The following is a 57,671-nucleotide window of genomic DNA, read 5'->3' on the forward strand; positions in this document are numbered from 1 at the left end:
AAATATACCCGTTGTCGGAACTGATATTATCCGTTACGGTAATCGTCCAGCTTCCGTTTAGCGGGCAACCGATCAGCGATGAGAAACTCTGCATCGGGATGTAGGTTCCAGCCGGAATATATTGATCAGTGTAAGTACCCGGGCCATTTCCGTTCGGGAAAGTACCTCCGGATGCCACTGCACTTGCCCAGCCCGTACTCGCTGACATGGAGAAACAGTAATTGGCCCCCGTTCCCGGCGTGGTCGTGGACGAACTTCCGTCAACAATACCCGTAGCCCACGGAATTCCCAGGTTTGCAGACCCCGTTCCCGAAGGATACGTGATCAAACTGGTCGACTGTCCGTTCGGACACTGAATCACCATCGATAAATCTCCCGAATAGGAATGCTCCATATTCAGACAGATGCTCGTGATGTCGCTCACCGATGTAACCGTTGCTGACGGACTGTAACAGTTCGTTGTAATGGAAGTCGAATAGGAAACCCCCGAACCATCCGGAAGGAAGGTTGTTCCTGAAACCGGAGGCGTACAGTTCACGGTATAAGGGTTCATCGTAACGGTGGCTGCTAGTGCGGAAGTTTGATTTGTACACAAGGTAGACGGCGTTGCCGAGGTTGTAATGGTCGGTGTGGTAGAAACCTGCACGTTCCGGTTAAACGAGTTTGTACTGGTACACCCGGTTGCGTCGGTTACGATAAGGTTTACCAGGTAACTTCCTATTGCGGGATAAGTATAATTGACATTGGTTCCGCTTACAGTAGCTCCGTTCCCCATCGACCAGGTATAGGTAGCACCGGTTCCCGAACTACTGAATGTACCGCTTCCTACAAAGTTGATGCTTTGTCCCTGGCAGACACGGATAATTCCGTCAGCATCCGGAGCTTTGTTCGAACTCACCCAGTTGGCCGTAATCGTCTGACAAGGAGTCACACATGAAATGGCTGCTACCCACCCCGGATATGTCACCGAACCATCAGACGTAAAACGGAAGGTCAAACACCCCGAAGCATTGCTTGCACTTGCCTGAACAGTTCCCGGGCTGGTTGTTCCGGAATAAGTTCCCAAAGAAGGTGCTCCCACGGAATTTCCATCAAAAATTTCCAGGTAATCCAATGAACTTTCTGTTTGGAAAGCACTGAACACCGCTTTTAGCTTGGCTCCTGCAGTTCCCGGACAAATCGTAAAGACCTGTGATAAACTATTGCTGTAATCATTGGTTCCTCCATTATCATAAAACGTACCGCTGCAGGAGGTTGTGGAACCGTTTGCCATAATGATCGATCCAGCCGGCGGAGAAGTCACACAAAAGGTAAACGTTGCCGGAGACGGTGTGTAACCCGATGCCCAGGAATACACGCGTACATAATAGTTCATACCGACTGTCAATCCTGAAACCGTAAACGCGGATTCCGCATCCTGGCACCCCAAAGATGCACCGATACATGATCCGGGAGCCGCTCCGGTACTTGCAAAGACTTCAATCCCGGAATCCCAGGAACCGGTAGTGGTGCGATTGATAATAGCCGTCGAATTGGTTGCCGTAAATTGAAACCATACGTCATCATCCGCTGTACCTGTACAATTCGCAATCCCGGAATTAGTTGCTCCTGCAACTGTAGACGTGATCGTCGTACAAGAACCATTTGCTTCCTGAGTAACCGTTGTGGCAGTAGCACAATTGTCATTGGCAGGCGCAGGAGGAGGTGTTGTGATACAAATTCCGAAAGTTCCCGTACCGGAACTATATTTCCATACCCGAACATAATAGGTCGTTGAGGCTGCCAAACTTGCAGTGATCATTGACATAGCGCCATTGGGAGAGCTATCATCATCACAACTGATTTGAGTCAAAGAGCCACAGGTACCGGAATACAATGACATTCCGGAATCCGTAATTGTTCCTGTTTGTGTATCAATCGTATAATTACCGGCTACTGTTGTGGTAAATACATACCAGACATCCGGAGCTCCGGGACTTGCACAAGTCGGAGTACCTCCGTTTGCAGCATTATTCTGGTATGTTGCTCCTACGGTTGTACCGCTGGTATATGAACAGCTTGCCGCCGGGGTAATGGTGGTAGCGGTAGCACAGGTATTTCCCTGCGCCCACAAAGAATTTGTTTGTAATCCGATAATGATTCCGGCAAACGAAATCTTCAATAATAGGGAGTAGCACTTTCTCATGATTAGTATCGTTGAATCGGTTTAACAATCATGATGTAGTTGGTATTGTCTATCCGGAATACCTGTGTTTTATCTGAAAAGAATTCCAGGTTATACACCAGTGGATTAAATGTATTCAGGTCAAAATTCTGGAAATCTGCTCCATGAACACCGGGATTCATCTTAGTCAATAACGGCATGGAAGACAACAACGGATATTTTTCGTTTTCATCGGGTGGTGCGAGCTGGTACTCGATCCGGTCTGTCATGACCTTTCCAAGCGCAGTAACCAATGTCGGATTATTCGTCACGAAATCACTTCCGTGCACATAAGCAATTCTATTTGCGATTTCTTCCGGGTTTAATTGTTGTGAGACGGTTTGTCCAAAGGACCAAAAACTCATCTGCACAGCAAACAGGGCGAGAGATCCCTTACGCAGTAGTAAATTCATAAGTTAATAGTTCTGTAATAGTTTATTAGTTATCTAACGTGTCTCAAATGTATACTTAACACTTTGGTAATCAAAATCGATTTTGTTAAATTCTCGATTAACAAACAAAAACTATTAAATTAGTTTTCACACCCCTTGGGGATGCTGGGCTTCAGGTTTCAAAAAATAAATAACTAAAAATTGAAATTTTAGTTAACTCTTGATTTTTGATGGTGATCTGTTTGAAAACAAACGTTACAACTTGTATTAAATGAAATTTACAACGGTTATTACACGAAAAAAGGCATCCGCAGTGAACGAATGCCTTTTTGGGAATGTATTTTAATTTGGAATTACATATTTCTTCGGTACTGTCCTCCTACTTCAAACAATGCCTTCGTTATCTGACCCAGGGAAGCGTATTTACATACTTCCATCAGTTGCTCGAAGATGTTCTTATTCTGAATCGCAGTTCGTTGCAGGTTGCCCAACAGTTCATCCAGTTTATCCTTATGATTTTCGTGCAGTGCATCCAGCATTCGGATTTGGTATTGTTTTTCTTCTTCGGAAGCACGGATCACTTCTTTCGGCTCAACCGTCGGTGATCCTTTGGAACTCAGGAAGGTATTCACACCGATAATCGGGAAGTCTCCGTTGTGCTTCAACGTTTCATAATACAAGGATTCTTCCTGGATTTTGGAGCGCTGGTACATCGTTTCCATTGCCCCCAAAACTCCTCCGCGTTCCGTAATGCGGTCGAATTCGGTCAATACCGCTTCTTCCACCAAATCAGTCAGTTCTTCAATAATAAATGATCCCTGGAGCGGGTTTTCATTTTTTGCCAATCCCAGCTCGCGGTTGATGATCAACTGAATGGCCATTGCACGGCGTACAGATTCTTCGGTTGGTGTGGTAATCGCTTCATCGTATGCGTTTGTATGCAGGGAATTACAGTTATCGTAGATGGCATACAAAGCTTGTAAGGTCGTACGGATATCGTTGAAATCGATTTCCTGTGCGTGCAGTGAACGCCCGGAAGTCTGGATGTGGTATTTCAACATCTGCGCACGTGGATTTGCTCCGTATTTCTTCGCCAGTGCTTTTGCCCAGATTCTTCTTGCCACGCGTCCGATCACCGCATATTCCGGGTCAATTCCGTTAGAGAAGAAGAACGACAAGTTCGGTCCGAATGCGTTGATATCCATTCCTCGGCTCAGGTAGTATTCCACATACGTGAATCCGTTTGCCAGTGTAAATGCCAGCTGCGTAATCGGGTTTGCCCCTGCTTCCGCGATGTGATATCCGGAAATGGAAACCGAGTAGAAGTTTCGTACCTGCTTCTCAATAAAGTATTGCTGTACGTCTCCCATTAAGCGGAGTGCAAATTCCGTGGAGAAAATACAGGTGTTCTGTGCCTGGTCTTCTTTCAGGATATCTGCCTGAACGGTTCCGCGAACCTGCTTCAGCGTTTCTGTTTTGATTTCATTGTATACATCGGCAGGAAGTACCTGGTCTCCGGTTACTCCAAGCAGGAATAATCCGAGCCCATCGTTTCCTTCCGGAAGATCGCCCTGGTATTTCGGTCTTTCAACGCCTTTTTTCGCATAGATCGCTTTGATTTTTGCTTCGACTTCTTTTTCGAGTCCGTTTGCTTTGATGTATTTTTCACAGTTCTGGTCGATTGCCGCATTCATGAAGAAACCAAGTAACATTGGTGCAGGACCGTTAATGGTCATCGAAACCGAAGTCGCCGGATGTGACAGGTCGAACCCGGAGTATAGTTTCTTCGCGTCGTCCAGACAGCAGATAGAAACTCCGGAGTTTCCTACTTTTCCGTAGATATCGGGTCTTACATCCGGATCATTTCCGTATAATGTTACCGAGTCAAACGCCGTGGACAAGCGTTTTGCCGGCATTCCCAAACTTACGTAGTGGAAACGACGGTTGGTTCTTTCCGGGCCTCCTTCTCCGGCAAACATCCGCGTAGGGTCTTCTCCTTCGCGCTTGAACGGGAACAAACCAGATGTGTAAGGGAATTCTCCCGGAACGTTTTCCTGTAAAGACCAGCGTAAAATATCTCCCCAGGAACTGAATTTCGGAAGGGCCACTTTCGGAACCTGTGTATGAGACAGAGATTCCGTGTGCGTTTTCATTCGCAATTCCTTGTCGCGCACTTTGAAGATAAATTCCGGTGCTGCGTAGGATTCTTTTTTCGCTTTCCACGATTCCAAAATCTGCCAGTTGTGCGGATCCAAATCGCGTTTCACGTTTTCAAATGCTTCCTGGACTCCTTTTACCAGGCGGTCTTTGTCCTCCATCGAGCTTGCCTGAAGCGTTTCGATGGATTTATGCAGACCGTATAATTTATCGGCAACTTCTACCTGTTTGTTTACCCACTTGTCGTATCCGCGGTTGTTTTCCGAAATTTCGGACAGGTAGCGCGTTCTGTCCGGAGGAATCACAAAAATCTTTTCAGACATTTCTTTCGTGATTTCAAACTTGGATTCCAGCGGGGCATCAGTTTTTTCTTTCACCTTGTCCATGATCACCTTATACAAAGTGTTCATTCCCGGATCGTTAAACTGGGATGCAATCGTACCGAAAACCGGCATTTCATCCACATTTTTATCCCACAGGTTGTGGTTTCTCTGGAATTGCTTGCGCACATCCCGCAATGCATCCAAAGCACCGCGTTTATCGAATTTATTCAGTGCAATCACGTCCGCGAAGTCGAGCATGTCGATTTTTTCCAGCTGTGTTGCAGCTCCGTATTCAGGAGTCATCACGTACAATGACACATCGGAGTGATCCAAAATCTCCGTATCTGACTGACCGATTCCGGATGTTTCCAGGATAATCAGGTCGTAATTCGCTGCTTTCAGGATCTGGATTGCTTCAGACACGTGTTTTGACAAGGCCAGGTTTGACTGACGGGTTGCCAGTGAGCGCATGTAAACACGTGAATTCTTGATCGCATTCATGCGGATCCGGTCACCCAGCAATGCTCCACCGGTTTTACGCTTAGAAGGATCGACAGATACCACTGCAATTTGCTTGTCGGTAAAATCCATCAGGAAACGGCGTACCAATTCATCTACCAAAGACGATTTCCCTGCTCCACCTGTACCGGTAATTCCCAACACAGGAACGTGGTTTTTCGCAGCCATTTGGTGCACCTGATCCATTACCGGCGCTGCCATTTCAGGATAATTCTCCGCTGCAGAGATCAAACGTGCAATCGAAGGCACGTGTTTTTCTCCTAAATGAGTAATCTCTCCGTTCAGGACATTCCCCACCGGGTAATCCGAACGTTCAACCAAATCGTTGATCATTCCCTGCAATCCGAGTGCTCTTCCGTCATCCGGGTGATACAAACGTGTGATTCCGTAATTCTGTAATTCTTCGATTTCAGAAAGCAGGATGGTTCCTCCTCCTCCACCGAAGATCTTAATATGTGGCGCACCTTTTTCTTTCAGCAAATCATACATGTACTTGAAGTACTCCGTGTGTCCTCCCTGATAAGAAGTCATCGCAATGGCCTGTGCATCTTCCTGGATTGCCGTGTCGACCACTTCTTCTACCGAACGGTCGTGTCCGAGGTGGATGACCTCACATCCGGTTGCCTGAATGATCCGGCGCATAATATTGATTGCCGCATCGTGGCCGTCGAATAATGACGCCGCTGTTACGATCCGGATGTTATTCTTTGACTTATAGGGTGCCTGTTGCTCCATAATAAGAGTTGTTTTCTTTGATTTTAAGGTCTCAAAGATAACTCAATTTGGAGACACTTTTTCGTTCTCCTGGATGAAATTCGTCGACATTTAACGAATCATGGTCAAAATCTCCATCCACTGGTCATTAAAAAAATGAAAAACGGTTTCTCTTTGTTTCAATCAATTGAAGCGGAAGCCGAAAAGCTTATGAGTAGGCACCATTAATCTAATTACGATCATGAAGAAAAAATTAATGACCATTGTGTCGTGTTTATTCCTCAGCTGGAGTTCAAACGCACAATTCTACGAGAACTTCTCTCCCCTTTACACCTGGACACAAGTCGGAAGCGACATCACTGTTTCCGGAACGCAAGCCAAATACACCAATTGCGCCGACGGAATCTCGAACCGAATTTATACCAATCACGGTGTGACCCTGACAGATAACTGGGTACTGGATATTGATTTCCAGTTTACAGCGGTAGGTACAGGCGGACCGGGGCACCACATTGCATCGGTTACAGCCGGAACCCTGGATCCCGTTTCCGATAATTCATACGTGGCAACGAATCAAAGTGCTATTGCGATGATGTTCTACTCCACCAACCACACCAATACACCAAGTACGTTTGAATTGATCGGAACCAGCAAAAACGGAAGCAGTTCCTGGACAAATTCTGCCGGAATTGTACTTGCCAGTTCGAAAACATACTATTTGCGTTTGGAACGGCTGGATGCAACCCATGCCCGGATTTCGGCTTTTTCCGATGCGGCAAGAACCGTCCACGTAGCCAATTCGCCGCAGTGTTTTAATCTGGGAAGTCATTTTACCAACAACCTGCCTGTCATTCAACACGGGAACACATGCTGGGGATGGGTGGATCGCAGTTTGACCGGGTGGATCGACAATACCCGCCTCACAGCTTACACAACCAGTGAAATCATTGCCGGAAATCAGCAAGTTTGCTCCGGTACCGGAAACCCGGTTGCATTTACTTCCACAGCAACTTCCAACAATCCGAACACCAGCTACCAGTGGCAATCTTCTACTGACGGAGGAGCAACCTGGACTGATATCGTCAGTGCAACTTCTCTTACATATGATCCACCAGCAGGGCCTACACAAACAACCTTGTACAGACGCATCACGAAACATTCAACCTGTCTGGATCAGCATATTTCAAACACCCTTACCGTCAGCATAGTGGAATGCAATAGCCTGACCTGTGATTATTCCAATGATTTCTCGAGCAGCGCTAACTGGACAACGGTTGGTACGGGAGTAACTATTTCAGGCGGAACTTTTAATTACAATACTTGTCCGGATGCGGCTTCTATCCGCATGCACACCAACCACGGAGTGAGTTTATCCAATAGCTGGAGACTCGACTTTGACTTCCGTTATACAGCTGTCGGAACGGGAGGCCCGGGACATCACCTCGCATCTTTAACAGCTGGAACCTTAGATCCTACTTCGACTGCGAGTCCGTGGGCAGCAACGAATCAGGATGCCGTTTTTGCCATGTTCGGATCAACGAACCATACGAACAACCCGGCGACATTTATGCTCATGGGAGGCTCAAAAAATAATGCCGATCCGTGGATCACTTCTCTCGGAATTTTGCTAACACAAAACACGCAGTATTACATTACGCTGGAGCGACTGGATCAAACTCACGGCCGTATTTCTGCGTATTCTGATGCTGCGCGACTGAATCACATTGCCAATTCGCCACAGTGTTTTGACATTGATCAGAATGTGACTTCCAACCTGAGTGTCCTCCAACACGGAAACACTTCATGGGGTGGTTCGGACAGAAACCTGACAGGAACTATTGACAACGACTGCTTGTCTCTTTTAGACTTCACAGGCGGAAAAATCGGGAAAGACCAGAAAGTGCCATGCGGTACGGCTCCGGGCTCCATCTTATCGACTGCTCCGGCAAGCGGCCCGAACAGTTCCTACACGTTTACTTACCAGTGGCAGTCTTCTACGGATAATATCAACTGGACCAACATCAGCGCTGCGAATAGTTTAAATTATTCTCCGCCGTTATTGTATGTAACCACTTATTACCGTCGTGTTGCCATCGGACCTTGCGGCATGTTATTGTTCAGCAATACGGTTGTTAAATCGATGAGCTTAAACGCAGCCCTGGATTCAGAATTCTCGGTAAGTGTCAACTGCCAGACCGGTCAATCGAATTTCTCCGCAACCGCAACTCCGAATGTGAACTCCGGTACTAATTTCCATGGAAACTGGACCATTACCGATTTGACTGCGGGAACTCCTCCTACAACGAATCCGGCATGGGAAAACTGCGGTCCGTGTACATTCAGCGGTTATTCATTTGTTCAGGGACATACGTATCAAATTACCTATACGGTACAAGATACGTGTACAGTTCAGGGATCTTCTTCACACACCGTAACCTGCTACGCCGGATTGGTGACGCAAGACGGAAAAGAGGTGAATTCCCGTCCATCCAACAGTGTGGTTTACCCGAATCCGACCAGTGGTGTGTTTACGATTGATCTGACAGATCTGACTGCTGACCAGATCCTCATTTACAATGCACAGGGAAGAGTTGTTCAATCAATCGCTGTTTCCGAAGGAAAAATCAGACACCACTTCGATCTGAGCAATCAGCCAAACGGTATGTACCTGGTCACTATTCGAACACAAGACGGATTCATTACGCATAAACTGATCAAAGAATAATATTCTATTCCGAATGATTCCGGAACCGCCTCAAAAACAACTTTGAGGCGGTTTTTTTATTGAGAGGAAGTTTCCTCAAAAAAATCAAATCCGGTCAATTATTCCATTGTTTGGTCGGATTGTTTCTTTCATTTGAACTCTCTTTGTAGAGTCAATAAATGATGTAAAATACAACTACCAATAACAACTCCATACCTTCATTCACATTCAACCAGTATTGACTAAATCATGGAGAGACGATAGCAAAAGATCGTCTCTTTTTTAGTTATCCTTGTATCGTGAAAATTATCGGAATCCTCATAGTGTTTTTTTGTACTTCCCAACTGGTTACCGGTCAGGAATTGTATGGCAGATTCCTGGATCACGAACAAGGACTGCTTTCCAGTGAATGCTACGATATCCATATCAGTGAGAAAGGATACCTGCTGGTCAGCACCCAATACGGCCCGATGAAATTTGACGGGGAACAGTTTATCCCGATCTGCCTGAATCTACCGGTTGAAAGACGCATTATCTACGATTTCGAAAGAGACTCCAAAGGAAAAGTTTACCTGCTGAATTCAAAGAACGAAATTTTCACCCTGGTCGGAGACAAAGCCATTTTCCTGTGTTCCCGGAAACAAGAAGTAAATGAAGGCGTACACTGGAAAAAGTTGCATTGGTATCCCAAGGGGCTCGTAATCTTTTCCAATACCACCTACCGCCATTATTCATTCAAAACAAAGAAAGTCTCGTTTGACCCCAAATACGAAACCATGGGATTCCACAAGTTTGTGTACGACCCGGAAAAAGAATTTCCTTTCGAACGTTACAAGATGATCAAAAAACGCGTGTGTCATTACTCCATAGATTTCAAATCACATCAAAAGACCATCGCTGTAGATCATTTTTCGAGTTCGGAAGCCCGCGAAGATATCATCCGCTTCGGCAAGCAGGTTTATTTGCTAATCAATCATGAGCTATTTGAGGCTGGCTCTGAAACCCTGCGTACTTTTCCCCACAAGAATATCCTGTTCATAGAAGCTTTCCATAACCGGATCTGGCTTTGTACTACAAGCGGCCTGATCGAACTGGATCAACAAGGAAATTTCATACAGTGTCATTTCCCGGGGCAGGTGATTGGTGGAGTTGCTCCTTTAAAAAATGGAGGAATAGCTGTTTCGCTGAATCAGAACGGGATCTTCATTGCTTCAAACATTCATGAAAGGCAATATAAAAACCTCAAACCTACCGAGGTTGCAGGCAATGGCAATCAGGTACTGATCGGGAATAAATCCGGGGAGCTTTTCCAGATCAGGAACTCCCTGATAACACCGGCAGTAAAAGCTCCAAACTGGAATCCTGTTGCACAACTGGTAGGATGGAGTGATGTACGCAGCATTGAGTTTATCGACAACCAATGGCATATCTGCACGATGACTAGTTTTTATACGTTGAGTAAAGATCTGAAGTCGCAGAAGATTATCAACTCGAATCCCAACAACAGCTTTAATAACTTCTTTTACCTTAAAAAAATAGCGTATGGTTTTAGCTGGAGTGATCTTTTTCTAATGGATTCCCCGATTTCACATGCAGTCACCCAGGTTCCCTTCATCCGCTGCAAACATACTCTCAACGATTCGGTGGTACTTCTGGGAAGCGAAAACGGCTTGTATGAATACCACTACGGGGCAAAGCACTTAATCCGCAGTAAACTGATTTCCAAACCTTACTACATCAGTAACATTCAGCAATTGAGACCGGAAGAATTACTCATCACGACCCGTTACAAGGGGATTTTCCATTTCAAAAACGGGAAATTGCTAAAGAAATATGCTCCTCCCTGTATCTCTGTCAAAAAGTCTTTCATTTCCGACGGACAAATCTTTTCAGCAGGAAATGAAGGTGTCTTTACCAAACCACTCTCCGGTTCCGGCAAAATTCCGTGGACTAAAATTTTTGACGGGGAAATCCAGAATATGTTCCTGTCGCATAAAACACTCTTTATCTGCATCAAGAACGATCTGATCACCCGGGAAATCAACTCCCTGTACCAAAGCAGAAAAACGGTTGTTCTTCCCAATGAGCTACTGATAGGAAATCAGAAAGTGGCCAGGCTCCCGGTTCGAATTGGTTACAACGTTCCGATCTCCTTTGATTTCGACATCCTCCGTTTCGATGCGCACAAACTCGGATTGTATTACAAACTGAAAGGCGAATCGCAGGTAGCTCAATATACCGAAGGCACTAAAATCAGTTTTGAAGCACTCCAGAGCGGCAGTTATGAACTGGAAATTTTCCCGGTTGTTGACGGAGATGTGCAATTTTCGACTTCGAAAAAGTATCGTTTTATCGTGGAAGAACCTTTCTGGCGCAGCACGCTATTCTACCTGCTCATCTCCATTGTGGTACTTTTAATCCTCTTGTCCGTGAGACTGGTTCGAAAGCTACAGCGCAAGAAAAGAAGTGCAGAACGGGCCAAACTGGAAAGCAAACTCAACGAATACAAACTGCTCGCTGTAAAAGCACAGGTAAACCCGCATTTCCTGAGCAACGGACTGGCGGCCATCCAAGCCTTGATCCTACGGGAAGACAACGACCTTGCTGCACAATACCTGGCAAAATTCAGCTACCTGATGCGGAAAATTCTCAATTACAGTGAACAGCAGTTTATCTCAATCGGGGATGAATTACAACTGGTTGATGCCTACCTGGAACTGGAATTGCTCCGTTTCCAAAACAAGTTCGAAATCCGAAAATCGATTCAACTCAACGAGGAACAACTCAAAAACTACAGCATTCCTTCACTCCTGCTCCAGCCCATCCTGGAAAATGCTATTTGGCACGGACTCAAATTCCAGGAAAACAACCCCGTTCTTTACATTTCATTTGAGATTGACGCACACCAGGAACTGGTGATTCAAATCCGGGATAACGGCCATGGTTTCCAGAAACACAATACGAGTGAAAAACATCTCTCGAAAGGAAACCAGCTGATCAGCGAGCGGATCGATACGCTGAACAAACAGTTCGAAACTCCGGTGGCTTCCCTCGACATTCAAAGTTCTCCGAACGGAACCATGGTACAATTTACTTTCAACCCTAAACTTTATAACACCCCATCATGAAAGCATTTATTATTGATGACGAACATGCGAACCGGGAAGTAATCCAGATTATGCTCAGGAAATATTTTCCGGGGATTGAGATCATCGGCGAGGCAGACAACCCGAAAACGTTCTTAAACTCTCCCTCCCTGCAACAAAGTACGGATTTGTTGTTCCTGGATATCCTGATGCCGGAAAAAACAGGTTTTGACCTGCTGAACCAGTTGAGCAGCCGGAGTTTTGAAGTAATCCTGGTTACCGGGTTTGAAGAGTTTGCTTTACAAGCCTTCGAACATTCCGTTATCGATTATGTGCTCAAACCGATTGATAAGGATCGTTTCTGTTCTGCAGTGGAAAAAGCAGAAAAGCGCATCAGCGAAAGAAAGTTAGTGCAATCGGTCAAAACTCAACTGGATCAGGCCAAAATTGCAGTCATTAAAAACAACAAAACCATCTATATCGAGGCATCCGGCATTGCATACATGGTCGGAGAATCCGGTGGATATACTACTATTTTCTGTAAAAACGGGGAATCATACCTGCTCTCGAAATCATTGAGTGCCATGGAAAATGAATCTTCCGAGATTCCGTTTCTGATCCGCGTCAATCAGTCGGTGATCATCAATATGGAAGACATTGTAAGCGCCGATAAAGGAGGTTCGGGGTATGTGGGACTGAGAACAAACCAGTTTGAGGTATTTCTGCCGAGAAGAAAAAAGCGGGAAGTATTGCAGCAGATTGAAGCTTATTGGAAGTTCCGGTAAAACGAAAAAAGATTCCAATTCATTCTAAAAACCTTTATCCGCTGCGGATTTCGGAAATCAGTGGATAAGTGTACACTTATGCACCGTCTACCCGGGTAAGCAATTACCAGGCGAGCTATCAGCTACTAAAAAACGTATTTTTATTCCTGGGAGAATCCTTCTTCCGTCGGCAGCAACAATGCTTTTCCGTACTTCTCCATCCGGCGTGCATGTCTCTTCTTGATGTACTCGGCGATCGGAAGCGATTTCCCCTCCTCATCGATCCGGACAAACGTCATGTTGGTATGCGTCACCAATTCCTGGATTCCCGTATACACGTTGTGCTTGCGGATTTCCATATACAATTCAATGGAAGAATTCCCAAAGCGAACCACTTTTCCGTAAACCTTCAGGATCGCACCCGACTTCACTGCTTTTTTGAAAACCAGCTCGTCTACTTTGATCGTCACCATGTTCGGTGAATCACATACCTGGGAAGCAAAAGACCCCGCCGCATCATCGATCAGGGACATCAGTTTTCCACCAAACATGTTGTTATGAATGCCGATGTCGAAATCCTTACAGATATATGTGGTGATCAATTCCATTTCCATTGTACTCAAAAGTGCTGCAAAAGTAAGAAGACTTCCGTTATTCCTATTCAAAAGCAGCGAAATGTTTTCCCTCCTTTAACAAAGCTTATCAGTTTAATCCGTATCATTGTGTTGTGAGAAAATACCTGCTGACTATTACTTTACTGTTGCTTTTTGCGCCAATCCAGGCACAGAATTCCGGTATTGACTCAATTTACAGGCTTGCACAATCCGAAAAGAACTTCAAAAAAAGGCTTTGCCTACTCAACGAATCCATTGCCTATGGCTGGTATTACGGCGATTACGACAAGGCGATCCGATACGGGAAAGAATCCGTGAAACTGGCTGATAAGTATCACTTTGATTCCATCGCCAGCCTGATGCATAACAACATCGGGATTGCATACGACTACAAGGGGGATTATCCACAGGCACTGGATCATTTTTTCCGGGCACTCCGGGTGGCCGAACGCATCAAAGATCCAAACACTGAAGCCGATGTACTGAGCAACATCGGGTTAATCTACGGAAACCAGGGATTGGATCAGAAAGCCCTTCAATACCATGAACGATCGCTCCGGATCAGAAGAAAGATCAATTATCCCAAAGGAATTGCTGTTTCATTAAATAACATGGCGATTGTTTTTCTCAATCAGAAAAAATACCAAAAGGCCATCGGCTATTACAACGAATCACTTGCCATTGATCTGAAACTGAACGACAGCATCGGACTTGCCGATGATTACAACAACCTGGGAGTTTGCTACCAGGAAAGTAAAAACTTCCGGAAATCCGAGTTTTACCAGCTGAAATCACTCGAATTGCGTCAGAAACTGCATCAAACACTCGGAATTGCCATTTCCAATCTCAATCTCGGAGTAATTGCTTTAAAAACCGGGCGATTCGACAAAGCTGCCGAACACCTTGCGGAAGCAGAAACAATTGCAAGCAAACTGGGATCCAAAGAAACCTTGAAATCCGTTTACCAATCCCAATCGGAACTGGGTGAAAAGACGGGAGATTTTAAAATGGCTTACGACCGGCTGCACCTTTTCAATGATGTGAAAGCTCAGATTGCCAACGAAGAAAATATCCGGAAGCAGACGCAGGAAGAAATGAATTACCAGTTTGACAAAGAGCGGGAAAACGAGCGTTTGAGCAGGATGAGAGAAAAACTGGAAGACAAAAAGAAAGCAGAACAAACACTCATCATCACCTGTGCACTGGCACTGGTCGGGATCGTAATCCTGGTATTTTCCATCATTCTTTACCGCAGATGGAAAGAAGTAAAAAAGCAAAAGATTATTATTGAACAGAAAAACCGGCAGGTCGAAGAGAAAAATCATGAAATCCTGGACTCTATCAATTACGCCAAGCGTATTCAAACAGCGATACTCCCGTCTCTACAACTGAGGGAAAGAGTGCTTCCGGCTCACTTCGTACTTTACGAACCGAAGGACATCGTGGCAGGAGATTTTTACTGGCTGGAAGAAACCAGGGACTTCATCATTTTTGCCGTTGCGGACTGCACCGGGCACGGTGTTCCGGGAGCCATGATGAGTGTGGTGTGCCACAATGCACTGAACCGTTCGGTGAAAGAATTCGGATTGAGAAAACCGGGAGAAATTCTCGATAAAACCCGCGAAATCATTGTCGATGAACTCTCCAAAAACCAGCAGGATGTTTCAGACGGAATGGACATTTCATTGTGTAGCTGGGATAAAAACACCAATAAAATCAGCTGGTCAGGAGCCAATAACCCACTGTGGATCTGGAAAAAAGCAAGCGGGGAAATGATTGAGATCAAACCGAACAAACAGCCGATCGGGAAGCATTTCGACATGCAGCCATTCACCAGCCACACGCTGGAAGTGGAAAAAGGCGACCGCATGTACCTGATCACAGACGGTTTTGCAGATCAATTCGGTGGGCCGGAGTCCAAGAAATTCAAGACCAAAACCCTGAAAAACCTCTTGATTCAACTATCCAACGAAAAAATCCATCATCAGATCGACACCCTGAAAAGCACCTTCGTTAAATGGAAAGGTGATTTGGAGCAAATCGACGATGTCTGCATCATGGGAATTGAGCTGGATTAATCGCTCATCCGCTTCAAGTGGTCGTTTCCACACATCCATCAATAGCCTCACATCCGAAAAAATGATTTCCTATTTTTATAGCATGATTGATCTGCATCAATCTTTCCAACTGCCCAAACGGAGGACAGATTTTAGATAAAAAACGATACGAACTTATTCTGAAAGAGATTTCGGAGGAAGCGGAGATTTACGACTAGTCCACAACTGTTTTTCTTCCTTTCAGAAACTTCCTTAAGATAAATTTTGGAACGAGCGGAACCACTAATTGTCCAAGGTAATTCTGCGGGAACTCCTCTTTGATTCCGAATTTTTCCGGTTCCTGATCCGGACAAACATAGGTTCCAAACAACAAATCCATCAATGGAGATACATTGGAATAATTTCCCCGATCTCTTTCCAGGTCGTGATGCCAATGGTGCAGTGCCGGCGAACCGATGATTTTTTGAACGAATCCGATATTCAATCTCACGTTACTATGAATGTAAATGGCCCAGATTCCCCGGAAAACGACAATGATCATGACCGCATCCAGGTTAAAACCCAATAGAAAAACCGGAAGATTAATCAATCCTACCGTGTAAATCGTGTCCAACGGATGTTCTCTGTGTGCAGCCAGCCAGTCCATTGTTTCGGCCGTGTGGTGAACTTTATGAAACCGCCACAAAAAATCTACTTTATGCTGTAGGCGGTGTCCCCAGTAAATCAAAAAATCACTTAAAAACAGTACTTCAACAGCCTGAATCCAAACCGGCTGGGTATGAACCGCATAGATTACCTTCCCCGGAATCAGGGTATCTACAACTGTGTGCAGATCATACAAGAACCAAATCAGCAAGCTATTCCAGAATAAATACTGCCCCAGAAAAAAACTCAGATCCAGGAACCACTTTTTTCGAAAAAAAGGCTGGTTCTTTTTTGCCGGAAAAACACGCTCCATAGGCACAAACAACAGTACCAGGAAAAGCAGGCTGATTCCTGCACCAATCGCCAATTTTAAAACATACATATTACTTAGCGGCTTTCTTCTTTCTTTCAAATTGTGTTTCCAATACTGACTCCAGGTAAGTGTCGTGTTCACGCAACTGATCCCAATCAATAATCATGGATTTAGAACTACTCAAATGCGCTTCTTTCGGCACAGAGTAAGGAATAATCATCGCATCAAAATTTTCAGGATCAAACGCACCCCAAAGTTTTAACTTCTGAAACGTACTTAACCCCAATTGTTTTTGCTTCGTCGAATCTCCTGAAACAGATTTGTTCCCGGCAATGAGTTCTCTTTTCGATTTTCCGGTAATAAAACCACTTTGAAAAAGAACGAAAAACGTTAGTAAACTAACGAAAAAAAGTAACGTAAAAACTTTAAGCAGTGATTTAGACCTCATATTCGTTGAACGTATTTTCATGCAATTTATTACTATTTTTAAAATGAAGTCACCGCTTCGCTGAAAACAGAAACAACCGTAAATTCCCCTGTATGACAAAAAAGCTGCTCGAAACCGAACGACTTTATCTCCGTGAGATGACTCCGGAAGACGCAGAATCGGCCTATTTGCTAAACCTAGACCCGGAAGTAATCCGCTACACCGGCGACGATCCCTTTGAAAGTATCGAAGAGGCCAGAGCATTCCTGGAGAAATACGATCATTACCGGAAATACGGATTCGGGCGCTGGGGCGTAATCGCCAAAGAAACCGATGAATACCTGGGCTGGTGCGGACTCAAATACACCCCCGAACTGGATGAGTTCGATATCGGGTATCGCTTCATGAAAAAATTCTGGGGTTCCGGCTATGCAACGGAAGCGGCTCAGGCTTGTCTTGCCTACGGATTTGAACAACTCCAAATCCCAACGATTGTAGGAAGAGCCATGCCTGAAAACGGAGCTTCGGTGCGGGTTTTGGAAAAAATCGGGCTGAGTTACCTGGAAAACCGCTTCACAGACGGAACGGAAGAAGTCGTTTACGTGAAACATAAACCGTAAGATATGACAGATCCGAATGTAGATGAACTCATTGCCGGTTTACCCCCGGAAGAACAGAAAATCGTCAATGCCTTACGCAACCTGTTACCGGCCATTGATCCGGAAATCCGTGAGCACATCAAATGGAATTCTCCCGCCTTTTACTACAGCGGAGAAATGAAAGCTTTTGATGCGAAGGAATACAAACGTGATCTGCTGGTGGTGAACCTGCACCGGGGAAAAATACTCCTGGTCTTCCCCACCGGCGCGAAAATCCATGCATCGACCGGGCTGAAAGGGAAAAACTATCCCGATGGACGGAAAATCATCACACTGGAAACTTACTCCGATCTGGAAAAAATGGAACAGGAGTTGTTGGCAGGAATTACTGACTGGTTACATCAAATTGAAAAATAGAACTTCATGAAAAACAGACAAATTGCAGGCGTCATCTTACTCACCATCACCGTGAGTGCATGCCAAAACAATCAAACGCCAAAAGATCCCAAACCGGAAGCAGCATACCTTGAAAAAACACCGGAAACGGAACAAATCACTGCCGGGAGCGATTACCTCATCGAAAACAAAACCAGCCATTCGTTCTCCGATCCGGCAAAGAAAGATGCATTTTTCATCGGGATCAAAGGAAAAAATCTACTTGACGGAAAAGTGGTATTTACCATTACTTCTGCGGAAGGGAAACAACTGCTGAAGGAAGAATTCGATGCTGATTACCTGCTCGGATATGATTTCACGGGGGATATCAAATCGCAAAAAGACACCGATGCATTTATCAAAAAACGCATGCAATCGTTTTTCTCAGAAGACAAATTCAGTACTCCGGCCATTGAAAACGATGTGGTTTTCGAAGACCAGAGCTATTACATCGATAAGGAAACCTGGGAAGGAATCAAATCCGATAAGCAGGCAATCGGATTCTACTATCTGCTCGGTTCCGAAGACGGACGGCACATTGCTTTTTCGAAGAAAAAAGGAAAAGTCGTGATGTACTACAATTGCTGTTAGTCCCTGAGAAACAAGAAAACACGTTCAAAAGGAAAAGCATCAAAACCAAGGTTTTGATGCTTTCGTACCACCTAACATTACGACTGCACCCTCCCCGGTTAAAGCATCACTGATTTGCACTTTAGCCAGAGTAGCCTCTTTATCCGGAAATGCTCAGGAGAACAGATTCAGACCTGTGTTTTTGGTGTTATCTATTATTTACTGATGATGATGAAATCCGAACGTCTGTTTACCGCGTAATCTTCATCCGAGCAACGGGATCCGTTTACGCATTGGTTCTTCGGACGGGTTTCCCCGTATCCGGTAGCACTTTCAATCCGCTCCGGGCTGATTCCTTTCGAAATCAGGTAGTCCCGCGTAGCTTTCGCCCGGTGATCCGACAACATTAAATTGTACTTATCGGAACCACGGGAATCCGTATGCGATTCGATTTTAATTTTCAAATCCGGGAATTTCTGCATCGCAAGCAGTACTTTATCCAATTCCGGAACTGCTTTCTCCGTGATGTCCCATTTTCCGTAATCGAAATAAATCGGGTTCACCCGGATTTTCTCCTTGTCTCCCTCTTTCTCGATCATGTTATTGAAACTGGTCAGGCGCACATCGTTTCCATCTTTTGCACCGGCATCAGTCGGAGTCGTGATATTCACCGATTCCGTGCTGTACTCCGGCTTACTGAACACCGCTTTGAATTGTGCATTGCACGGCAGGTTTAAATTGTATTTTCCTTTATCATCACTGGTCGTTTCAAGGATCAGGTCATTGAACAAATCATATACCTGGATCTTGGCTCCGGGAACGAGATTCTTTCCGGTTTCATCCAAAACCGCCCCTGAATAATCCACCACTTTGGGCAGTTCATTCAGGTTAAACCAGTAAATGTCATCGTCTCCTTTTCCACCGTCGCGGTTCGAAGAAAAATACCCGGAACGCGTTTCACCGTCGAAAATAAAACTGAAGTCATCTTTGTTGCTGTTGATCGGTGCTCCCAGGTTTTCAGGAATCGAGAAATTGGTCTCACCTTTCATTTGAGTAGAGAAAACATCCAACCCTCCCAATCCGTAATGTCCGTCCGAAGCAAAATAAAGTGTATCTCCGGTCATATACGGAAACATTTCCCGTCCTGCCGTGTTCACTTTATCACCGAGATTAACCGGAACTCCCGTTGAGCCGTCCGCATACAAACGCGCGACGTACAAATCCGTTTCTCCGAATCCGCCGGGCATATTTGACACAAAGAAGAGGTACTTTCCGTCTGCACTGATCGCCGGATGACCGCATGAGTACTCCGGATCATTGAAATCCAGTGCCACAATGTCCGAGATCTGGTTTCCATCAATCGTTCCTTTCACGATTTCAATATTGGAAGTCCCCTCTTTATTCGTTTGAATGCCGTTTTTCTTCGTTAGTTTATTCCGCGTAAAGAAAATCGTTTTCAAATCCTTCGAAAATGCCACCGAAGCATCGTGATACTGTGAATTCAGGTTATTCGTAAAATCTTTCACGTTACTGAGATAACCGGAATTTTTATTGCGTGTGGCGATAAACAGATTCAGATAAGGCTGGTTGTTCCAGCTGTACAACTCTTCACTGGTTTCTGCAGAACGCTGCGACGAAGAAAACACCACATTGTTTCCGTAAAACATCGGCCCAAAATCGGCCTTGTCCGTATTGATTTTCAGATTCTGAACCGCATTCACATTCGATTTCACGCTATCCAGCAAATTTTTCTGATAAGCAAGCATTTTCAAACGCAGCTTGTTCTTTTTATAGTACGATTTCAGCAATTCATCGGCACGTTCGTAGTTTCTATTCACGCGATAGCACGTAATCATGCGCGTAAACAATGTCTCATCCATACCGTCTCCCTGCACCGTGTAGAGTTTTTCATACCACTTACACGCTTTGGAGTAATCCACGGTAAAGAAATAGCTGTTTGCCAGATTCCCGACGATCTCCGCGTCCGGGTCATTCTTGGTTTTCAGCTTCGAAACATACTTTTCGTAGTTTTCAATAGCCATCGGATAGTTCAGGCTGGCATAATAGTCATTTGCCTGCTGAGATTGAGCTTGTACTGAAACCTGTTGTACAAAACAGAGTAAAAACAGAATTTTTTTCATAGCAAATGGATTTAAAAGAAACGTGGTGAGCGGATATTCGCAACTTTGTCAAACAAGGTATACCGGAAGATAATATCGTGGGAACCATTGTTGAACTTCTGCAGCCTGGAAACTGAGAAATCATAGGAATATCCGAGGAAAAATGACTTCTTAAACGTGATTCCCGCCAGGATACTAAAGGCATCGTTAAAGCGGTAAGCAAGCCCCATTGTGAAACGATCCTGCAACAGGAAGTTGGCGGAAACATCCACTGATAACGGAGCTCCCTGTACCATTTTCCCCAAAATCGCCGGTTTAAACTTCAACTGATCCGACAAGGTGAAAACATATCCCCCGATAAAATACCAGTGAACAACCGAGTTGATTGGAACAGTGGTCGCAGAAGTATAGCGATCCGTTTTGATGAAACTAGGCGAAGAAACACCAGCATACCAATTACTGCCGTAGAAGTAAAGTCCTGCGCCAACCAGTGGACGCACCCGGTTTTGAATGTTGTTCATCAGGCTCTGATCGTTTTCATGCATCACCTGCCCCGATGACCAATCCACCGACAGCACGTCAATTCCACCGCTAATCCCGATTGATAGCTTGACTTTCTGTGACAAGTTCAAACGCACCGCTGCGGATGCATTCAAATACACTTCATTGGAAGGCCCCAAACGATCTTTGATGGCATTGAGTCCTAATCCGATCCGTTTTGAAACCGCTCCCTGAACTCCTACGTTTTGAGAATTCGGAGCTCCCGACATTCCGACCCACTGCGAGCGGTGAATCAGGTAAGCTTCCAGGCGGTTACTGGTTCCGGTATAGCCCGGGTTTACCGACATGGTGTTGTACATGTACTGAGTATATTGAACTTGTTGTTGCGCATAGATTGTGGAAACAAGGATCACAGCAAGACCAATAAGGAATATCTGAGTATACTTATTTGCTTTCATAAGATGTGATTTTGTATGATTAATTAACGTTGTACATAAACCCATCCGGCACTTTCGAATTCAGGGTTATTGATCTTCAAAACATAGTAGTATGTTCCGGAAGGAATTGCGTCGCCAGAACCAACTACGCCCGGCACATTCGCCATTCCGCTCCAGTCATTTTTATAGCCTGCCGCCTGGTAGATTTTGTTTCCGTAGCGATTGAAAATAGTCATGGTGTTATCCGGATAATTTTCAATACACTCCACCCACAGGTAATCATTCAGACCATCTCCGTTCGGGGTGATTTCGTTGTAAATCGTCAAACAGCCCGGACTCGCTTCCACCGAAGAAGAGTTGTTGTTCGGATCAATATCATTCGGGTTACCGGAAATAATCGTCGCTACGTTCACGTAGTTTCCTGTCGGATTCACCGTTACCTGAATGGTCAATACCGCCGTAGCACCTCCATTCAATGTAGGAATGGTCCACAATCCACTTGTCGGGTTGTAAGAGCCCGAAGTTTGCGAATGGCTGTTATAGGTAAATCCGCTCGGCATCACTTCGCTGACCTCCACGTTTGTACTCGCCAGCGTTCCGTGATTCATCACCGTAATCGTAAATGTGATTTGCTCACCCACAAACGGAGCCGTATTGCTAACCGTCTTCGTGATTTCAAGATCTTCTCCGCCGCTGCAAGGAGATGTGTTATCGATTGCAACGGTAACCGCCAGTTGTTGGGAACTTTCACAATTCGCACCGACCTGTGCCGCATAGTAAGTCGCTCCGTTCACCAAAGCTGTCGTACTGCTCACCGGGTTTCCAGCTGCATCGTACCAGGTAACATTCGGTTCGTTGACATTCAAATCAGCCACCGTTGGGTTATCGGCTGAACAGAAACTTTGATTCGCATTGTTAGTTGTCGGAGCCGGAACGTCCTGAACAAGCGCATAAATCATCAGGCGGACAGTACTTTCACAATACGTTCCCTGCTGTGCGGCGTAATAGGATGTTTCATTCGTCAAAGGCGTTCCGGATGGAATAACCGTTCCGTTTGTTGCCTGGTCATACCATACCACATTCGGGTTATTCACAAGCAAGTCGGCTACCGTCGGGTTATCAGCCACGCAGAATGTTTGAACAGTGTTTGATGTAGTCGGAGCCGGAACATTTTCGAACGTTACTGCAATCGCCAGTCGGGAAGAACTTTCACAGTTCATTCCTGCCAAAGCCGAGTAATAGGTCATTCCGTCAACCAAAGGTGTTCCCGGCGGAATCATGGTTCCTCCTGTGATCACGGTATACCAGTTCACATTAGACTCATTGGTCTGAATATCTTCGATTGTCGGGCTGTTTGCACTACAGAATACCTGTGCACTGTTGAGCGTTGTCGGTGCAGGAAGCACACTGACTGAAACCGTGATAGCCAGCAGTGCGGAACTTTCACAGATTGCTCCTACATTCGCCGCATAGTATACCGATCCGTCCGTCAGTAAAGTCGATGCAGGAAGTAAGTTTCCGTTGTAGGGAGCATCATACCAGTTCACCACCGGCTGATTTACCTGGAGATCACCTACGGTAGAAGAATCTCCGCTACAGAAGATTTGCTGCAGGCTGGAACTCGTCGGGGCCGGAACATCATTCAATGTGACGCTGACCATCAAACTATCATAGCTCTCGCACAGCGCACCTACACTGGTCGCATAATAGGTCCCGGAAGTCAACAGGGCGGTTGAAGGTAACAGTGTTCCTCCACCCGGAGCATCATACCAGTTAATAGAAGTACCACTGGCCTGTAAATCTGCTACTGTTGCCGAATCAGCTACACAAAATGCCTGCATCGGGTTGGAAGTCGTCGGAGCCGGTTCGGAATTAACCGCGATCGCTGCTTCTGCCAGATTTCCGGCATAATTGGAACACTGGGTCGTGGAATCACTTACCGCAATGTACACATGCACAGGTGAAGACGTGGGAGCAAGCCCGGTGATGGTTAATGCTCCGTTTGCACCAATCGAATAAACCGCTCCGTTTGCCGTCATTCCGTTGGAAATGGGCTGCGTCATCGAATTATCCAGGTACCAGGAGAATTGATTTCCCAGCGGACTGCCTGGCGAGATGACCACCGGCTGTCCTTCACAATATCCATTCGCATTCAGATTCGGATCTACATCGGATGGCTGCGGTGATGGCAGCATGGTGATGGACACCGGAGTATGCAACGATTCGTTCGTACATCCCGGACGCGCAGCAGCGCAGTACAAAACCGTATCTGTGAAGAAAGCAGGTGTTGTAAACACTGCTCCCGAAGCCGAAACACCCAGCATTGGGCCAGTAGTATCTGCATACCAGCGGATTTCCATGGTCGGATCCACTGCATTCGCAACCAATTGTGCCGAAGTTCCCGGACAAATCGTATCGTCGGAAGCCGCTACCTGGAATGTAGGGGCAGCACTGAGTTTAAATACTTCCTGGAAGTTGATAAACTGACTCAGGTTGAGCCCGATAATCGAGTTGTAATTCAACACAATCCGGTCTACCGGCACTCCTGGCTGCAAATAAACAGTCACAATGTTTCCACTAGTCAGGGAATCAGTCATTGCGCTGTTCAATAAATTTCCGAGAGTCTCTGAGTATTGTGTAATAGCACCGTTCTGGGCGCGAAACGTAATATTTCCACCTAGGTTTACTAATGCAAGTTGCGGATTAACCTGGAACCGGACACCAAAAACGTCGGATGGCTGAGACAAACCTTCAAAATACACTTTCTGTTCGATGGAAGCCGGAAGGGATAAAACCCCTAAGCTTAGCTGGGAAGCCGAATTCATATTCTGATCCACCGTCAGGTGAATGTTGCTTGCTCCTGCTCCTGCCAGCTGGATCAGATCCAGCGTTAAACCGTAAGCATCGTAAGACGTGTAACTGGGAACACCGCAATCGACGTTTCCGTTGATGTAGTATGCTCCGTAAACGCGCATTTTCTTGATCGTTGACAAACCGATCAGGGATCCCAGCTGATTGGTAATCCGGATCGAATTGTAGGGCTGATCGGGAGTAATGGCAATAAAGGTTTCCGAATACTTATTGACCACCACTTTCAGGCGCTCGCCGGAAAACTGGGAAGGAATCCAGGAACTACCGGAAAGTACCGTCGTTCCGTTATTTTTCACATCGATCACAAATTCCTGGTTGCCCGTTAAAGCAACCCCAACGGTTGTAGCCAGCAAATTCCCGATCGATCCCCCCAGGAGCGAATTCAGGATATTGTCGTCCATTTCCACTTTAATGAACGCAGTTTTGTTAGCCGGAACGGTTGCCGGAAAGCGCAGTTCGATGTAGCCGGAGTAAGCCCCAATTCCGAGGAGCAATCCGGAATTTGCCCGGATTTCAGCAAACGAGTTCAGATTCTGGTCAGCAGCCAGCGCAGGATTATCTACTTCGGAAGTAAATAATACACTGTCAGCAAAAATGGGGGTTTGAGCATGCGTACTTACAGGTTGCAACCATGTAAGTATCACTCCTGAGTAAAATATCCATTTTGCCCAAGAGCGTTTCAGTGATAGTGTTTTTGCCTTCATAATGAATAGTATAGTTATACGAAGTCATTATCCGAAGAAGGTTTTTCGGCTTCATCAGTAATACAACGGTATTTCAAATGTAAAAGACCCCGGACAAGCAACCGGAGTTCAAAATGTTCAAGTTGTTCAAAATTTCTACCAATTGTTAGCAATCCTGTCAACAAATACGTATTTTTAGACTACTTAATACCACTATTTATGCATGCGCTCAAAACCGACATGGACTCTCTGAGAAGGGACATTATATCCCTTTTCGGTAAAGAGATCCGTTACACTTCTGATACCGAGGAGTTGTCAGAAGCGATCTATAAAGTGACCTCCAGGAAAATTTCTCCGACAACCATTAAACGATTTTGGGGATTGGCAAATTACACAGGGTCCTTTGGCACATACACCCTTGATACATTCAAACTGTACATCGAAAACGAAAAGGACAATCACAAAAAAAATGACCTGATCAGCATTTTGTCCTATGTCAGTGATTCGTGTATTTCTGCAACGATCTCCGGTTTTCAGAAACCCAACATTTTGTTGAAAAGAGCCTTTTTCGAAACCTACATGGAAGACTTTTTTCAAAGTGAACGACCGCTTACCGGACTGATTGCTCCGGGAGGCTATGGAAAATCCTGTGTTTTCATTGACTTCATCACCTCATCTGCCCACACCGAATGGGAAAGCTATTACGTAACGGCCCTGATGACCAAAGAATTTGAACTGCTCTCCGAAATCCACAACGCACTGGCCAGAGGCGAGCTTCAGAAAAAGAAAATCCTCTTGTTTATCGATGATTTGACTGCCGCTACCCTATCCATTGAAGACGTTAACCGGATGATTCACCTCTTGACTTCTCCGGTAATTCTGAATCCGAACCAGCACAATCTCCGCATTGTATTCAGTACCCGGTCCGCGAGCTGGCAATTCCTGCTGGCATCGATGTTCACTCCCGAGGTGATTGCTCATTCCATCTTTGGACTCAGTGACAGTACCTGTGTAGACAATTTTTCCAATGTACCGTCTTTAAGTCCTTCGGAAATCAACGAATTCGCCGGACTCTTCTTCGAATCGCAGCCTACCGACCCTGAAATAAAAACAGAAATTCTGAACCAGATCGAGCTTGCTGAAAACGGGCTGACCGATGTACTTTCAATCCCATTGTACCTCAAATTGTTTTTAGCTCAGTCTTTAAACGGCCAGGTTCACGATGAATTCTCGCTGATTGTCGAATTTTTCAAACTGAATATTTTTGATCTCCCCCAGGCGCAATGGTATCAGCACATCCTGGATACTTTTTTGCAGCATTGTGATTTCGGAAAAAACGGAAGACGGATCAACAAGAATGTCATGATGCCCCTGCTCAATCAAAACAAGGAGGCATACCTGCATTTGCTGCGAAGCGGTGTTCTGATCGAATCGACCGGAAGAACCAAATATTCGTTCAACCAGGTATTCATCCAGTTTGCCCACGGCAATTACCTGGAAGTTTATGTCCTGCTGCATTATTTGTCGAGGCATGCTGATCCCGGCAAAGAATTGCTGGAAGAAATCATGCGGGATTTCAGTGATTCGGCCATGAAATTATACCTGACCAAATGGCTGCTTTACGTGCTGTTCGATTTGAAAAAGGAAAAAATCATTACCGAAATCTTTAACTACAAATTGAACAGCGAAACAACTGATGTGCTGGAGCAGGGGCTGATGGTATTTAACCATGTAATGAGCATGCAGATGCGGAAAAATCCCGAGTTTTCGGATACATTACTGCAGGAAATGTCAAAGAATCCAAACTGTCGTACCAACTATTTTGAAAAATGCGTCGACCTGGACTACCTGACAAAATACTACAAAAACGGGCTCATTTATTACCTTCGGGAAGCCCCCGGGCTCAAATCCCGGATTCTCGGAAATCACTTTTTGTTCCTGGAAGGATTTCTGACTAATAACCGTGCGCAATGCCAGGAAACGGTTTCCTATATCCGAAGCCAGAAGACACACTGGAAGGAACTTGCCAGCATTCCATATGCCTGGGCAATCAAAAGTGATTTGCTGTATTCCACCTGTTTCGAAAAGAAGGAAAACTACCCGATTGAAGAACTGATCGCTATTTCAACCGAAATCATCCGATCCGACAAGCCCATTATGAGCGACTTTCTTACCTTTCACTGGATGATCATGGAAGCGCTCGTATGGACAGACCGGAACCGGGATGTTTTGACACTTTCCGAATACGTGGAGAAACATTACCGGGCACTCCACAATTACAAAAACACGGATCCTTATTTCAATTTTATGCTGTACAAGGCATTTGCTTTACTTCGAACGGGGAAACTCCACGAAGCAGCACTGATTGTCCAAAACCTGGATCCTTCGATGATGTACATTGTTTATACCAACAAGAAACTTTACTCATCGCTTCAATATCAGTTGCTGAAACTGGAAATGATTGTTTCGGGCGCTTCCGGTGATTTTGAAGAGCAAGAAGCAACATGCCTTAAAATTGCAGAAAATCTGGGCTTCACCTTATTTGTTGATCGGATAAAAAACATGAAAAACAAGGTTTTATCATAACAGGAACGATTACGGGTGATGAGAACGGTTCACTTTCGTTAAGATTTCTTAAACCCTGTACTGAAAAAAAATTAGTGGTATATTCGCTTAACAATTTAAATTTAAAAAACATGATCCCTGGACTTATTATCGGAGGTGTTGTATTGATTTTGATCCTTTGGTTGGTTTCTATCAACAACCGACTCGTTTCACTGAAAAACAACCGCGAAAGCGCATTTGCAGATATCGATGTGCAATTGAAGCAACGTTATGACCTGATTCCGCAATTGATCGGAGCAGTAAAAGGATATATGAATCACGAAAGTGAAGTATTGACCCGCGTAACGGAAGCACGTTCCCGATGCCTGCAGGCAGGAACGATTTCCGACAAAATTGCCGCAGACAACAACCTGGGAGCAGCTTTGAACGGATTGAATATCCAGATTGAAGCTTACCCGGACTTGAAAGCAAATGCAAATTTCATGAACCTGCAGAACGAAATCAGTGATCTGGAGAACAAACTGGCTGCAGTGCGCCGTTACTTCAATTCTTCTACCAAAGAGTACAACAACGGAATCGAACAATTCCCAAGTAACCTGATCGCAAAAAGAAAAGGGTACAAAACAGAACCGATGTTTGATCTGGGGATTGAACAGCGTCAGACACTTGACAAAGCACCGGAAGTTAAATTCTAATTGATTTTAATGGCAGCTTATATTGGTCTTCACCAGCAAATCCGCAGCAACAATTTAAAATCATCTTTGATATTGGCAGGATTCCCGTTTTTAATTTTGGCGGGAGTCTATGCCTTTTTCTTTTTCGTCATGGGCGGACAAGAGCACATCCACCAGGTGAACCAGCGGTTTATCACCACGATTCCTTTTGTGATCGGAGGTGTTTTGATCTGGTTCCTGATCGCTTATTTTGCCAATGCTTCCCTGGTGCAGCTGGCATCCGGTTCCCGTTCGCTGGAACGCAAAGAAAACATGCGTGTTTACAACCTCACGGAAAACCTTTGTATGTCCGTAGGAATGAAAATGCCGCAACTATTCGTCATTGATTCTCCCGCACTGAATGCCTTCGCAAGCGGGATCAACGAGAAATCTTACGCCGTAACACTCACTACCGGAATCATCGAAGCATTGAACGACGAAGAGCTGGAAGGCGTGATTGCACATGAGCTCACACACATTCGCAACAAAGACGTCCGCCTGCTCATTATCTCGATTATTTTCGTCGGGATTATCTCGTTCGTGGTTGAAATCCTGTTTCGCAACCTCCTTTGGGGCGGAAGCAGACGAGACGATAAAGACGACAACAAACTGATGATTGTAGCTCTCCTGATTTCACTGGTTGCCTACTTTCTATCCGTTGTATTTAAGTTCGCTTTGTCGCGTAAAAGAGAATACCTCGCCGATGCCGGAGCCGTTCAGCTCACCCGGAATTCCAGGGCACTGGCTTCTGCCCTGCGCAAAATTTCAGGACATTCGGAAGTGAGTTCCGTGAAAAGCGAAGACATGAAACAGATGTTTATCGAACACAAAGCGCTGGACGGAGCAGGATTTGCAGGATTATTTGCAACCCACCCTCCGATCGAAAAACGCATTGCCATTTTGGAGCAGATGTGATGAGGTCAAAAAACAAAACACTTGAACATACCCTTGCAATACTCGGCGGATTACTCTTAAGTATTTCCGCCTTTTTGCATTTCGAATCTTCCACGGATTTTGCAAATGATTCCCAGGATAAATTCATTGAAACCTACACGATCGGACTCTCTGAACCTTTGTGGTATCTCATTGTGGTTTCTGCTGCCGTGATATTCTCGATCGGTTATTTCACCCGGGGAATTGTTTTCCGGATTCTCGTGTACAAATTCACCGTACTACTCAGCATTTTTATCTTTTTCATTACGCTGCTGACAGGAGTAACCTGGGGTGCTACTCCGTTTATTCCACAAAAAGAAATCGGTTTCGAGATCGCTATCGCCGGTTACATTGTCATCATAACCGCTACGATTATTTCCATGCACAAGAATCAAAAAATGGCCCCGGAAGCTCCTTCGGATTTGTTGGATCAGCACGAAGACTGAGGGGAAGTTTAATTATGCGGAAACGCTGATCCCTACTGACCAAATAGACACATGTCTATCCGTATTTTTTTAGTGATTTTTCTTGTTTAGAATGATCTTTTATCCTAACTTAAATAGAGAACCTAAAAAAAACAGTCAAATGGGAGCAATTAAATTAACAGGATATCCCCGCACGCAAATCAGAAAGTCAGACCTTGCAAGAGCATTATCTGTACCTGCACGTATTTCTATTTTAAAGACCATTATCGCCGAGGGTAAAACCGATGGTTTGTATCTCTTGGAAATACTACAGCTGAGTCAACCGACCATCCATCACCATTTAATTGTACTCAAATCAAGCGGGTTGATCAGAGGAGATTTTTTCGGAGAAGATTATTTTTGGTTCCTGAACCGCGATTGCATTGATGAAATTGATGCTCTAAAATGGTTTTTGGAAGACTGATTGAAACGGTCGGAATGCCTGATACCACTGGGTAAATAGATGCATGTCTATCCGTCTTTTGAAGGATCGGATCGAAGCATCAAAACCGGACGATCAGCTTCAAATTAAACCTTCGCTGTGTCAAGTAATTCGGAATCGAATAATACTTCCCGGAAACATCCTGGATCCACTGCTTCGACAACACATTGTTTACTCCCAACAGGTTAAACACTTCGAACGAAATAATCGCGCTCTCCATCTTCTTCAGGAAATTACGGGTCTTGCCCGGTTTGCGGTACAAAATATCATACGACATCCCCATATCCACACGGAAATAAGATTTCATTGTCAGCGTATCTTTGTAGCGCGAATGATCCGGCGGACCGTAAGGCAGTCGGGAACCATACGTAATTCCGACCTGGCAAGTCAGCTGCTCCACTCCCGGCATGTGATCCTGGAACAACACACCAACCGTTACGTGCTGGTCTGTAGGACGCCGGATGTAGCCCGGATTTACGCGCACCGAATCGACCACTTTCTGATCCTCGCTGTAACCGAAAATGATTTTCTCACCCGCTGCATTGTAATAATTGTAATAGTAATCATCCTTGATATCTTCTTTCGTAGAAAGCAATCCCAACTTGAAGAACGACATCAATCCCGGAACAAATTCCCCGTTCAGGTTCAAGTCCAGACCGGTTGCGTAACCAACTGCATTGTTGTTTGCAAAATAGCGTGTACGCACATTATCAACTTCGTAAGGGTTTACGTCCCATAAATATTTGTAGTAAGCCTCAGCAGAAAACTTGAACGGAGACTCGCGCTTCCACATAAAGAAACTGTAGTCCATTCCCAATACAAAATGAGCTGATTTCTGCGATTTCACCCCCGGGTTGATCTGTCCGTCAAACGTACGGAACTCGCGGTAAAACGGAGGTTGGTAATACAACCCCGAAGAAACGCGGTAACGAATTCCCCGACGCACAAAACGTCCGTTTTGATAGACATATTTCACCGGAAAATAAGACAAGGTCATTCGCGGGGTCACAAAACCATCCGAATTAAAAGTGGTGTACGTTCCGCGCAAACCGTAATCCAGTGTGAGCGAAGAACGCCCCAGTTCAATCGTATCCCGGACTACGTGCTCATGGATTTTTCCAAGGGAATCGGTCACTTCAAACGTTTTCGAAACCGGGATATTGCGGCGTTCCTTCTTCCATTCCCAATGATCCTGGACATAAGCGCTGTAACGCTGGTTATCCAGCTGTAGGTTGCTTTTGATCGTTTCGTACAAATCCACTTCGGCCGTCTGGTTGTCAACCTGTGAATATCCGGCTGAATCGATCAGTTTCCACTCACTCAACTGATCCACAAAGTGATCAATCTGGATTCCCGCTCCGACTTTCAGCTCATGCTGCGCGTTTTTATTTTTCGGGGTGAAATGTACGATTCCGTCGTGGTAAATACTGATGATATCCGCATTCAGTTTGTTTCGGGCATGGTTCAAGAATCCGCCGACCCCCAAAACAGCGATCGAATCTCCGAAAGATTCCTTCGAAGGATCGGTTTCCAGCTCGTTGATGTAATATTCTCCCAGGATATCAAACGTTTCCCGCTCATCACTTCTGAAATACGTAAAGAAGGTTCTTCCCTCGTATTTTTTCGAAGAATAATTCAGGGAAGTTCCCACCGTTGAAGTCAAAAATTGTGTTACCTCCTGTCCTTCGAAATAAATATTGAACGCATAAGCCTGGTTCGCAGTTCCAAAATCCGTTTTACTGGTTTGAGGTGCAAACTGGTATTTATTGGAAGAAACATGTCCAAGCATCGTCCACGACCAGTGTTCGTTGATCGTGTAATTCGTCACGGCCTGGGCATCCCAGAAAATCGGGTTGTAATTTCCTTTGGTCGGAAGTGAGTTCAGAAGATACCCGTTTGCCCGGTAGCGTGCACCGAACAAATACTGAAAACGGTCGTGTTTCCCCACTTTATCTTCAATATGCGCTTCCACACCCAAAAGCGAAGCCATCGCAGAAACGCGCAGTGAATCCGGTTTCCGGTAGCGGATATCGAGCACAGAGCTCAATTTGTCGCCATACATGGACTGAAAACCTCCGGAAGAAAAGTAAATATCCTGCACCAACGCCGAGTTGATGAAACTCATCCCTTCCTGCTGTCCGGAACGCGTTAAAAACGGTCGATTAATCAGGAATCCGTCCACATAAACCAGATTTTCGTCGTAGTTACCTCCGCGTACGTTGTAATTCGAAGTCAATTCGTTATTGGAATTCACCCCCGCCTGCGTCAGTACCAAAATTCCTTCAACACCTCTGGTAGAAGGCAATTTTTGTAAATCAATCGGAGGAATGCGATCCAGGCCATTCAGGTTTTCCTTCGTTGTTTTAATGACAACTCCATCAATGATTTCGAGATCAAACACAATCGGTTCGAGCGTATGGGAAAGAGCATCCGGAATTTGCACATTCTTGCGAAACTCATTGTCCGCATCAAACTGGGCAATCATCCCGTATTTTGCGGGAGCCAGTTCAATGGTAAACTGTCCTTTTTTATCCGTTTCAACTACCAGTGTATCTTTTTCAAGTAAGAAAAATACCCTGATATGTTCTAATCCGGCCTTTCGTTTATCGACCACACTTCCTTTTACCTGAACTTGCGACCAAATGGTGGTCAACGGCACAAAAACAAGGAAAAGACATACAAGAATTCGGTTTCGCATCTTCGCTTAAACGTTGAAGTCCCGAAATTAGTGTAAACTTTTTTATTTCATTTGTGAATACGGAGAAAAATCAAATCACTCTGCTTCCCGGTAAACAGCAATGAATGTACCGAGAATCACAAAGCACGACCCAAGACGAGAAAGATTCCCTCCTATTTCCACAGCCTTTGCACATGAAGCCCAGTTTGGAGCCAACCAGAAAAAAGCGAGAAACACCAGCAATATCGCTGAGAAAGTATACAACAATGCTTTATTGACGATATCGGAATAGAAATAGCCAGAAACGAAGGCAGCAACAGTCAATAACAATTGAATCCAGTAGACTTTCAACTGGTACCCCAAAAAGACTTCACAAACACTATAATAAGGAAGAAAAACAGATCCGATAAGCAGGAGAAATCCCACTATTACGAAACCAATTCGGAGATATCTGATTGAAGTATGGATCATAGATTGACACACTAGTTTAAGAGCTAAAATAACAAAAAACCAGCTGTATTCCCTTTCAGAACCAATCTATTTCGTCAGATCAATCACCACCAACTCCGTTTCAAACGGATCGGTATGCTGATAAATCGTTTGAAGCAAGTGTTTGTATTCTCCGCTCGGTGCAAACTGCAGCCAGTGGAAGTGACGCTCCTGCAATGAATTCTCAGGAATCACGCGTTCCGAAATAAAATCAATGGATTGGAGTGTTTGCTCGTGGCGTTGTTTCAACTGTTTCACCAAACGCTGTTCGAAAGACTCCAGCTGTTTTTTCATCCGCACCGCTTCTGCTTCTGCAAATGATTCCAGCGTCGCTTCAATCGATTTTGCTTTGTCGATCATCTCCGCACGCAATGTGTTGAAGGATTTAAACAATGTAGACAAATTCAGGTCATCACCTTCATTCTCTGCCAAAAACAACTTCTTCAGCGCGTCTTTCGGCTGGAAAAAACGTTCAACCGGCCAATTCAGTTTATCCAGGCGTTTTTTCATCGTTCCATCCTGAAGCTGGATCGAAATACGCTGCTGAATGAGCGGAAACAAGGTTTGATGGACTTCAAAAACACCTTTCAGCTGAATCCAGTAGGCCATTTCACCTCCCCCACCGACATATACCAAATTCGGCAGGATTGTTTCCTGGTAAACCGGGCGCAGAATCACATTCGGAGAGAAATTTTCCGGTTCCTCCTGAACGCGTTTTGCCAGTTCTGCTTCGCTGAAGACTTTCCCGTCGATCGCCAAACCATTTGCCACCGGCTCAATGCGCAAACGTTCTCCCGCCTTCAGGTAAAACAAGTTGCAGTCACGTGCTTGTGCCTGGGGTTTGTAACCCGCTGCTTCAATGGCTTTATTGGTCTTTAGAACCGCCTGATGAGCCGACGGTGCTGCAATTTCACGTAAGATCACCGGAACAAACTCGCGTTTCAGATCGCGGGAATCCGGCTGCAATACCAATACTCCGAAATCAGCAAACAATTTGCTCAGGAATTCCTGCAGGTAAGATGCATAATCTGCTTTTCCAGAAACAGCAATCAGGTCTGAAATTTCGTTTTCCTTTCCATCAAAAAACGCTTTGAAAGTTTCATGCACTTCCTGGAAATCATCCATCCCGAAACGTCCAACCGGACCGGTTTGTGCAGATTCCCAGCTCAATTTCTGGTTGAATAAATGCGTTGATTTCACTTCATCGAAATCGTGGTCTTCCGAAGCCATCCAGAATACCGGAACAGCTTTGAATTCCTGCTGGCTTGCGTTAAACGCTTCTGCCAGGCGCACCACATGAAGGACTTTATAAACCAGGTAGAGCGGCCCGCCGAAAAGGGTCAGCTGATGCCCCGTTGTTACCGTAAACGTGTTTTCACTTTTCAATAATTCCAGGTTCTCCAACTGACTTTCAGAAGCGAAAGAAGCGACCTGTTTGTGCCAGGTTTCTACCAGGTTTTTGCGTGTTTCAGGGGCATACACCACCTTTTTTGCCTGCGCCTGTTCGTACATATCCGAAACAGAAGCAAACGGTTTTGTCAGAAATTGCCCGAATGCTGATTGATTCCCAAATGCATGGGAAAATGAAGAAAATTGTTTGATTTTATCGCGGGCGATCGTTGTTTGAATCATGGGGCAAATTTACAACTCATTTTCACTTGAAGCTGTTACCATGGGAGCTAAACTGTTAAAAACTGCCAACAATGAAGTCGTAGCTTTCCAAGAGTTGTATTCTTGCCTTCGACTCCGTTCAATCCACAATACAGACAGACGAAAAGTAAACTGAGCGGCCTGTCGTGAGTACTCCGAACCAAGCGGAAGTGACTTTTCACTTGTTCCTCCCTCTTTATCACTCCTGACGAATTCCTATCGGGACAAACTCTCCAAAGGGAGAAATTGAATGCCCTTCCCCTTTTCAAATTCGGAATTGGGCTATTCGGCATTCGTAATTAAATAAACTATCTTTGTACAAATTTTAATCAAAACATGGAAGCAATTATTCGCACTGAAAAAGGAGATATGCGTGTAACTTTCTACCAGGAAGATGCACCGAATACTGTAGCTAACTTTGTCAAACTGGCAAAAGAAGGATTTTACGACGGTTTGACATTCCACCGCGTGTTGCCTGATTTCGTGATCCAGGGAGGATGCCCGAACTCACGTGAAGGAGCAACGGGAATGCCAGGAACAGGAGGTCCGGGTTACAAAATTGACTGTGAATTGAACGGAGGAAACCAATTCCACGACCGCGGAGTACTTTCGATGGCTCACGCAGGAAGAAACACCGGGGGATCTCAGTTCTTCATCTGTCACAGCAGAAACAACACCGCACATTTGGATCGCAACCATACCTGCTTCGGAAAAGTAATCGACGGGGTGGATATCATCGACGATATCAGACAGGGCGATCGCATTCTGGCCATTGAAATTCAAGACTAACCGGTCGGGTCGAAAAATAAAAGAAATAAAAAAGTCGGGGTGAAAAATTTTTCACCCCGACTTTTTTATTATCGTTGGTACAAATCTTAGTTTGTAGTTCCTTCTTGTGGCAATACTTTACCAGTGATCGTCAAGATGATCGGCTCAGTAGAAGCATTTGTTGTTACAGTAATTGTTTTTGTAAACTGACCAACACGTTTTGTATCGTAGTTTACTACAATTTTAGAAGACTTTCCTTTTGCAATCGGCTCAGTTGGTTTCTCAGCAGCCGTACAACCGCAAGAAGTCTGAACGTTGGTAATGATCAAAGGAGTTTTTCCGTTGTTTTTGAATTCGAAAACGAATGGCTCTTTGGAATCGTATGGGATTTCAGCACGTTCGATTTTCAAAGTTTTGAAAGCCACAGGAGCTTTTGCTTCAGTCTTGGTTTCCTTTTTCGGGCTTTCTTTCTTTTCAGTTGTTTGCGCAAATGTTCCAAGTGAAATGAATGAAACTGCGAGTATTGCTATTACTTTCATGTGTTTTAGTTTTAACTATACAAGAATACGAACTCTTTTTATATTGGTTGTTTAATTAACAAAAAATTAGCCAAAATTCCTCTTTCCAGTCAGTTCGAGTACCGCAGTGCAACGGAGGTGTATCGAGAATAGCTGGAAATCGAAAGCATCCCCATCGTCGTTCTCGATAGACTTCAGACCCACATTCGCTATCGGAATCTAATTCCAAAACAAAATCTTTTCAATTTTCAATTTTACATTCTCAATTTTAATTCGGCATTCGTAATTAACTCGTCAGGATCAAACCATTTCCGTATCTTCGTAAGCGATTCAACACGAACAACATGAAACCTCTTCTCTGCTGTTTCCTGCTCCTTTCCGGCGGATTTCTCCATTCACAAACACAGCAACAGCTGGATTCCCTCGAACACCTTGTTCCGAAAAAGAACGGAAAAGAAAAAGTGCAGCTGCTCAATGACCTGACGTTTTACTACCATGAAAACAACGCCGAAAAAGCCATCCGTTTCGGAGAACAGGCCCTGAAACTGGCAAAAACGCTGCGTGACGACCGCATGCTGGCCAATACCTACAACGACTTTTCGATGCCTTTCCATACCAGGGGCGATTTTCAGAAAAGTGTGGAACTCAACCAGGCAGCTCTCAACATCCGTTTGAAACTTCGTGACACGATGGGAATCATTTCGTCACAGGCCAAACTGGGAAGTGCCTACAACGAACTCACGCAATACAAAAAAGCGCAACAGGCTTACAACGAAGCAATCCGGCTGGCACGGATCAAAAAAGACGAAGGGCTGCTCCTGCATTTATACCAAAACAGCGCCAATGTGCTTGAAATCAGCGGCTATGTGCAGCAAGCACTGGAAATGCAGAAAGATGTTCAGAAACTGGCACTCAAAAGCGGAGACACTTCGCTGATCATCAACAATTACGGAAACCTCGGAAACTGCTACCGGAAATTGAAAAACTTTCCGAAATCGCGGGAAATGTACCTGAAAGCCATTCCGCTGATCAAAGAACACCACAAATTGGAACAACTTTCGATGGTTTACCAGGGGTTGGGAGTGTTGGAACGGGATGCCGGGAACACCGATCTGGGCCTGGAATACTATAAAAAATCATTCCGGCTCTACAAACAAATCGACTCCAAAACAGGCGAAGGAATTGTTGCTGTCAACATCGGGAATTCGTACAAAGATCTCGGGAACTTCGACAGCGCGGAAGTGTATCTCAAACACGGACTGGAACTCGTGAAAGACACCCGTTCGTTCCGGCAAACACTCCTTGCCTACCGCGCTTTGGCAGAATTGGAAATCAAAAAGAAGAATTTTGAAAAAGCAACGGAATACCTCAAACTTCAAAGCCAGTTCCAGGATAGTGTTTCCCTGCACCAGGGAAATGAAGTACTGAGTGAAATGTTTACCAAATACGAAGTCGCGAAAAAAGAACAGGAACTCGCAGAAAGTGAAGCGAAAATTGCGAAAAACCGCTTTTACAAAGCCGTCTGGACGGGTGTTTCCGCAACCCTTTTCCTGTTCTTCATCCTTGTATTCCTCTTTTTCCGGCACAAACGCAAACTGGCACAGGAAGAACTGATCCGTACCAAACAGGAAGAACAATTCCTGCGCGAAAAACAACTGAATGAACAAAAACTTAGCATCTCCAGGGAATTGCACGACAATATCGGGTCGCAAATCACCTACCTCATTTCATCCATCGATAACTTAAGTTACCTGGATGAGCACCATGAAAACCTGAATCACCAGCTCCGCAACCTGAGTGATTTCGGGAGAAACACCATGCTGGAACTTCGCAGCACGATCTGGGCGATGAATTTGGAAGAAGGAACTACCGACACACTAATTTCCCGCATTGAAAGCGTCAAAAGCAAAATCCCAATTCCGGTTGACATTCAAAACAACCTGAAAACAAATTATCCGCTGAAAGCAACCGAACTGCTGAACCTGTACCGCGTGACGCAGGAAGCGATCCAAAATACCCTGAAATATGCGGAAGCCAAACAGGTGATTATTCGTTTTGAAGAAACCAACCCGGGATTCCGGATGACTGTTTCCGACAACGGAAAAGGAATTCAAAGCGCCACCCCGGATGGAAACGGCCTGCGAAACATGCGTTACCGCTGTGAACAAATCGGGGCATCATTTGAACTACATACACAGCCAGGTCAGGGAACATCCGTGAGTTGCACATTCAGTCATTTGTCGTATTGATTCCTTTTCTATCCAGCCGCATCTTTGCAGAATAACAACGCATTCCATTTTTAATTTTTCAATTCTCCATTAGTCATGATCCGAATCGCAGTAGCAGAAGACAACGCTTTCTTAGCCAAATCCATCCAGGATAAAATTGCCTTATTCCCGCAGGAATTGAAATTCAAATTTCACGCTTTCAACGGGAACCTATTCCTCGAAAAACTGGCTGAAGACACCAATGTCGACGTGGTTTTAATGGATATTCAAATGCCGGAAATGAACGGGATCGAAACTACACGACGTATTTCGGAACGCTATCCGCATATCCGTGTCATCATGCTCACCGTTCTCGACGACGAAGAATCGATCTTCCAGGCAATCCTTGCCGGCGCAAATGGCTACCTGCTCAAAGATGAAAATCCAAAAATGCTGCTCGAAAGTATTCGTTCCATTGTAGAAGGCGGCGCACCGATGTCGGCCGGAATTGCATTGAAAGCCCTGCGACTTTTACGAAACCCCTTGAAACCGGAAAAGGAAACGACTACTGAGACTAAACCGGAACTTTCCGCAAGAGAAATCGATGTACTGAATCAACTTAGCAAAGGAATGGACTACAAGCAAATTGCTGAAAACCTGATTATCTCGCCGGCTACCGTCAGAAAACACATTGAAAACATCTATTCCAAACTACAGGCACACAACAAAATAGAAGCAGTAAACATCGCTCAGAAACATCGGATCATTGATTAGCAGCAGGCTTCGACTCCGCTCAGCCTGCTTCCAAATAAATTCAACTTGCTCCTGAACACATTCAGTCTGCACCCGATAAGTTCAGTCTACGCTCAATTTGATTGACCAAAGTTAAAGTTGGTGATTGAGCGGAGTCGAAATCACCAATCTTTCGCCAAATCCAGTACCTCCAGGATCGAATCATAGGTATTACTGCGGATAAGGTCCCACTCCGGCTTCTCAATCCAGATGGCTCGCGTAATGGATTCTTCTTCCTGCGGCGTCACATCCAGTGGGCCGGAATAATTGAGCGCATACCACCAGTTTTTCTTAATCGTCAATCGCCCCATGTACGAATAAGTATGAAATGTAATCCCGATCAGGTGGTCAATCGTAGGCCCGTAAATGCCGCATTCTTCTTCAATTTCGCGAACCGCGGCTTCCCAGGGCTGCTCATGTGCGTCCAGTTTCCCTTTGGGAATATCCCACATTCCATGTCGTTCAATAAATAAATACCGCCATTTGCTCTTTACTATTCCCCCCGCAGCATCCATGAATTCGTAATTGTGAAAAACCTGGTTGATAGCCAGATCAAAATCTTCATAAACAACTAAAATACAAAGCTTTGACGATGAAAAATCAAACTGATCCAGGAGCTTTGTTAAATCATTTTCGAGCGAATGACAGATCAAATCATAGGGCCCGGAAGGTATTTCTTCCGAAGAATCCAAAAACGCTATCACCGAATTATCAATAAAAACTTTGTACATTTGCACCATGATTTTAAATAAAGATCGAGCACTAAAAGTAGCGGAATTTTTGCTACAAATTAAAGCTGTAAAATTACAACCAAATTCTCCATTCACATGGGCTTCAGGTTGGAAATCTCCTATATATTGTGATAACAGAATCACGCTTTCATTTCCGGCTATCAGAACATATATCCGCCAGGGATATGCTGATGCGGTACTGGAGCACTTCGGAAAACCGGATGTTATTGCAGGTGTTGCTACCGGTGGTATTGCACAGGGAGCACTTGTTGCACAGGAACTCGGAATTCCGTTTGTTTATGTGAGAAGTTCGGCAAAAAGTCACGGCATGGGGAACCAGATCGAAGGTCATTTTGAGAAAGGGCAACGTGTAGTGGTAATTGAGGATTTGATTTCAACCGGAGGAAGCAGTTTGCAGGCAATCAAAGCTTTGAGAGAAGCTGGTTTGGAAGTAAAAGGACTGGTTGCGATCTTTACCTACGGATTTGATGTAGCGATCAAGAATTTCGCTCAGGCAGAATGTCCGTTCGTAACGTTGACGGATTATGATCATTTGATCGACCAGGCTTTGAAATCAGATTATGTGAATATGGCTGATGTAAGTTCCTTAAGAGAATGGAAAATCAGTCCGGAAAACTGGAAAAACTAAGACATGCTGTTAAAAACCGATAGTGCACCTGTAAACGCTTCTGCACAGAAAGTATTTGAATTTCTGTCGGATGCTAAAAACATCGAACCTTTATTGCCGGCTGATGCAATTTCCAATTTTCAGTCGGATGAAAAAGGATGTTCTTTCAAGGCACAGGGAGGAATTGTCATTCCATTACTGTACGTTTCGAAAGAACCTTACTCCAAAATTCTCATGGAATCGGGTGAAAAAGCTCCATTCAAGTACACCTTGTCCATTATTTTAAAAGACAACGGCGATACCTGTGAAGGCCACATCGAGTTTGAAGCCAACATCAATATGTTTATGAAAATGATGGTGGAGAAACCACTTACCAGCCTGTTTGTGGTGATGACGAAAAATCTGCAGAAACAATTTAATTAATGTAGAATTGATAATTGAAAAGGACATTGAGCGGAGTCGAAATGCCTTTTCAATTTTAACTGCTACATTTTCAATTTACTATAGTTTGCAGCGAAATCGAGTTCCTGGTTGTGATAAACGGCAACAACTCCGTCGCGTTCCACCAAAATATTCCCGATCTGGTCTACTCCCCTGATAATTCCCTGAAACGGAATGGTGTTCTGGCGTTCTTCCATCGTGATCTCCTCGTCTTTCTTCCATAAAAACGATTCGTACTGTTCTTTTAAAACATCGAAATCTGTTTGCACCAGTGAGGTATAAAAGCGGTTCAGACTTGCCGACAATAAATCCAGTACGGTCCATATTTCAGGCGATTTACCGGAAATCTCATTCAAAGAAGTCGCATACACCACACTGTGAACAGGAGACATGTTGATCCCGATTCCGACGATAGCACCTTCCACTTTCCCGTTTTTCCAGTTTGTTTCGATCAGGATTCCGCCGATTTTCTGGTTATCGATAAAGATATCGTTCGGCCATTTAATTGAAACCTGGCGTTTGGTAAAGGACTGAACCATCTCCCGGACGGATAAGGCAACCGCCATATTCAGGTAGCACAGGTGATCAACTGACAAAAAATCAGTTTTCAGGAAATACGTCCCGGTAAACTGTTTTGCTCCCGTAGACTGCCAATTACGTCCTCTCTGCCCTCTTCCGGCTGTTTGATGCTCTGCCAAAATTACAGTCCCATGTGCCAATTTTCCTTCTGAAAGCAGCCTGGCAGCATAATTGTTGGTAGAGTCTACCTCATGTAATTGGATGATTTGTTGCCCAATCATGTTTTATTAACAAGTATTTGCATTTAACAATCACACAAATCAAGCCAATAAATGCTTAGATTTGTACTTACAAATTTACGAATGTATAAATTAAAAAAAGACATAGATTCTAAACTACTTTGCGACGCTATCGTCGAAGGTATGCAAGAAAACAAAGCGAAAGACATCGTTGTACTTGACCTAAGAAACATTTCAAATGCAGTTACTGACTTTTTTGTCATCTGTTCCGGTGAATCAAGCGTTCAGGTAGATGGTATTGCATCGACAGTTTCGCGCCACACGCGGAAAGAATTGAAAGAAAAGCCCTGGCACCAGGAAGGAAAAAACACTTCCGAATGGGTTCTTCTGGATTACGTCAGTGTGGTAGCGCATATTTTTTACAAGGACGCGCGACATTTTTATGAACTGGAAGATTTATGGTCCGATGCGGTCCGTATCGATATTCCTAACTTGCATTAAGCATTAACTCTGTTTTATGGCTGAAAATAACAACTCAAACAAACCGAAAAGGAATCCGTATGCGATTTACTGGATTTATGCCGTAATCGTACTCGGAATCATTGTTGCCGCGTATTACAACGGTTCTTCGGACACACAATTGCGCAATATCAACACCTTCTATTCATTGGCGGATTCCAGTATGATTGCCGATGTACGGGTGGTAAACAGAGGGCGCGTTGACTTCAAACTGAATGAACAAGGTGAAAAGTTTGTGAAAGCAAACCCGAAAGGGGAACTCAAATACCTCAAAGCGGCATTCGATAAAAAACGTACGGCGCTTTCTGCAAGAAGTACTCCCGTATTTTCCATTGACATTGTAGATGCCGGAAATTTCGAAACCAAACTGGATCAGATCAATGAGCGCCTGATTGCAAAAGGAAAACCAGCTCTTTCGGCTCCTCCGGTAGAAGAGGTGAACTACTTCAGTTCGATTATCGGGTTCCTGTTACCGATCCTGATCATTGTACTCATCTGGGTATTCGTTATGCGACGCATGTCTGGCGGAGGCGGTGGTGCCGGTGGTCAGATTTTCAATATCGGAAAATCCCGTGCACAAGTGTATGAAAAAGGAAAATCCACGAACGTGACGTTTAAAGACGTTGCAGGATTGGAAGGTGCAAAAGAAGAAATCCAGGAGATCGTAGAGTTCCTGAAACAACCGCAGCGCTATACCGAACTGGGAGCAAAAATCCCGAAAGGAGCATTGCTGGTAGGACCTCCGGGAACCGGTAAAACCTTGCTGGCGAAAGCCGTTGCAGGTGAAGCAAAAGTTCCGTTCTTCTCGCTTTCAGGTTCTGATTTCGTAGAAATGTTCGTAGGTGTGGGAGCTTCCCGCGTACGTGACTTGTTCCGTCAGGCAAAAGAGAAAGCACCGGCGATCATTTTCATCGATGAGATCGACGCAATTGGTCGTGCAAGAGGAAAAAACAATGGGTTCAACTCCAACGACGAGCGTGAAAACACCCTGAACCAGTTGTTGACAGAAATGGATGGTTTCGGAACCAACTCGGGAGTCATTATCCTGGCTGCAACCAACCGTGCAGATGTACTGGATTCCGCATTGATGCGTGCAGGCCGTTTTGACCGCCAGATCTATGTAGATATGCCGGATTTGAACGAGCGCAAGGAAATCTTCCAGGTGCACCTCAAACCGTTGAAACTGGACAAAAACATCGATATTGATTTCTTAAGCAAACAAACTCCGGGATTCTCGGGCGCTGATATTGCAAACCTGTGTAACGAAGCAGCTTTGATCGCTGCCCGTAAAAACAAGAAATTTGTTGAAAAACAAGACTTCCTGGACGCAGTCGACCGCATCATCGGTGGTTTGGAAAAGAAAAACAAGATCATTACCCTCGACGAAAAACGTGCTATTGCATTCCACGAGGCAGGTCACGCAACCACTTCCTGGTTACTCGAACACGCGCATCCGCTGGTAAAAGTAACGATCGTGCCGCGCGGACGTTCATTGGGAGCTGCCTGGTATTTGCCGGAAGAGCGCCAGATTACCACCACAGAACAAATCCTGGACGATATGTGTTCTGCTTTGGGAGGACGTGCTGCCGAGCAATTGATCTTCGGGAAAATCTCTACTGGAGCTTTGAGTGATTTGGAGAAAGTAACCAAGCAGGCTTATGCCATGGTTTCCATCTACGGGTTGAACGAGCGTGTCGGAAATATTTCTTACTACGATTCCCAGGGAAGAGATGCATTTACGAAGCCTTATTCTGAAGACACGGCACGTATTATCGACGAAGAGGTAAGCAAACTGATCGAAGCACAATACCAGCGTGCACTGGCAATTCTTTCTGAAAACAAGGATAAACTGACTGCCCTGGCAAACAAACTGCTGGAAAAAGAAGTGATCTTCAAGGAAGACCTGGAAGAGATTTTCGGCTTACGTTTGTGGAATTCGGAAGAAGAAATAAACGCAGCGATCAACACTCCTCCGAGTGAAGATTCTGCTCCGGGATTGAATCCTCAGGACGATAACAGAAATGAGGACAATAGTGATTCAACAATGATCAATCCGACGATTGAGCCGCTGGACAATAGCAACAGCAATAAGCAATCGGAAGAGTAAATAATAACGTTTTAAGTTCCTCCTGGCCATCCGTGTCAGGAGGATTTTTTTTGGAATGAAAGATGTATTGATACGCTCCGTTTTCGGGGCTTTGTTTTTGATGGTGGTTTTTACGCCATTTGTGTACGATGTGAGGCACGATGCCAACCTGATGAACCTGGTATTTTTTACGTTCACCATGCTGGGCACGCACGAATTATTCGAAATGGGCAAAAAAAGTTCGTTTCCGAACTCGCTGAAACTTCCGGCACTGATCCTGGTAACAGCCTTGTTTATCCCGTTGCTGATCCAGACGCTGGCCCACTTCTATCCTGCTGTCAACAATACATTTTGGTACCTGATCGTTGAATCGCCATTGATTTTGATCTTGTGGGGGATCATGATCGGGTCTATCGGGGTTTTCAGCTATTGGATTTTCAAAAAGGAAAACATCAGTTTTGTCTTCAAAAACACTTTTATCTTCAACTTCTTCTACCCTGTTTTGCCGATGTGGGTATTGGCAATGGCCTATACGTTGACGAATAATTTCGACAAGCAGATGCTGTTGATCGTACTGCTCCCGATTTACCTGAACGACACGCTGGCGTATGTTTCCGGACGCATCTTCGGAAAAAGACCACTGCTTCCGAGTGTTTCACCTAAAAAAACCTGGGAAGGCTTTATCGGTGGTTTACTGGGGGCTGCCATCGTGATGCTGGCCATTTTGTATTTCGTCGGCTACTTCACGACACTGAATGCCGTTGCAATCGTCGTTATTTCAGCTTTGGCAAGCGTTCTGGCCACCTTCGGAGATTTATTCGAAAGTAAACTGAAACGCTCGATCGGGATCAAAGATTCGGGAAATATTCTGCCCGGACACGGAGGAATTCTCGACCGAATTGACGCAATGCTTTTCGTAGCTCCCGTTTTATACGTACTTTTGGCGCTCATTAGTTAACGAAAAAACATGACGCTTCACAGAGAAGGAACTGCTACGATTTTAATCGGCGCGCTTATTCTAGGATTAATCGAATGGGGAAATTACTGGTTGTACACCCAAACAGGATGGCTTTGGCTGTTTCTCCTGTTATCTGTCGGTGTATTGGTTATGTTCTACCTCATCGTCCAATTTTTCAGAATCCCGAAACGCACCTTTTCGTTCACAGATTCGGATATTTTGTGTCCGGCAGACGGAAAAGTAGTTGTTATCGAAGAAGTAGAAGAAACGGAATATTTTAAAGACCGACGCATCCAGGTTTCCATTTTCATGTCGCCGCTGAATGTTCACGCAAATTATTTCCCGATCAGCGGGATTGTGAAATATGTGAAGTACCACAAAGGATTATTCCTGGTTGCATGGCATCCGAAAAGCTCAACGGACAATGAACGCAGCACGGTGGTTGTACAACATTCTTCCGGCCAGGAAGTATTATTCCGCCAGATTGCGGGAGCTGTTGCACGCCGTATCTGTTATTATGCAAAAGAAGGACAAACAGCTGAAACAGGCCAGGAGTTTGGTTTCATCAAATTCGGTTCGCGAGTAGATGTATTTCTTCCGCTTGGCACGAAATTAGATGTTAAAATTGACCAGGATGTGAAAGCTAAGCTGACGAAGCTTGGTTCATTCTAAATATTAATTGTATTTTTAAAGAAATTAAAACATTGAAATCATGAAAAAAGCATTTGTTGCATTAACGTTATTGATGTTCGTAGGTTCTGTAAGCGCTACTGTTTACGCTGCTTCAAATAATAACACATCCATTTCTGTTGTAAAACACGACGATAAGAAAGGAAAGAAAAAGAAAGGTAAAAAAGGTGCTACTTGCGCAGGTGAGAAATCAGGAGGTTCTTGCTGCCAGAAGAAAGCGTCTTAATAGATACGCATTCATAAAAAATCCCGCTCCGGTTATCCAGGGCGGGATTTTTTGTTCGTTATATTTGACACCTTCAGCAATGCTAGTCGGTGCTTTTGTGCCATGTTTGTGTTCTGAAGAACGGTCCTACATAACCGCGCACATGTAATTTGTTGTAATCATCGCGGTCGATCCAAATGGAACAAGTATACACTTTTCCGTTTTCCGGATCCACAATGGTTCCGTCTTCCCATTCACTTCCGTCCCATTTCAATCCGCGAACAATCTGCAAACCGACCAATGGCTGATCTTTGCGGTCGTCGGTACACTTTTTACACTTCGGATTGTCTTCACGCCCTTCGCGCGGGTACAGGTAAATGATTTTCCCATAAAGCTTGTCGTCTTTCTTATACAGCTCAACTTTTGATTTTTTCTTTCCCGTTTTGTCGTCAATTGTCACCCAGGTTCCAATACAGGTCTGTGCTTTTCCTACGATGAAAAACAGGAGAAATAATGATGTGGTTATCCATTTCATACATTCAAATTTTACCCAATATACATTTTTTTTCTATGAATGCATAGGAATTATATGTTAGCAGTACAATTCTAATCCCATTTTAATCTCTGGAAATCTGTCCTTGTCTCGATACGATTTGTTCGTTCCTCTCAAATCACCCGACAGGACAATATTGACCCGTTTCCTGCCGGACACTTCGCAAATGTCAGTGCGAGTAGCAAAATGTAATGGAGTATATCGAGAGCGACATTTAGCTTTCCCTTACCAACTCCACAAAATTTTCGATCATTTTCAGTCCTTGCGGGGTGAGGATACTTTCCGGGTGAAACTGAACGCCATAGACTTTGCGTGCGGCAATTTCCATCGACATCAGCACGTTGTTTTCGGAATAAGCGGTTGCCAGAAAAGGCGAATTTTCCTGTAGGCGGATTCCCCAGGAATGATACAGCCCGACCTCAAAAACTTCCGGAATGCCCTGGTAGAATAGTGATTTTGATTCTGTCCGCTGAGCGGATTCCGCCACCCCATGCTTCACATGCTGCTGATTATACAGCTCATCTCCGAAGTGAAGTGCCAGAGCCTGCATTCCCAGACAAACTGCCAAAACGGGAAGCTGCTTTTCAAGCGCCAGGCCGATGACTTGCATGAGCTTTCCGGCCTGTTCCGGCAATCCCGGCCCCGGAGAAAGCACCAGTGCATCGTATTGATCAAGAGAAGAGCAGTCCACAGACAGGTTGGTATACACTTCCACCTCCACATCGCATTGTTCGAGGTAATGAACAATGTTATAGGTAAAGGAATCGAAGTTATCTACTAATAAAAACCGCATGTGGGCCAAAATTACTAAACTTGCAAAAAAGAATCGATGAAAAAGGCAATTCAAATTCCGGGTGCTCCGGCTCCGATCGGACCATACAGTCAGGCAATCGTTAGCGGAAACACCGTGTATGTCAGTGGACAGATTCCCTTGAATCCATTTACAGGAGAACTGGAAGTTGCGTCTATCGAAGAAGCTACTCACCGTATTCTGAAAAACATCGAAGCGTTATTGAAAGAAGCTGGCCTGACACTGGACCACATTGTGAAATGCAGCATTTTCATGACGGATCTCGGACAATTTTCTGAAATGAATGCCGTTTATGGATCGTACTTTCAGAACACACCGCCGGCGAGAGAGACTGTCCAGGTTTCCAAACTGCCGATGAATGTTCCGATTGAGATTTCATGCATCGCTGTAAACTAATTTAATTCGTACACCAGGATTGTGACCCATTCTACTCCGAAAATTGCTGTAATCATTGTCAACTATAACGTTGTCTTTTTTCTGGAGCAATGTCTGAACTCCGTGGCTGAAGCCATGAAACAGGAGCCGGCAGAGGTTTGGATGGTCGACAATAATTCCGTTGACGGATCGGTGGAAATGGTTCGTGAGAAATTTCCATGGGTACGCGTTATCGCAAACAAAGACAACAAAGGATTTTCCCGCGCCAACAACCAGGCCATGGAGCAGTCGGAATGCAAGTACCAGCTGTTGTTGAACCCCGATACCGTGATCGAAGAAGATACGCTGCACAAAGTAGTGCGCTACATGGACGAACATCCGGATGTGGGTGGACTCGGAGTGCGCATGGTAGACGGAAAAGGTGTCTTTCTCCCGGAATCCAAAAGAGGATTGCCTACTCCGGCAGTTGCCTTCTATAAAATCTTTGGTATTTCACGGATTTTCCCGAAATCACGGGTTTTCGGAAAATACCATTTGGGCTATTTGTCCGAATTCGAAACGAACGAAATCGAGATTCTCTCCGGAGCGTTTATGCTCATGCGGAAAGAAGCCCTGGATAAAGTGGGGCTGCTCGACGAAGAATTTTTCATGTACGGAGAAGACATTGATCTCTCCTACCGCATTATCAAGGGCGGTTACAAAAACGTTTATTTCCCGGAAACCCGGATTATCCATTATAAAGGCGAAAGCACCAAGAAAAGTTCGGTCAATTACGTATTCGTTTTTTACCGCGCCATGGTCATTTTTGCCCGGAAACACTTCTCGCAGAAAAATGCGCGCTTGTTTTCCTTCCTGATCAATTCTGCAATCTATTTCCGTGCAGGACTCGCTATTGCGATGCGGTTTATCCGTAAGATTACGCTGCCGGTTTTCGATATCCTGTACATCCTCATGGGCTTGTTTGCACTGACCAATTACTGGCAGCAGGCACAGATCGATTTCCCGGAACAAATTACGCATGTACTTATCCCGATTTATACCCTGATCTGGATGAGTTCGATGACATTGCAGGGAGCTTACGATCCGCCGGTCACTTTTAAGAAATTCATTTCCGGCGGGGCAATCGGAACGGCATTGATCCTGATTCTCTATGCACTTTTCCCGAAAGAATGGCAGTTTTCGCGCTTGTTCATTCTACTGGGGGCAGGCTGGATTGTCTTGTATTACATTCTTTCCAGAATCTTGCTGCACCTCGGTATCGGGAAGCGTTTCACCATCAACGGACGCAAACATGCGAACTTTGCCATTGTCGGGTCACCCGAAGAATTTGACCGCGTTTCATTATTACTTCACCAAACACAACCGAAGATTGCCAACATTGTTTCGGTTTCCCTGGATGAAGAGCACGATAAAAACTCACTCGGTTCGATCAATCAGCTGGAGCAGATCGTACGCGTCCACAACATCGACGAAATTATTTTTTGTGCCAAAGACACCAGTGCGCGCGACATTATCCATTGGATGATCGCCATTCCGGATCTGACGGTTGATTACAAAATTGCACAGCCGGACAGTCAGTACCTGATCGGGTCTAACTCCATTGAAACGGCCGGCGACCTCTATATTCTGGAAATCAACGCTATCAGTCAACCTGCAAAACAGCGGCAGAAGCGCTTATTCGATCTTATTTCCGGGTTGATCTTGCTTCTGTGTTCCCCGTTGCTGATCTGGTTTTATTCAAACAAACTCCGTTTCCTCGGGCATGTATTCAGCCTGATAAGCGGACGAAAAACCCTTGTTTCCTACAATCAGCAGGGTAGTTTTTCGAGCAAGCAATTGCCGAAAATCAAGAAAGGAATCCTCACTCCTACCGACCATCTTTCGGGTCTCGACGAAGGGCTGAAATCCAAGCTGGATTTGCTTTATGCACGGGAATATTCCGTCTTCGGAGACGTCCGCATTTTGTGGAAAGCGTGGAAAAAACTGGATCAATAGATTCTGTTGGTGAATTTCATATTTTTTCCGTTATTTTTGTACCGAAATTAATCGAGAATTCTTAGTCGTTTTATGGCACAAATTGAAATTCGTCTTCCTAAAATGGGAGAAAGCGTTACAGAAGCTACCATTACTAACTGGTTGAAAGAAGTTGGTGATACCGTAGCTATGGATGAACCTTTGGTAGAAGTTGCAACAGACAAAGTTGACAACGAATTGCCATCGGAAGCAGCCGGAGTTTTGGTTCAAAAATTGTTTGAAAAAGATCAGGTTGCTCAAGTTGGAGATGTGATTGCAATTATCTCAACAGACGGAGATGCTGCACCGGCAGCGCCAAAAGCTGAACCGGCAGCAGTTGCAGCAGTAGCTGAAACAGTCGTTGCGGCACAGGCAGTGGCTTCAAACGGCGGGGCTACTCTTGATAAAAATAGCGGAAACGGTAAATTCATCTCTCCTTTGGTTAGAAGCATCGCTCAGAAAGAAAGCATTTCCATGGCGGAAATCGATTCAATCAGCGGAACAGGAACCGGAGGGAGAGTAACAAAAAAAGATATTCTGTCATACATTGACAACCGCGTAGCGGGAGGTTCTGTTGCAGTAGCAGCACAACCGGCAGCAGCGGTAACAACCAGCGCACCGGCAGCTTCAAACGGAGCAGCACCGGTTGTTTCAGGAGGTTCTTCTTTCCTGAGCAATATCAAGGAGCCGGTTGTCATCCCGAATCCGGGAGACGAAATCATCGAAATGGACCGCATGCGCAAGCTGATTGCCGAGCACATGGTGATGTCCAAGCACGTTTCTCCTCACGTAACTTCTTTCGTAGAAGCGGATGTAACGAACATCGTGAACTGGAGAAACAAGATGAAGAAGGAATTCGAAAAGCGCGAAGGCGAGAACCTGACGTTCACTCCTATTTTCATGGAGGCGATTGTTCGGGCAATCAAAGACTTCCCGATGATCAACGTTTCCCTTTCCGGAAATCAAATCATCAAGCGCAAAGACATCAACCTGGGAATGGCAACTGCACTTCCTTCCGGAAACCTGATTGTTCCGGTAATCAAACAGGCTGACCGCATGAACCTGACAGGTTTGGCAAAATCCGTAAACGAACTGGCGAGAAATGCCCGCGATAATAAATTGAAGCCGGAAGATATCCAGGGCGGAACATACACCGTTACCAACGTAGGAACGTTCGGAAACGTGATGGGAACTCCGATTATCAACCAGCCACAAGTAGCAATCCTTGCTTTGGGGGCTATTCGCAAAATGCCGGCTGTGATTGAAACTCCGGAAGGAGACTTCATCGGAATCCGCCACAAAATGTTCTTATCCCACTCCTATGACCACCGTGTAGTAGACGGTTCGCTTGGAGGTCAATTTGTTCGAAGAGTTGCAGATTATTTAGAGCAATTTGATATTAATAGAGAATTATAGTTATTTTCGTTGTAACTAAAAAATAAAACGACCGTAAGACCCACATACTTAATCTATAAGATGTGGGTCTTATTTAATTTATAGCGTAATGAAGTTACTAAAATCTACTATTTTACTAACACTCCTCTTTCCATTTCTGTCTTCAGCACAGTATGATGATAAGCGCGTGGCTGAATTAGTCCGTAACGGTTCCGAATCCGAACTGGTGATGGAGAGTTCAATTATGATTCAGGAGGGCTATTTTTACCAGGCAGGAACGATCGTGGACAAACTATTGGAAATTCAACCGAACAGTTCGAATTACAATTACCGAAGAGGATTTATTTACCTCGAAATGTCCACTGATTTTGTCAAAGCGCAACCTTACCTGGAAAAGGCGGTTTTGAAAACGGATAAAAAATACGATCCGTTCAATACCAAGGAAACGGCCGCTCCGGTGGATGCTTACTTTGAATTGGGAAGATGTTACCACATGGCAGGAAACATTGACAAAGCGGAAGAATATTACAACAAATTCCTTGCGACTTCCATCGCGAAATCGAACAACGTCTTTTTTGCCAAGTTGTTTTTGGAGCAATGTAAAGTAGCACGCACGGAAATGGCGAATCCCAAAAATGTTTACCTCAAGAACATGGGAAGCGTCATCAATACCGCAGCACCGGAATATTCTCCGGTTATTTCACTCGACGGATCTGCTCTTTACTTCACTTCCAGAAGAAGATGGGTTAAAGGAGATTCGGACAAGGGATTGGATCCGAGAAATAACCAATATCCGGAAGATATTTACGTTTCATACCGCGATTTCGACTCCACCTGGATGGAACCGATCAGACTGGAATTTTGTGATCCGCTGCAAAACGAAGCAACGATTGCCGTGAGTCCGGATGAACGCCGTGTATACGCATACATGGACACCAAAGGAAACGGTGACATCTTCTACTCTGACTTCTCTACAAACAAATTCCAGGAGGTCACTCACCTGGACAATAAAAAAATCAATACCGATGCGTGGGAAACACACGCAACAGTCAGTCCTGACGGAAAAGTCATGTATTTCGTATCGAACCGCAAAGGAGGTTTCGGAGGTCGTGATATTTACTACTCCCTGAAACAAAAAGACGGTACCTGGGGGGATCCGGTAAACCTGGGACCAAACATCAACGGGCCGATGGACGAAGAGTCTCCGTTTGTTTCGATTGATAACAGCACGCTTTATTTTTCCAGCAACGGGAACAAAAGTATGGGAGGTTTCGACGTGTTTATGTCGGCATTAGATAGTAAAGGACAATGGGGACCAGCATCGAACCTGGGCTACCCGATCAACTCCACATGCGACGATGTATTCTACACGACAACCGTTGACGGGTTAACAGGTTACCTGACTTCGATCCGCGCGGACGGAAAAGGCGAAAAAGACATTTACGAGATCAAAAACAACTACCTCGGAATCAAAAATGTGGCTGTGTTGAATGGAAAGATAAAAGTTATCGGCGACAAGCCACTTCCTGAGGATGTATACGTGACCTTGAAATGTGTGGATTGCGAGAAACCGTATGACCTGAAAATCTATCCGCGTCTGCGTGATGGTTTGTTCATGAATGCTCTTGATCCGTGCAAGCAGTACGAAATAACGTTCTCTTATGAGAAAACCGGGAAGAAAAACTTCTACACCGATAAATTCAAGGTGGATTGTAACAAAGAATACTCTGAGATTTACCGTGAGTTCTGGTTAGATGTGGATGAACAAATGATTGTGAAGCCATACTACGTGGCAGGAACCATTACGGATAGCAAAACCAATGCGAAACTAAGCGGTGTTTCCGTGAGCCTGATTAACAAGAAAACGGGTAAAACACTTTACCAGCTTCCTACGACTGCCAACGGTACCTACAAAACAGATACCCTGGGTGGTATGGAACAAGGCGATAACGTGGAATTTGCACTGAAACTGGAAAAACCAGGATACGTATCGATGACCTACGATGTACCGGTAACGCTGACAGATGCATCTGAAATCCGTATTGACCGTTCCCTGGCGAAAAACGAAGCAGGAACAGACATCGGTCTGAACGTGAACCCGATCTACTTCGATTACAACAAGTGGAATATTCGCCCGGATGCTGCCAAGGAACTGGATAAAATCGTGAAGATCATGAAGGAAAACCCGGGAATCAAAATCGAATTGGGTTCTCATACGGATAGCCGCGGTCGGGATGATTACAACATCAAACTGTCTGATCAGCGCGCGAAAGCTTCTGCACGCTACATCATTTCCAAAGGAATTGCTGCTAACAGAATTTCCGGAAAAGGATATGGTGAAACGCAGTTGAAAGTTTCAGATGAAGTGATCAACGCGATGAAAACGTGGGAAGAGAAAGAAGCAGGACACCAATTGAACCGTAGAACGGAGTTCTTGATTGTAAAGTAATTGGAACTATCATAAAAAAAGTCGGGGTGGAAAATTTTCCACCCCGACTTTTTTTCGCCATCTTTGAATATAACTTTAACTGTATGCATTTATCACTCACCCGAAATTTTGTTATGCTGGATCTAGAAACCACCGGATTGGATGTGGCGAAAGACCGGATTATTGAAATTGCTTTAATCAAAATTGCTCCGGACGGAGAACAGAGTGAATTCTACAGACGTGTTAACCCCACCATTCCGATCACGAAAGAATCAGCGGAAATTACCGGTATTACGGATGAGATGGTTGCCAACGAACCAACCTTTGCCCAACTGGCAGATGAGATCGCGGCTTTTATCGGGGATTCCGATTTGGGAGGTTACAATTCCAATAAGTTCGATATCCCGGTTCTGGCAGAAGAGTTTTTGCGGATCAATCATCCGTTTAAAGTCAGCAACCGCCGGTTTGTGGATGTACAGAATATCTTTCACAAAATGGAGCAACGCACACTGGCTGCTGCTTACCAGTTCTATTGCAACGAGGGAATGGAAAATGCTCACAATGCTTTGTACGACACGAAAGTAACGCTGGATGTTTTCAAAGCACAGCTGGAGCGCTACCCGGACCTGGCAAAAAACATCCCGGAATTATCTGACTTTTCACGCCAGGGAAACCAGGAATGGCACGATTTCGCGGGAAGACTTGCGAAAACGAAAGATGGCCAGGTGACATACAATTTCGGTAAGCACAAAGGAAAAACCGTTGAGGAGGTTTCGGAAACCGAACCCGGTTATTTCGGCTGGATGATGGACGCCGATTTCCCCCTATTCACCAAGCAATTGCTTCGTGAGGAAATGGAACGCATCAAACAAAAGCGCAGGGAAAAACGCGAAGCTGAAAATCCTGGAATGAGCATGGAAGACAAGCTGGCAGCACTGCAGAATAAATTCAAGAAATAACGCTTCGACTCCGCTCAGCGTTCCTATGAAAGAATAGCTGACTGAGCGGAGCCGAAGGCAACTATTCTTATTACAATAAAAAAGATGAAAATCATTTGTATAGGCCGTAACTACGCCGATCACGCAAAAGAATTGAACAATCCGCTTCCGGTCGAACCCGTTTTCTTTATGAAACCGGATACGGCCTATTTGCCGGCAGGAAACGATTTCTATATCCCGGATTTCACCAAAGATTTACATTATGAATGTGAGATCGTGGTGAAGATCAAAAAAGTGGGAAAAAACATCCAGGAAAAGTTTGCTTCGACGTATTATGATGAGATTTCACTCGGGATCGACTTCACCGCGCGTGACGTGCAGGAACAGTGTAAAGCGAAAAGTCTTCCGTGGGAGAAAGCCAAATCGTTTGATAACAGCGCCCCGCTAGGAACGCATTTTGTTCCGGTGAGTTCACTGAACTTGAATGACCTCCATTTTTCGCTGAAAAAGAACGGGGAAACAGTTCAAAACGGGCATACCGCTGACATGATTTTTTCCATTGATCGGATCATTGCTTTTGTTTCTCAATTTGTGACCCTGAAAACGGGAGATCTCATCTTTACAGGAACACCTGCAGGAGTTGGCCCGGTGGCAATCGGAGACCAGCTGGAAGGATTTATCGGAGCAGAAAAAATTCTCGATTTAAAGATCAAGTAATTTTTTCTGCAAATTACGGATTTTCTGTTTCCAGTCAGTTTTCGAGTAACGGAGAGGTATCGAGAACAACTGGAAACAGAAAATCTTCCGTCGTTCCAGATAAGCTTCAGCTCCACGATAGCTATCGGGACGGACAGACGAAAGATCAACAATATTCACACTTACTTACCACTTCTCAAACGGGTACTCCGCATCCACATAAGCAATTAACTCTCGAACAAACTCCATAAATTTGTCGGCATTGAATCCTTCGAATGCTTCGACTTTCTGCTTGATTTTAGCCAATTTTTCTTCCGTGATCACGCGTTGATCAATGAATTTCGGATTTTTGATTGCTTTGTTGACCGCTTTCAGAGATTCAGGTGCTAATTTCTCAATCGGGGAATACAAATCGGTTAATTTAAGTCCGTGTTCATCGTCGTAATAACACCTGGAAACAGCCAGGATCAGTTCCGGCATAAAATGTGGTTCTCCGGCCTTGTAACGGTCTATTTGTTCCTGTACCGAAGGAATTTCTTTGAACCATTTTAAATAGAAACTGAAATCATTAAACAAGACTTCGTATTCGTTTGCAGGCATAAATTCCGCCCGGATGTCTCTTTTATATACGTCATTCAGTTTCGGCAAATCAAACAGGCTTTGCGGAATATTTTTCAATTCGGGATTGCCGTCGATGGTGATCGTTGTGAGGTTTTTAAAATTCCCGATTTCCTCCGGCAGTGTTTCCAACCTGGTATTGTAGAGCGAAAACCATTCCATCTGTTCCAGAGAAAAAATATCCTTCGGAAGTTCGGAAACCGGGGCAGAAAGATAGAGTTTCGTTAAGTTTTTCAGTTTCCCGAATCCTTCCGGAAGCGTTTCTACATTGGCAGTAATTCCAAGCTTGCGCATGGAAGGATGATCAAACAAACCTGCTGGAATCGTATTCATGCCCGTATGCAAGGCCAGTTCGTACAGGTTCGGCAATTGAATTCCTTCCAGGTTCAGGGAAACAGCTTCTTTTGTATTGCATGAAATGTATGTCACTTTGTCGGCCACTTCCGGGATCACATCCAACATCGTTTGGGCAACGCGCCCACTCAGATCTCCTCTTCCCGGGTACAGGCGGATTGCATCGCCGTCTTGTGAGGTATAGGAATCGTGGATAAAATAGAACCGGAGTTCTTCGATGCCCGCATATTCGAAAAAGTAATCCCGTGCATTGCGCAAGCCGCTATTCCGGATATACAGGTATTTCGCAAACTGTGTTGTTCTGAATCCGGCGATTTTCTCCAGTTCGGGAAGATCCGTTTCCAGGTTTTTATTCCCGGAATCATTCTGGTAGTTCCTGCGTGATAACAATGACAAGGCTTCATTTACAGCGGTGTTTCCGCGTTTTTTGAGCACTTTTTTGGCCATGTTCCGAACACTTGTAATGTAATCACACAGCACTACGCTCAGTACCAGTTCGTTCAGGTTGGAATCAGCCGGAATCCCTTGTTCCATCAATGCTTCAAGCGCTGTCGTATGCGCCGTGTTCAATCCTTTAAACTTCAGGAAAATTTCTTTATAGGTCATGTTCAATTAATTACGAATGAAGAGTTCCGAATTACGAATTGTCTGAATTTCCAAGAGCTTTTACATTTTCAATTGTCCACTCTAAAAGGCCACTCCCCGTTTCGTTTTGCTTTCACGAAATAAACAATCGTTCCGAGACTGATTACGCCGATTCCGGCCAGAATCATCTGCCAACCGGTCGAAATGAGGATTCCTGCCCAGAGAATGATTGCCAGGATGACCGGAATCGGAAACAAGGGCATTCTCCACTGGAAAAATTGTTTGCCCCGTGCCTTGCGAAGTAAAATCAATCCTACTGCCTGACCGATAAACTGAATCAGGATCCGCATGGCCAGGATGGCACTGATCACGTCACTCAACCGGAATAACAAGCTGAAGATAAATCCTAACCCGCCCAGGAATAAGAGTGAAATATGCGGAAATTGTTTGGTCGGATGCAGTTTTGCAAAGACTTTGAAGAAAGAACCATCTGCTGCGGCTGCATACGGAATCCGGCTGTAACCAAGCGTTGCGGAG

Annotated in this window: 47 protein-coding genes (1 of these 47 running past the window's edge); 28 read left to right on the top strand and 19 right to left on the bottom strand. The window is 44.8% G+C overall.

Features of this window, described 5'->3' with window-relative positions; genetic code table 11:
* From ABDV94_RS12310 to ABDV94_RS12320, 3 genes are all read right to left on the bottom strand, one after another.
* Positions 1–2,185 (bottom strand): PKD domain-containing protein (locus ABDV94_RS12310; protein ID WP_343747488.1); only part of this gene is annotated, 2,185 nt, incomplete at its 3' end.
* A 2-nt stretch (positions 2,186–2,187) separates the two neighbouring features.
* Entirely contained in the window at positions 2,188–2,616 is a 429-nt protein-coding gene (locus ABDV94_RS12315; RefSeq protein ID WP_343747489.1) for a hypothetical protein, read from the bottom strand.
* 332 nt (positions 2,617–2,948) lie between these two features.
* A complete protein-coding gene (locus tag ABDV94_RS12320; protein WP_343747490.1) occupies positions 2,949–6,329 on the bottom strand; it encodes a methylmalonyl-CoA mutase family protein in 3,381 nt (1,126 codons plus the stop codon).
* Positions 6,330–6,549: 220 nt separating this feature from the next.
* On the opposite strand from ABDV94_RS12320, the gene ABDV94_RS12325 reads away from it, so the two are divergent.
* From ABDV94_RS12325 to ABDV94_RS12335, 3 genes are all read left to right on the top strand, one after another.
* Positions 6,550–9,033 (top strand): T9SS type A sorting domain-containing protein, encoded by a 2,484-nt coding sequence (locus tag ABDV94_RS12325; RefSeq protein WP_343747491.1) that lies wholly within the window; start codon positions 6,550–6,552, stop codon positions 9,031–9,033.
* A 278-nt stretch (positions 9,034–9,311) separates the two neighbouring features.
* Positions 9,312–12,140: a histidine kinase gene (locus ABDV94_RS12330; protein WP_343747492.1), complete on the top strand. Its 2,829-nt coding sequence runs from the start codon at positions 9,312–9,314 to the stop codon at positions 12,138–12,140.
* The gene (locus tag ABDV94_RS12335; RefSeq protein ID WP_343747493.1) at positions 12,137–12,883 is read left to right on the top strand and encodes a LytTR family DNA-binding domain-containing protein; all 747 of its coding nucleotides are present in this window, start codon (positions 12,137–12,139) and stop codon (positions 12,881–12,883) included. The genes ABDV94_RS12330 and ABDV94_RS12335 overlap by 4 nt, the downstream gene beginning before the upstream one ends.
* A gap of 140 nt (positions 12,884–13,023) precedes the next feature.
* Here ABDV94_RS12335 and ABDV94_RS12340 read toward each other — a convergent pair whose 3' ends face one another.
* Entirely contained in the window at positions 13,024–13,470 is a 447-nt protein-coding gene (locus tag ABDV94_RS12340; protein ID WP_343747494.1) for a hotdog domain-containing protein, read from the bottom strand.
* A gap of 119 nt (positions 13,471–13,589) precedes the next feature.
* On the opposite strand from ABDV94_RS12340, the gene ABDV94_RS12345 reads away from it, so the two are divergent.
* On the top strand, positions 13,590–15,554 hold the full coding sequence (locus ABDV94_RS12345) for a tetratricopeptide repeat protein (RefSeq protein ID WP_343747495.1): 1,965 nt from the start codon (positions 13,590–13,592) through the stop codon (positions 15,552–15,554).
* 193 nt (positions 15,555–15,747) lie between these two features.
* On the opposite strand, the gene ABDV94_RS12350 is transcribed toward ABDV94_RS12345, so the two are convergent.
* Positions 15,748–16,560 (bottom strand): sterol desaturase family protein, encoded by an 813-nt coding sequence (locus ABDV94_RS12350; protein ID WP_343747496.1) that lies wholly within the window; start codon positions 16,558–16,560, stop codon positions 15,748–15,750.
* 1 nt (position 16,561) lies between these two features.
* Positions 16,562–16,960, bottom strand: coding sequence for a hypothetical protein (locus ABDV94_RS12355; RefSeq protein ID WP_343747497.1), 399 nt, complete (start codon positions 16,958–16,960; stop codon positions 16,562–16,564).
* Positions 16,961–17,031: 71 nt separating this feature from the next.
* On the opposite strand from ABDV94_RS12355, the gene ABDV94_RS12360 reads away from it, so the two are divergent.
* The 3 genes from ABDV94_RS12360 to ABDV94_RS12370 are packed head-to-tail and all read left to right on the top strand — an operon-like array spanning position 17,032 to position 18,543.
* Complete coding sequence (locus ABDV94_RS12360; RefSeq protein WP_343747498.1) at positions 17,032–17,538, top strand: GNAT family N-acetyltransferase; 507 nt, start codon at positions 17,032–17,034, stop codon at positions 17,536–17,538.
* A 3-nt stretch (positions 17,539–17,541) separates the two neighbouring features.
* On the top strand, positions 17,542–17,934 hold the full coding sequence (locus tag ABDV94_RS12365) for a DUF1801 domain-containing protein (RefSeq protein ID WP_343747499.1): 393 nt from the start codon (positions 17,542–17,544) through the stop codon (positions 17,932–17,934).
* Positions 17,935–17,940: 6 nt separating this feature from the next.
* Positions 17,941–18,543 (top strand): hypothetical protein, encoded by a 603-nt coding sequence (locus ABDV94_RS12370; protein WP_343747500.1) that lies wholly within the window; start codon positions 17,941–17,943, stop codon positions 18,541–18,543.
* Between the two features lie 194 nt (positions 18,544–18,737).
* Here ABDV94_RS12370 and ABDV94_RS12375 read toward each other — a convergent pair whose 3' ends face one another.
* From ABDV94_RS12375 to ABDV94_RS12385, 3 genes are read right to left on the bottom strand one after another with little or no spacing between them, the layout of a single operon-like run.
* Positions 18,738–20,663, bottom strand: a complete 1,926-nt coding sequence (locus ABDV94_RS12375) for an OmpA family protein (protein WP_343747501.1) — start codon at positions 20,661–20,663, stop codon at positions 18,738–18,740.
* 11 nt (positions 20,664–20,674) lie between these two features.
* The gene (locus ABDV94_RS12380; protein WP_343747502.1) at positions 20,675–21,601 is read right to left on the bottom strand and encodes a type IX secretion system membrane protein PorP/SprF; all 927 of its coding nucleotides are present in this window, start codon (positions 21,599–21,601) and stop codon (positions 20,675–20,677) included.
* Between the two features lie 23 nt (positions 21,602–21,624).
* Positions 21,625–25,155 carry a gliding motility-associated C-terminal domain-containing protein gene (locus tag ABDV94_RS12385; protein WP_343747503.1) on the bottom strand — a complete coding sequence of 1,177 codons (3,531 nt, stop codon included), beginning with the start codon at positions 25,153–25,155 and terminating at the stop codon, positions 21,625–21,627.
* Positions 25,156–25,353: 198 nt separating this feature from the next.
* On the opposite strand from ABDV94_RS12385, the gene ABDV94_RS12390 reads away from it, so the two are divergent.
* The 5 genes from ABDV94_RS12390 to ABDV94_RS12410 all read left to right on the top strand — a co-directional run bounded on the left by ABDV94_RS12390 (position 25,354) and on the right by ABDV94_RS12410 (position 30,233).
* Complete coding sequence (locus ABDV94_RS12390; RefSeq protein ID WP_343747504.1) at positions 25,354–27,720, top strand: hypothetical protein; 2,367 nt, start codon at positions 25,354–25,356, stop codon at positions 27,718–27,720.
* 110 nt (positions 27,721–27,830) lie between these two features.
* The gene (locus ABDV94_RS12395) at positions 27,831–28,394 is read left to right on the top strand and encodes a LemA family protein (RefSeq protein ID WP_343747505.1); all 564 of its coding nucleotides are present in this window, start codon (positions 27,831–27,833) and stop codon (positions 28,392–28,394) included.
* Between the two features lie 9 nt (positions 28,395–28,403).
* Positions 28,404–29,327: a M48 family metallopeptidase gene (locus tag ABDV94_RS12400; protein ID WP_343747506.1), complete on the top strand. Its 924-nt coding sequence runs from the start codon at positions 28,404–28,406 to the stop codon at positions 29,325–29,327.
* The gene (locus ABDV94_RS12405; protein ID WP_343747507.1) at positions 29,327–29,791 is read left to right on the top strand and encodes a hypothetical protein; all 465 of its coding nucleotides are present in this window, start codon (positions 29,327–29,329) and stop codon (positions 29,789–29,791) included. Before ABDV94_RS12400 ends, ABDV94_RS12405 begins: the two co-directional genes overlap by 1 nt.
* Positions 29,792–29,930: 139 nt before the next feature.
* Positions 29,931–30,233, top strand: coding sequence for an ArsR family transcriptional regulator (locus ABDV94_RS12410; RefSeq protein ID WP_343747508.1), 303 nt, complete (start codon positions 29,931–29,933; stop codon positions 30,231–30,233).
* Positions 30,234–30,312: 79 nt separating this feature from the next.
* On the opposite strand, the gene ABDV94_RS12415 is transcribed toward ABDV94_RS12410, so the two are convergent.
* The 3 genes from ABDV94_RS12415 to bshC form a co-directional block, all read right to left on the bottom strand.
* The gene (locus ABDV94_RS12415) at positions 30,313–32,949 is read right to left on the bottom strand and encodes a TonB-dependent receptor plug domain-containing protein (RefSeq protein WP_343747509.1); all 2,637 of its coding nucleotides are present in this window, start codon (positions 32,947–32,949) and stop codon (positions 30,313–30,315) included.
* A gap of 75 nt (positions 32,950–33,024) precedes the next feature.
* Positions 33,025–33,354 (bottom strand): hypothetical protein, encoded by a 330-nt coding sequence (locus ABDV94_RS12420; protein WP_343747510.1) that lies wholly within the window; start codon positions 33,352–33,354, stop codon positions 33,025–33,027.
* 111 nt (positions 33,355–33,465) lie between these two features.
* Positions 33,466–35,049 (bottom strand): bacillithiol biosynthesis cysteine-adding enzyme BshC, encoded by a 1,584-nt coding sequence (gene bshC / locus ABDV94_RS12425; protein ID WP_343747511.1) that lies wholly within the window; start codon positions 35,047–35,049, stop codon positions 33,466–33,468.
* 354 nt (positions 35,050–35,403) lie between these two features.
* Between bshC and ABDV94_RS12430 the strand changes: the two genes are divergently transcribed.
* Positions 35,404–35,856, top strand: a complete 453-nt coding sequence (locus ABDV94_RS12430) for a peptidylprolyl isomerase (RefSeq protein WP_343747512.1) — start codon at positions 35,404–35,406, stop codon at positions 35,854–35,856.
* Between the two features lie 86 nt (positions 35,857–35,942).
* On the opposite strand, the gene ABDV94_RS12435 is transcribed toward ABDV94_RS12430, so the two are convergent.
* Positions 35,943–36,374, bottom strand: coding sequence for a DUF1573 domain-containing protein (locus ABDV94_RS12435; RefSeq protein WP_343747513.1), 432 nt, complete (start codon positions 36,372–36,374; stop codon positions 35,943–35,945).
* Between the two features lie 323 nt (positions 36,375–36,697).
* On the opposite strand from ABDV94_RS12435, the gene ABDV94_RS12440 reads away from it, so the two are divergent.
* The gene (locus ABDV94_RS12440) at positions 36,698–38,602 is read left to right on the top strand and encodes a tetratricopeptide repeat protein (RefSeq protein WP_343747514.1); all 1,905 of its coding nucleotides are present in this window, start codon (positions 36,698–36,700) and stop codon (positions 38,600–38,602) included.
* A 75-nt stretch (positions 38,603–38,677) separates the two neighbouring features.
* Positions 38,678–39,334 carry a response regulator transcription factor gene (locus tag ABDV94_RS12445; protein ID WP_343747515.1) on the top strand — a complete coding sequence of 219 codons (657 nt, stop codon included), beginning with the start codon at positions 38,678–38,680 and terminating at the stop codon, positions 39,332–39,334.
* A gap of 140 nt (positions 39,335–39,474) precedes the next feature.
* Here the strand turns inward: ABDV94_RS12445 and ABDV94_RS12450 are convergent, their stop codons facing one another.
* Positions 39,475–40,083 (bottom strand): NUDIX domain-containing protein, encoded by a 609-nt coding sequence (locus tag ABDV94_RS12450; protein WP_343747516.1) that lies wholly within the window; start codon positions 40,081–40,083, stop codon positions 39,475–39,477.
* 7 nt (positions 40,084–40,090) lie between these two features.
* Here ABDV94_RS12450 and pyrE point away from each other — a divergent pair, with 7 nt between their 5' ends.
* Together pyrE and ABDV94_RS12460 are read left to right on the top strand one after the other, a co-directional pair.
* On the top strand, positions 40,091–40,732 hold the full coding sequence (gene pyrE, locus ABDV94_RS12455; RefSeq protein ID WP_343747517.1) for an orotate phosphoribosyltransferase: 642 nt from the start codon (positions 40,091–40,093) through the stop codon (positions 40,730–40,732).
* A 3-nt stretch (positions 40,733–40,735) separates the two neighbouring features.
* Complete coding sequence (locus tag ABDV94_RS12460) at positions 40,736–41,134, top strand: hypothetical protein (RefSeq protein ID WP_343747518.1); 399 nt, start codon at positions 40,736–40,738, stop codon at positions 41,132–41,134.
* A 62-nt stretch (positions 41,135–41,196) separates the two neighbouring features.
* Here ABDV94_RS12460 and ABDV94_RS12465 read toward each other — a convergent pair whose 3' ends face one another.
* Positions 41,197–41,952 (bottom strand): biotin--[acetyl-CoA-carboxylase] ligase, encoded by a 756-nt coding sequence (locus ABDV94_RS12465; protein WP_343747519.1) that lies wholly within the window; start codon positions 41,950–41,952, stop codon positions 41,197–41,199.
* Between the two features lie 81 nt (positions 41,953–42,033).
* On the opposite strand from ABDV94_RS12465, the gene rsfS reads away from it, so the two are divergent.
* Genes rsfS through ABDV94_RS12490 form a run of 5 tightly spaced genes read left to right on the top strand, consistent with a single transcriptional unit; the run spans position 42,034 to position 46,389 of the window.
* Positions 42,034–42,411, top strand: a complete 378-nt coding sequence (gene rsfS, locus ABDV94_RS12470) for a ribosome silencing factor (protein WP_343747520.1) — start codon at positions 42,034–42,036, stop codon at positions 42,409–42,411.
* Between the two features lie 16 nt (positions 42,412–42,427).
* Entirely contained in the window at positions 42,428–44,536 is a 2,109-nt protein-coding gene (gene ftsH, locus ABDV94_RS12475) for an ATP-dependent zinc metalloprotease FtsH (RefSeq protein ID WP_343747521.1), read from the top strand.
* Positions 44,537–44,591: 55 nt separating this feature from the next.
* Entirely contained in the window at positions 44,592–45,473 is an 882-nt protein-coding gene (locus ABDV94_RS12480) for a phosphatidate cytidylyltransferase (protein WP_343747522.1), read from the top strand.
* Between the two features lie 9 nt (positions 45,474–45,482).
* Positions 45,483–46,145, top strand: a complete 663-nt coding sequence (locus ABDV94_RS12485) for a phosphatidylserine decarboxylase family protein (protein ID WP_343747523.1) — start codon at positions 45,483–45,485, stop codon at positions 46,143–46,145.
* Positions 46,146–46,185: 40 nt separating this feature from the next.
* Positions 46,186–46,389: a hypothetical protein gene (locus tag ABDV94_RS12490; protein WP_343747524.1), complete on the top strand. Its 204-nt coding sequence runs from the start codon at positions 46,186–46,188 to the stop codon at positions 46,387–46,389.
* Between the two features lie 82 nt (positions 46,390–46,471).
* On the opposite strand, the gene ABDV94_RS12495 is transcribed toward ABDV94_RS12490, so the two are convergent.
* Both ABDV94_RS12495 and ABDV94_RS12500 read right to left on the bottom strand, forming a co-directional pair.
* Positions 46,472–46,903: a DUF2147 domain-containing protein gene (locus ABDV94_RS12495; protein WP_343747525.1), complete on the bottom strand. Its 432-nt coding sequence runs from the start codon at positions 46,901–46,903 to the stop codon at positions 46,472–46,474.
* A 232-nt stretch (positions 46,904–47,135) separates the two neighbouring features.
* Positions 47,136–47,714, bottom strand: a complete 579-nt coding sequence (locus ABDV94_RS12500; protein WP_343747526.1) for an aminodeoxychorismate/anthranilate synthase component II — start codon at positions 47,712–47,714, stop codon at positions 47,136–47,138.
* A gap of 36 nt (positions 47,715–47,750) precedes the next feature.
* On the opposite strand from ABDV94_RS12500, the gene ABDV94_RS12505 reads away from it, so the two are divergent.
* The 6 genes from ABDV94_RS12505 to ABDV94_RS12530 all read left to right on the top strand — a co-directional run bounded on the left by ABDV94_RS12505 (position 47,751) and on the right by ABDV94_RS12530 (position 55,598).
* The gene (locus ABDV94_RS12505) at positions 47,751–48,128 is read left to right on the top strand and encodes a RidA family protein (protein ID WP_343747527.1); all 378 of its coding nucleotides are present in this window, start codon (positions 47,751–47,753) and stop codon (positions 48,126–48,128) included.
* A gap of 21 nt (positions 48,129–48,149) precedes the next feature.
* Complete coding sequence (locus tag ABDV94_RS12510; protein ID WP_343747528.1) at positions 48,150–50,102, top strand: glycosyltransferase; 1,953 nt, start codon at positions 48,150–48,152, stop codon at positions 50,100–50,102.
* Positions 50,103–50,174: 72 nt separating this feature from the next.
* Positions 50,175–51,536, top strand: a complete 1,362-nt coding sequence (locus tag ABDV94_RS12515; protein WP_343747529.1) for a dihydrolipoamide acetyltransferase family protein — start codon at positions 50,175–50,177, stop codon at positions 51,534–51,536.
* Between the two features lie 88 nt (positions 51,537–51,624).
* Positions 51,625–53,964: an OmpA family protein gene (locus ABDV94_RS12520; RefSeq protein WP_343747530.1), complete on the top strand. Its 2,340-nt coding sequence runs from the start codon at positions 51,625–51,627 to the stop codon at positions 53,962–53,964.
* Positions 53,965–54,077: 113 nt separating this feature from the next.
* Positions 54,078–54,902, top strand: a complete 825-nt coding sequence (locus ABDV94_RS12525; protein WP_343747531.1) for a 3'-5' exonuclease — start codon at positions 54,078–54,080, stop codon at positions 54,900–54,902.
* A gap of 84 nt (positions 54,903–54,986) precedes the next feature.
* Complete coding sequence (locus ABDV94_RS12530) at positions 54,987–55,598, top strand: fumarylacetoacetate hydrolase family protein (RefSeq protein ID WP_343747532.1); 612 nt, start codon at positions 54,987–54,989, stop codon at positions 55,596–55,598.
* 165 nt (positions 55,599–55,763) lie between these two features.
* Here the strand turns inward: ABDV94_RS12530 and ABDV94_RS12535 are convergent, their stop codons facing one another.
* Together ABDV94_RS12535 and ABDV94_RS12540 are read right to left on the bottom strand one after the other, a co-directional pair.
* Positions 55,764–57,155, bottom strand: a complete 1,392-nt coding sequence (locus ABDV94_RS12535) for a hypothetical protein (protein WP_343747533.1) — start codon at positions 57,153–57,155, stop codon at positions 55,764–55,766.
* Positions 57,156–57,223: 68 nt separating this feature from the next.
* Positions 57,224–57,671, bottom strand: the final stretch of a protein-coding gene (locus ABDV94_RS12540) for an amino acid permease (RefSeq protein ID WP_343747534.1). 1,010 nt of this gene lie beyond the right edge of the window; the window shows 448 of its 1,458 coding nt (coding positions 1,011–1,458); its start codon lies off the right edge, out of view; its stop codon occupies positions 57,224–57,226.

It is taken from the genome of Fluviicola sp. (assembly GCF_039596355.1).
In the GTDB taxonomy this organism is placed as follows: Bacteria; Bacteroidota; Bacteroidia; order Flavobacteriales_D; family Crocinitomicaceae; genus Fluviicola.

Excerpts from the sequence above, each read along its gene's own strand:
- ABDV94_RS12315 (WP_343747489.1), bottom strand. The coding sequence starts at position 2,616 with ATGAATTTACTACTGCGTAAGGGATCTCTCGCCCTGTTTGCTGTGCAG.
- ABDV94_RS12320 (WP_343747490.1), bottom strand. The coding sequence starts at position 6,329 with ATGGAGCAACAGGCACCCTATAAGTCAAAGAATAACATCCGGATCGTA.
- ABDV94_RS12325 (WP_343747491.1), top strand. The coding sequence starts at position 6,550 with ATGAAGAAAAAATTAATGACCATTGTGTCGTGTTTATTCCTCAGCTGG.
- ABDV94_RS12335 (WP_343747493.1), top strand. The coding sequence starts at position 12,137 with ATGAAAGCATTTATTATTGATGACGAACATGCGAACCGGGAAGTAATC.
- ABDV94_RS12340 (WP_343747494.1), bottom strand. The coding sequence starts at position 13,470 with ATGGAATTGATCACCACATATATCTGTAAGGATTTCGACATCGGCATT.
- ABDV94_RS12350 (WP_343747496.1), bottom strand. The coding sequence starts at position 16,560 with ATGTATGTTTTAAAATTGGCGATTGGTGCAGGAATCAGCCTGCTTTTC.
- ABDV94_RS12355 (WP_343747497.1), bottom strand. The coding sequence starts at position 16,960 with ATGAAAATACGTTCAACGAATATGAGGTCTAAATCACTGCTTAAAGTT.
- ABDV94_RS12360 (WP_343747498.1), top strand. The coding sequence starts at position 17,032 with ATGACAAAAAAGCTGCTCGAAACCGAACGACTTTATCTCCGTGAGATG.
- ABDV94_RS12365 (WP_343747499.1), top strand. The coding sequence starts at position 17,542 with ATGACAGATCCGAATGTAGATGAACTCATTGCCGGTTTACCCCCGGAA.
- ABDV94_RS12370 (WP_343747500.1), top strand. The coding sequence starts at position 17,941 with ATGAAAAACAGACAAATTGCAGGCGTCATCTTACTCACCATCACCGTG.
- ABDV94_RS12375 (WP_343747501.1), bottom strand. The coding sequence starts at position 20,663 with ATGAAAAAAATTCTGTTTTTACTCTGTTTTGTACAACAGGTTTCAGTA.
- ABDV94_RS12380 (WP_343747502.1), bottom strand. The coding sequence starts at position 21,601 with ATGAAAGCAAATAAGTATACTCAGATATTCCTTATTGGTCTTGCTGTG.
- ABDV94_RS12385 (WP_343747503.1), bottom strand. The coding sequence starts at position 25,155 with ATGAAGGCAAAAACACTATCACTGAAACGCTCTTGGGCAAAATGGATA.
- ABDV94_RS12390 (WP_343747504.1), top strand. The coding sequence starts at position 25,354 with ATGCATGCGCTCAAAACCGACATGGACTCTCTGAGAAGGGACATTATA.
- ABDV94_RS12395 (WP_343747505.1), top strand. The coding sequence starts at position 27,831 with ATGATCCCTGGACTTATTATCGGAGGTGTTGTATTGATTTTGATCCTT.
- ABDV94_RS12400 (WP_343747506.1), top strand. The coding sequence starts at position 28,404 with ATGGCAGCTTATATTGGTCTTCACCAGCAAATCCGCAGCAACAATTTA.
- ABDV94_RS12405 (WP_343747507.1), top strand. The coding sequence starts at position 29,327 with ATGAGGTCAAAAAACAAAACACTTGAACATACCCTTGCAATACTCGGC.
- ABDV94_RS12410 (WP_343747508.1), top strand. The coding sequence starts at position 29,931 with ATGGGAGCAATTAAATTAACAGGATATCCCCGCACGCAAATCAGAAAG.
- ABDV94_RS12415 (WP_343747509.1), bottom strand. The coding sequence starts at position 32,949 with ATGCGAAACCGAATTCTTGTATGTCTTTTCCTTGTTTTTGTGCCGTTG.
- bshC (WP_343747511.1), bottom strand. The coding sequence starts at position 35,049 with ATGATTCAAACAACGATCGCCCGCGATAAAATCAAACAATTTTCTTCA.
- ABDV94_RS12430 (WP_343747512.1), top strand. The coding sequence starts at position 35,404 with ATGGAAGCAATTATTCGCACTGAAAAAGGAGATATGCGTGTAACTTTC.
- ABDV94_RS12435 (WP_343747513.1), bottom strand. The coding sequence starts at position 36,374 with ATGAAAGTAATAGCAATACTCGCAGTTTCATTCATTTCACTTGGAACA.
- ABDV94_RS12440 (WP_343747514.1), top strand. The coding sequence starts at position 36,698 with ATGAAACCTCTTCTCTGCTGTTTCCTGCTCCTTTCCGGCGGATTTCTC.
- ABDV94_RS12445 (WP_343747515.1), top strand. The coding sequence starts at position 38,678 with ATGATCCGAATCGCAGTAGCAGAAGACAACGCTTTCTTAGCCAAATCC.
- ABDV94_RS12450 (WP_343747516.1), bottom strand. The coding sequence starts at position 40,083 with ATGTACAAAGTTTTTATTGATAATTCGGTGATAGCGTTTTTGGATTCT.
- pyrE (WP_343747517.1), top strand. The coding sequence starts at position 40,091 with ATGATTTTAAATAAAGATCGAGCACTAAAAGTAGCGGAATTTTTGCTA.
- ABDV94_RS12460 (WP_343747518.1), top strand. The coding sequence starts at position 40,736 with ATGCTGTTAAAAACCGATAGTGCACCTGTAAACGCTTCTGCACAGAAA.
- ABDV94_RS12465 (WP_343747519.1), bottom strand. The coding sequence starts at position 41,952 with ATGATTGGGCAACAAATCATCCAATTACATGAGGTAGACTCTACCAAC.
- rsfS (WP_343747520.1), top strand. The coding sequence starts at position 42,034 with ATGTATAAATTAAAAAAAGACATAGATTCTAAACTACTTTGCGACGCT.
- ftsH (WP_343747521.1), top strand. The coding sequence starts at position 42,428 with ATGGCTGAAAATAACAACTCAAACAAACCGAAAAGGAATCCGTATGCG.
- ABDV94_RS12480 (WP_343747522.1), top strand. The coding sequence starts at position 44,592 with ATGAAAGATGTATTGATACGCTCCGTTTTCGGGGCTTTGTTTTTGATG.
- ABDV94_RS12485 (WP_343747523.1), top strand. The coding sequence starts at position 45,483 with ATGACGCTTCACAGAGAAGGAACTGCTACGATTTTAATCGGCGCGCTT.
- ABDV94_RS12490 (WP_343747524.1), top strand. The coding sequence starts at position 46,186 with ATGAAAAAAGCATTTGTTGCATTAACGTTATTGATGTTCGTAGGTTCT.
- ABDV94_RS12495 (WP_343747525.1), bottom strand. The coding sequence starts at position 46,903 with ATGAAATGGATAACCACATCATTATTTCTCCTGTTTTTCATCGTAGGA.
- ABDV94_RS12500 (WP_343747526.1), bottom strand. The coding sequence starts at position 47,714 with ATGCGGTTTTTATTAGTAGATAACTTCGATTCCTTTACCTATAACATT.
- ABDV94_RS12505 (WP_343747527.1), top strand. The coding sequence starts at position 47,751 with ATGAAAAAGGCAATTCAAATTCCGGGTGCTCCGGCTCCGATCGGACCA.
- ABDV94_RS12515 (WP_343747529.1), top strand. The coding sequence starts at position 50,175 with ATGGCACAAATTGAAATTCGTCTTCCTAAAATGGGAGAAAGCGTTACA.
- ABDV94_RS12520 (WP_343747530.1), top strand. The coding sequence starts at position 51,625 with ATGAAGTTACTAAAATCTACTATTTTACTAACACTCCTCTTTCCATTT.
- ABDV94_RS12525 (WP_343747531.1), top strand. The coding sequence starts at position 54,078 with ATGCTGGATCTAGAAACCACCGGATTGGATGTGGCGAAAGACCGGATT.
- ABDV94_RS12530 (WP_343747532.1), top strand. The coding sequence starts at position 54,987 with ATGAAAATCATTTGTATAGGCCGTAACTACGCCGATCACGCAAAAGAA.
- ABDV94_RS12535 (WP_343747533.1), bottom strand. The coding sequence starts at position 57,155 with ATGACCTATAAAGAAATTTTCCTGAAGTTTAAAGGATTGAACACGGCG.